This window comes from Pedobacter alpinus (assembly GCF_042684645.1).
GTDB classification, from domain to species: Bacteria; Bacteroidota; Bacteroidia; order Sphingobacteriales; family Sphingobacteriaceae; genus Pseudopedobacter; species Pseudopedobacter alpinus.
Genome location: NZ_JBHULV010000021.1, coordinates 1 through 57,671, shown reverse-complemented (window position 1 = coordinate 57,671; position 57,671 = coordinate 1). Strand labels below are relative to the sequence as shown.

Genomic DNA, 57,671 nt, shown 5'->3' with positions numbered 1-57,671 from the left:
ATAGAAAAATCACCATTAATTCTTTTAAATATAAATGATATATTTATATTTGAATAAACCTTTAGTAAATCTGTTTTAATGTTTTCTTATATTATAATGTATTTTTTACACAAATACCGTTGTAAACCAATTAATGTTTGCTGTAATTTTAGGTAAAAACTATAAGAATCATTGGAATTTATCTAAGATTTTTGAACGAATATATCTAAAATATTAATTTTTAACGATTACTAAAGATTTGAAAATATAAACAAATCATGAAAAGAATTTTATTCTTACTGCTTTTACTTCATTGCTGTGCAGCCATATTTGCACAACAGCTAGAGGTTCATGATTTAAATGTAGAATATAAAATCAATCCAAGTGAGCTTGACGCTGTTCATCCAAACTTTTCGTGGATTATTAAATCTACTGTGAGAAACACTAAACAAACCGCTTTTCAGCTATTGGTTTCAAAGGATTTAAAATCTTTGAAAAAAAATTTTGGAACAGTTTGGGATAGTAAATGGGTTTCTACATCAAACTCTACTCATGTTAAATATAATGGTCAGGATTTGGCATCAGCCACTAAATATTTTTGGAAAGTAAGGGTTAAAGACAACCGCAATCAAGCTTCAGCATGGTCTGTACCTGCGGAGTTTATTACTGGGATTTTAAAACCAGAAGATTGGCACCAAGCATGGTGGATAACAGATGAAAGGCTTGATTATAAATTAAAAAATCCACTACCTATTGATGGTGAAAAAGATAAAATTAGTTTAAACAACCAATTGCCTCTATTCAGGAAATCGTTTAACATCGATAAGAAAGTAAAACATGCTTACGCTTTTGTGGCTGGTTTAGGGCATTTTGAGTTTTCTGTTAATGGTACAAAAATTGGCGACCATTTTTTAGATGCCGGTTGGACAAAATACAACAAAGAAGCACAATATGTAGGTTTTGATATTACTGCTCAGCTTAAAAAAGGTAAAAACGCTTTGGGCGTGATGTTAGGCAATGGCTTTTATTTTATCCCTCCAGTAAAGGGAAGGTATCGAAAGACAAAAAACATGTTCGATTTCCCTAAAATGATTTGTTTGGTGAAAATTGAATATGCGGATGGAAGTATGGCTTTTATAAAAAGCGATGAAACTTGGAAAACTAGTAAAGGACCAATCACATTCAGTAGTATTTATGGTGGCGAAGATTATGATGCTACTTTAGAACAAAAAAACTGGAACAAAGTCAATTTTGATGATGCTAACTGGAAAAATATTTTAATAACTGATGGACCTCCGAAGTTGATTGCCCAGCAACAGGAACCTTTAAAGGTATTTGAAACATTTGAAGCCAAAAAAATAGCAGAAATTTCTAAACAAAAAACCGCTTATGATTTGGGTCAGAATTTCTCAGGGATTATCTCAATTACAGTAAAAGGAAGTGCAGGAGATACCATTCGTGTTTATCCGGCAGAATTAATTAATACAGACTTTACAGCTAATCAAAAATCATCGGGCAAACCTTATTACTTTCAATACATTTTAAAAGGAAATGTTGTGGAAGAATGGCAACCTCGTTTTTCTTATTATGGTTTTAGGTATTTAGAAGTTCAAAACTTAGCTATAAATTCAGGAAATCAAGCTCAGATTATCGAATTAAAAGGATTACATACTCGAAATTCCGCAGCAAAAACGGGTTCTTTTACTTGTTCAAACCCACTTTACAATCAAACTTATGATTTAATAGATTGGGCGATAAAAAGTAACATGGCTAGTGTGCTAACCGACTGTCCACACCGCGAGAAATTAGGCTGGCTAGAGCAAGTGCATTTAATGGGCAGTTCCATCAATGCCAATTATCAAATTGCTTCTTTGTTAAATAAAGCGATGGCTGATATGAGAGCTTCGCAAACAGAAGAAGGTTTAGTGCCTGAAATTGCTCCTGAATATGTTTTTTTCAATTGGGGAGGAGATATTTTTAGAGATTCTCCAGAGTGGGGAAGCAGTTCTATCATTGTTCCTTGGTATGCTTACCAATGGTATGGAAATGAGGGAGTTTTGTATGAAAACTATCCCATGATGGTGAAATATCTAGATTATATCCAAAGCCAATCTACAGATTTTATCAATGAAAAAGGTTTGAGCGATTGGTACGATTTAGGTCCAAAAGCATCAGGCGTTTCTCAGTTAACTCCAAAGGGTGTAACAGCTACCGCAATTTGGTATTACGATTTAACACTGATGATCAAAATTGCCAAACAAATTGGTAAAACAGCAGACATGGAGAAATATCAGGCTCTAGCCGAAAAAGTAAAAAAAGCTTTTAACGATAAATTTTTTCACACCAATACTAAACAATATGCAACGGGTAGCCAAACAGCTAATGCAATGGCCATTTTTATGGGCTTAGTAAACCAAAAGGATAAGTCAGCAGTAATTGAAAACCTAATTAAAGACATAGAAAGCAGAAATAATAGTTTAACAGCAGGCGATATTGGTTTTCGTTATGTTTTACGTGTTTTGGAAGATGCGGGAAGGTCAGACATTATCGATAAAATGAACAACCGTTCTGATGTACCGGGTTATGGTTACCAAATTGCTACAGGAGCAACAGCTTTAACCGAGTCTTGGGCAGCTTTACGTGAAAACTCTAATAATCATTTAATGCTTGGACATTTAATGGAATGGTTTTATAGTGGGTTATGTGGAATTAAGCAAGCTGAAAATAGTGTGGCTTATCAAAATATTATTATTAATCCACAAACCGTAGCAAGTGTTAATCAGGCTAAAGCCGAGTTTAAATCGCCTTATGGATTTATTAAAAGTTCTTGGTCAAAGTTTGAAAATGATTTTACTATGGATGTTGAAATTCCTGTGAATTGCGATGCAGCTGTTTTTCTACCAGAAGGTAAAGCAAAAATGGACGGGCAAGCGATTAACAATAATAAAAATGGGATTAGAATTGGTTCGGGAGTTTATCATTTTAGCGTTATTACAAATTAAACCATGAGGTATTTAATCATCATCTTATTTGTATTTAGTTTTTTGAGTTTACAAGCTCAAACAGCTATTTCTGATGCGGAGATGCAAAAGATATATGAGGAAGTGAAAACGCCTTATAAATATGGTTTGGTTATGGTTCCTCAGAGTAATGATCAGAAAATGGATTGCCCTACCATTTTTAGAAAAAATGGTAGATGGTACATGAGTTATTTGATTTATGATGGGAGAGGGTATGAAACTTGGTTAGCTAGTAGTGATGATTTATTAAACTGGAAACAAGAAGGTAAAGAACTTTCTTTTTCTGATGAAGATGTTTGGGACGCTAATCAGAAAGCAGGATATCATGCTTTGGTGGATTATAAATGGGGCGGTAAATACAAGCTAAATAAATATAATGGCAATTATTGGATGTCTTATTTTGGAGGTAAAGAGAAAGGTTATGAAGTTGAGCCTTTATCAATTGGGATGGCTTTTACCAAACAAAATCCTGCTATCGCTCATGAATGGCAAAGGTTAGAAATGCCGGTTTTATCTTCTTCAGACGACAATGTAAGGTGGTGGGAAAACAGAAATAAGTTATTCAAAAGCTCGGTGATTGCAGATAAAAATCGTTTAACTGGACATCGATTTGTGATGTATTATAATGCTGTAGGTGATTCTTTGAAGAATAATAAGAAAACACGCTGGTACGAGCGTATTGGAATGGCAGTTTCTGATGATATGAATAATTGGGAACGTTACAAAGTAGATCCTGTAATGCATCACCCAGTCGGGATTACAGGTGATGCGGTTATTCAGAGAATAGATGATAAATATGTGATGTTTTATTTTGGTGCATTTTGGCAGGATAGAAATGGAGCTTTTAATCGTTTTGCAGTTTCTAAAGATTTAGTGAATTGGACCGATTGGCAAGGAGAAAATTTAATAGAATCATCAAAAGATTATGATGCGCTTTATGCACATAAATCTTATGTTTTAAAATATAAAGGAGTTGTTTATCATTTTTATTGTGCGGTTAATGAAAATGACCAGCGTGGAATTGCAGTGGCAACTTCAAAAGATTTAGGGAAAAGTGAAGTTAACTTTTTACCATTTACAAAATAGCTTATGATATTGAAAAGAATATATCTGTTTTTAACTTTTATGCTTGCATTTTCTGCTGCTTTCTCTCAAAGAGTGAGCAAAGATTTTAATGCAAATTGGAAATTCTATTTAGGAGATGATTCTACTTTAAGATATGCCATTAAAGATTCTTCAAAACTAGAAAAAGTACAATTACCACACGATTGGAGTGTAAAAGGGGCTTTTAGCGAAAAGCATTCTACTACCAGTCAACAAGGGGCTTTACCAGCTGGTTTAGGCTGGTATGTTAAAACTTTTAACGTTGCTTATACAGATAAAAATAAAAAGATTTACATCGAGTTTGATGGAATTTATAGAAATGCAACTGTTTACTTAAACGGTAAAAAAATAGGTTTCCGTCCTTATGGTTATAGCTCTTATCGTTACGATTTAACTCAAAACATCGTTTTTGGAAAAGCTCATTACATCGCTGTAAAGGTCGATAATTCTGAACAACCAAGCTCCAGATGGTACACCGGATCAGGTATTTATAGAAACGTAAGATTAATTACCACCAATCCAATTGCTGTGGCACATTGGGGAACATTTGTGAGCACTCCAAAAGTTGATGAAAAATTGGCAAATGTTAACTTGGAGGTATCTATTCAAAATTCACAATCAACTCTACAAAGTGTTAAAGTTATTTCTACCATTTTAGATGCAAAAGGTAAAACGATAAGCAAAGCGTCCTCAAATCTTAATTTAAAAGATTCTCTAAATAGCGTAAACCAAAATTTTGTAGTTAAAAATCCGAAGCTATGGAGTCCAGAAAATCCTTACCTATATCAGGTTAAAACCCAAATACTTGTAGGGAAAAATCAAGTTGATGAGTATATCACACCACTAGGAATAAGAACTTTCTATTTTGATACTGCAAAAGGTTTTTTCTTCAATGGTAAAGCGATGAAGATTTTAGGCGTTTGTATGCACCACGATTTAGGCGCAATTGGGGCCGTAGTTAATGAAAGTGCTATCCGTCGTCAATTAAAAATTTTAAAAGATATGGGCACAAACGCCATCCGTGTGAGCCATAATCCACCTTCGGCAGAGTTTTTGAATCTATGCGATGAAATGGGCTTTTTAGTGATGGATGAGTCTTTTGACATGTGGCGAAAACGAAAAAACAAATTCGATTATCATTTAGAATTTGAGGAATGGCATGAGCGTGATACCAGAGATATGGTGCTAAGAGACCGTAACCATCCATCTGTTTTTATGTGGAGTGTAGGAAACGAAATTAGAGAGCAATTTGACCAATCGGGAACAAAAATTATTAAAGAATTGGTAGATATCGTAAAAAAATACGATCCCACTCGTGAAGTAACTACTGCCATGACGGAGTTAGAACCCAAAAAGAATTTTATCACTAAAGCAGATGCTATAAACGTTTTAGGTTTCAACTATAAGCATAAATTATATGCAACATTAAGAGATAGTTTTCCAAATAAAACTTTCTTGGCTACAGAAACAGCATCGGCATTAGCTACAAGAGGAGTTTATATACAGCCGCAAGATACCGTACAACTTTGGCCTGCAAACTCCAGAAATAAATACATGGAAAATTTAAATGGCGATTGGACGGTTTCTGCTTACGATAATGTAGCTGCTTATTGGGGAACATCGCATGAAGAAAGCTGGTTAGCTGTAAAAAATAAACCTTACATGGCCGGACTATTTGTTTGGTCGGGATTTGATTATTTGGGAGAGCCGCATCCATTTAATTACCCTGCAAGAAGTTCTTATTATGGAATTATTGATTTGGCAGGTATACCAAAAGATGTTTACTACATGTACCAAAGTGAGTGGACCAATAAACCGGTTCTACATTTACTACCGCATTGGAATTGGAAAGAAGGTCAAAAAGTAGAAGTTTGGGCTTACTACAATCAAGCAGACGAGGTTGAACTTTATCTAAACGGCATTTCTCAAGGCATTAGAAGAAAAACCGAAAATGAGGCTCATGTCAGCTGGTCGGTAATTTACAAAGCTGGTAGCATCAAAGCGGTTTCTCGCACAAACGGAAAGGTTGTTTTAACCGAAGAAATTAAAACTGCAAAAGCGGCAGTCCAAATTACACTTAAAGCAGATAAAGAAACTATTAGAGCAGATGGTAAAGAAATCTCTTTTATTACGGTCTCTGTGGCAGATGAAGATCGTATTTTAGTTCCTGATGCGATGAATAATATCACTTTTGAGTTAGTTGGCGATGCTGAAATTTCAGCAGTAGATAACGGATTTCAAGCTAATCTACAATCATTTCAGGCTAATCACATCAATTTATTTAATGGCAAAGCAGTCATCATGATTAAAGGCGATGAGGCTGGTGAAGTTATTTTGAAAGCATGCTCGCCGGGCTTAAATTCTACAACTTTAAAACTGAATTTAACTAAATGAAATCCATAAAACATATAATTCTTTTCTTGTTTTTAAGCGTTTCGGCTTTTGCTCAAACTGTGGATGGTTTACCTGCCGCTGTACCAATAGTGCCGGGTATTTACAACACACAACCTTGGGAAGTGCCTCAGGTTACAGAAATAAATAGAGATAAAGCAAGAGCGACTAGTTATTCTTTTACATCTATAGAAGATGCCATAAAAGGCGATAGAACAAAATCTAGAATGATGCTTTTAAATGGTGATTGGGATTTTAAATTTGCCTCAAAACCAGCCGATGCTCCTCAAGATTTTTATCTACAAAAAGTTAAAGTATGGGATAAAATTGAAGTTCCATCTAATTGGGAATTAAAAGGTTATGATATACCTATTTATAAAAGTGCTGTTTATCCATTTCGTCCGGTAAATCCTCCTTTTGTACCTCAAGATTATAATGGAGTAGGTTCTTATCAAAGAAGTTTTACGCTACCATCAAACTGGAAAGACATGAATATTACGCTTCATTTTGGAGGAGTAAGCTCAGCCTTTAGGGTTTGGTTAAACGGTAAATTTTTAGGTTATGGCGAGGATTCTTGCCTGCCTTCAGAGTTTAATGCAACCGCTTATTTAAAAAATGGAGAAAATATAGTTTCGGTACAAGTAATACGCTGGAGCGATGGCGCTTATTTAGAAGACCAAGATCATTGGCGAATGAGTGGAATCCAGCGAGAAGTGATGCTTTTAGCTGAGCCCAAAATTCGTATTGCCGATTTTCATTATCAAACTAAATTAGATAAAGATTATAAAGATGCGATATTTAGTTTGCGTCCAAGATTAGACAATTACTCCGGCAAATTTATTCCAGAAGGATATGAATTAAAAGCCCAATTGTATGATAACGAAAATCAACCTGTTTTTCAAAAACCTTTACAAAGAAGTGCAGAATCTATTGTAAATGAGATTTATCCTCGATTAGATAATGTGAAATTTGGATTATTAGAAACTGAAGTTAAAAATCCAAAGAAGTGGAGTGATGAAACGCCAAATTTATATACACTAGTAATTTCTTTAGTTGATGAAAAAGGAAATTTATTAGAAGCTAAAAGTTGTAAAGTAGGTTTTAGAAGTATTGAGTTTTCTAAAGAAAACGGAAAAATGCTCATCAACGGAAAGGTGACTTATATATACGGTGTGAACCGCCACGACCACGACCCTATAAAAGGTAAAGCTTTAAGCAGAGCCGATTTAGAGAAAGATGTTAAAACGCTTAAGCAATTCAATTTCAACTTAATTAGAACAAGTCATTATCCAAACGATCCATATTTCTATGAATTATGTGATAAATACGGTATGATGGTGATGGACGAAGCCAATTATGAAACCCATGGTTTGGGTGGTAAATTGAGTAATGATCCAGCTTGGACTTCTGCCTTTATGGAGCGCACCACTAGAATGGTGTTGCGTGATAAAAATCATCCAAGTGTAGTGATTTGGAGTTTAGGTAACGAAGCTGGAAGAGGCCCAAATAATGCAGCTATGGCTGCATGGATTCATGATTTTGACATTACCCGACCGGTGCACTATGAGCCTGCTATGGGAAGCCCATCTGTGGAAGGATATATTGATCCTTCAGACCCGAAATATCCAAAATCTGTAGATCATGCACATCGTTTACAAAACCCTGTAGACCAATATTATGTAGATATGGTGAGCAGGTTTTATCCTGGAATTTTCACACCAGATTTATTGTTGAATCAACAAAACGGAGATAAACGTCCAATTATTTTTGTAGAATATTCTCATTCTATGGGTAACTCTACCGGAAACATGAAAGAGTTTTGGGATATTTTCCGCTCTAGAGATAGATTGATTGGCGGCTGTATTTGGGATTTTAAAGATCAAGGTTTATTGAAGAAAGACTCAACTGGAAAAGAATTTTACGCCTATGGTGGAGACTTTGGCGATAAACCAAACGATGGTAATTTCTGCATCAACGGAATTGTAGCTTCAGATGGACGTCCAAAGGCAGCCATTTATGAATGTAAACGAGTTTATCAACCCGCAGAAACAAATTGGAAAAATAAAGAAGAAGGAATTTTAGATATTCAGAATAGACATGCTTCAAAAAATTTAATCGATTATGATATTTTCTTAACCTTCTTAGAAAACGGAGTTTTGACTAAAACCGTTCAAATTCCATCATTAAATATTCCTGCTGGCGAGAGAAAAGATATAGATATCAAATCTTTTTATCCTAAAATAAAATTAGGTAACGAGTATTTGTTGAACATCAGCTTTAAGCTAAAAACTGATTTGCCTTGGGCAGCTAAAGGACATGAAATTGCAAGTAATCAATTAGTTATAAGCAACTTTTTTTTAGGCTTGAAAGCAGTAAAGAGTGGAGATTTAACACAATCTAAATGTGAAGATTGTGCTATTTTACATGGTAAAGATTTTAAAATAACATTTAAAAATGGTGCTTTAACATCATATATTAAAAATGGTAAGGAATTAATCAAATCTTCGTTTTTGCCACATTTTACTCGTCCACAAACCGATAACGATCGTAAAGGGTGGAAACCAAATAAAAAGCTAAAACAATGGTATAATGCTAAGCCTACTTTAACAAGTTTCAAAGAAATTAACGCAATTGGCTCAATTTACCAATCAACTTATGAAATTGTTAAGGATAGCGCAAAAGTTATTTTGACTTATACCATTGATAATGAAGGTGGAATTAAAGTAGATTATCAATTAAAAGCAAATTCGGCCTTGCCAAATATTCCAAAAGTTGGTTTACAAGGTGCCATCGCAAACGATTATCAAAACATTACTTTTTATGGTAAAGGACCGCAAGAAAATTACATCGATAGGGCTTTTGGTTTTGACGTAGGCATTTATCACATGGCTTTGAAAGATTTTACCGAGCCTTATGTTTATCCCCAAGAAAATGCAAACCGCACAGACATAAGATGGATGAGCTTTGCAAATCAAAAAGATGGTTTAATGATAATAGCAGATAGCCTTTTAAGTATGAGTGCTTGGCCATATACAGAAGAAGACATCATTAAAGCAAAACATACCAATAGTTTAAAAGATGCTGGTTTTATTACTGTAAATATAGATTTAAAACAAATGGGAGTAGGTGGTAATGATTCGTGGAGTGATGTTTCTGCACCATTACCACAATTCCAAATCAAATCTGGGAATTACCACTACAGTTTTTACTTAAAACCTGTGAATTCAGTAGATGAGAAATCATTAACAAGCTTATACAAAAAATTGAAATAGATAGGATGAAGAGATTAAAAGGGATTACATGGAACCATACCAGAGGTTTATTACCTATGGTAGCTACCGCTCAGCGATTTTCTGAGTTAAATCCTGGTATAGAAATCAGCTGGGAGAAAAGAAGTTTACAAGATTTTGCCGATCACAACATAGAGGATTTGGCTATTCGTTTTGATTTATTGGTTATAGATCATCCATGGACAGGATTTGGAGCTAAAACAAATACCATTTTACCATTGTCAGATTATTTATCTGCTGATTATATTCAAGATCAAAAAGAAAACACAGTAGGCAAATCTTATGAGAGTTATGTTTTTGGCGAGAAGTTATGGGCTTTACCAATAGATGCTGCAACACCTGTAGCTGCTGCAAGGTTAGATATTTTCAAAGCTTTAGGATTAAGTTTACCTCAAACTTTTGATGATTTATTAGACCTTGCAAAAAAAGGTTTGGTGGCTTTTGCCGGAATCCCGATTGATTCTTTAATGAGTTTTTACATGTTTTGCTGCAGTTTGGGCGATGCACCTTTTCAGTCTCAAGAGCGGGTAATATCACAAGAAATTGGTGTAAAAGCATTAAAATATTTTAGAGAATTGGCACAATACATTGCTCCAGAAAATTTTGATAGAAATCCTATTAAAGTTTATGAAGCCATGGTAAACACTAACGATATTGCTTATTGTCCTTTTGCTTACGGCTATTCCAATTACTCTCGCATCGGCTACAGCAAAAACTTACTTCATTTTTATGATCTAGTAAGTCTAAACGGTCAAAACATGACAAGCGCTTTAGGCGGAACAGGTTTGGCCGTTTCAGCATTTTCTAAGCATATTCCAGAGGCAATAAAATATGCAGAGTTTACAGGTTCATCATATGTTCAACAAAATATTTTTGCTGATAACGGCGGACAGCCAGGTCATTTACAAGCTTGGAAAAACGAACGAATTAACAACACCACCCATCAGTATTTTCAAAATACCTTACCTGCTTTGGAGAGAGCTTTTTTACGCCCTCGTTATTTTGGACATATGGATTTTCAAGATCATGCAGGCGATTTTGTTAGAGATTATTTGATGAATGGTGGAGATGAAATTTTGATTTTGAATAAAATGAATGAGTTATATGTTAAATCTTTAAATCTAGAAACAGCATGAAACCTTTAGAAGGATTAGTTGTACTGGAATTTTGCCAGTTTTTGGCAGGACCTTCTGCTGGACTTAAACTAGCAGATTTAGGAGCAAGAGTGATCAAAGTAGAGCGACCAATTAAAGGAGAAGCCTGCAGGCAATTAAGTATTAAAGATCTTTTTGTTGACGAAAGCAGTTTGCTATTTCATACCATCAATAGAAATAAAGAATCATTTGCTGCCGATTTGAAAAACCCTGACGACATTGCTTTAGTAAAAAAATTGATAGTAAAGGCAGATGTCATGACGCATAATTTTCGTCCTGGTGTAATGGAGAAAATCGGTTTAACCTATGAGGATGTTTTAGAAATAAATCCAAAGATAATTTACGGAATAGTTACTGGTTATGGCAGCAGGGGGCCTTGGGCTCGCAAACCTGGTCAAGATTTATTACTTCAATCTTTATCTGGCTTAGCTTGGTTAACAGGCAAAAAAAGTCAGGGTCCAGTACCTTTTGGTTTATCTGTAGCTGATATTATGTGCGGAAACCATTTAGTGCAAGGGATTTTAACGGCTTTATTAAAAAGAGCAAAAACAGGCAAGGGTGTATTAGTAGAAGTGAGTTTACTGGAGTCTGTTTTAGATGTTCAGTTTGAAGCCATCACTTCTTATCTAAATGATGGAGGACAGCTTCAACAAAGAGGTGGTGTTGAGGGCAGTGCACATGCTTTTTTAAGTGCACCTTATGGCGTCTATAAAACTAAAGATGGTTACATTTCTTTAGCCATGGGCGATTTAATGTTTATTGGCGAATTATTAGGTTTAGATTTTAAAAACTACACAGAAAAACATCAATGGTTTGCTCAACGCGATGAAATTAGGACAATTCTAAGCCGAAATCTTAGTGCAAAAAATACCGAAGATTTATTAAAGTTATTGCAAGATAATGGGGTTTGGTGTGGTGAAGTTTTAAATTATCAGGGTTTAGATCAGCAAGATTTTGGGATGCCATTAAAGCAGCAAATCAAACTAGAAAACAACCAAGAACTGACTACCACCAGATGTCCGATTCAAATAGACCGACGAATTTTGACCAGCGATAAGCCAGCTCCAAAAGTTGGAGAACATAACGAAGTATTAGCGCATTTTTTTAATAATTAGATGAAGCCATTAGAAGATTATTTAATAGTAGATTTTAGTCAGTTTCTATCTGGACCTTCGGCTAGTTTAAGGTTGGCAGATATGGGAGCTCGTGTAATTAAAATCGAAAAACCGGGCACTGGGGATATTTGCCGTACACTGTACACTTCAGATTTAATTATGAATGGTGAATCTTCTGTATTTCATACCATCAATAGAAATAAAGAATCTTTTGCGATAGACTTTAAACAACCAGAAGAACTTAAAAAATTAAAAAAGCTTTTGGCTAAAGCAGATGTAGTGATGCATAATTTTAGACCTGGCGTGATGGAACGTATTGGTTTAGGTTATGATGAAGTAAAAGCCATCAATCCTAATGTGGTTTATACTGAGATTTCGGGTTTTGGCTCAAATGGGACTTTAAAAAACTTACCCGGTCAGGATTTATTATTACAATCTTTAACAGCATTAACATGGCTTAGTGGAAATGATGAGGATGGTCCGGTTCCTATGGGTTTATCTATAGTTGATATGCTTGCAGGGACACATATTGCACAAGGTATTTTAGCTGCACTATACAGAAAAGCAATGCATCAAATGGGTGCTTTGGTACAAGTTTCTATGCTAGAATCGGCTTTTGATTTCCAGTTTGAAACGATTACAACATTTTATAATGATGGAGGCGAGTTACCCATAAGAAGCAAATCCAATAACGCAAATGCTTATTTAGGAGCTCCTTACGGAATCTACCAAACCAAGAATGGTTACATAGCATTAGCAATGGGTTCTTTACCTGTTTTAGCTGTACTATTAAACTGTGAGGAATTGACTCAATTTCCTGAGAATAAGTTTTCTTTAAAAGATGAGATAAAGGTTGTTCTAGCGAATCACTTACAAACTCAAGAAACGGCTTATTGGTTAAACATTTTGGAGCCAGCTGATATTTGGTGTTCAGATGTTTTAAATTACCAACAGCTTTTTGAACAAGAAGGCTTTAAAGTTTTAGATTTTGTACAAGAAGTGACGATGGAGGATGGCTATACTTATAGAACTACCCGGTGTCCAATTAAAATAGATGGAGAAATTTTTACTTCTCAAAAAGGTTCTCCTAAATTAGGACAGGATAATGAGGGAATTTTAAAAAAATTCATAGATTGTTAATGGAAAAAGTTAGAATAGCAGTAAGAAAGTTCGGTCCGTTTGAAAAAACCATGCAAAAGCTCTGGGATTTGTTTTGTTTGGAAAATAAAATTGAGGTAGAGGTAGAAATGGTAGCTTTAGAGCTAGAAGATTTGTATAACCAAACGCTTGTCCAAAAAGGAATGCTTAATGGTGATTGGGATATTGCACATTTAAATACCGATTGGATTTTTGATGCCGTAAATGGGAATGCTGTTCAAAATTTAGTGCCATATATTGCACAAAATGCTCCTCAAAATTATCCAGATGGTTGGCATCAATCGCTATTAAATTTACAACGAATAAATGATGGTGTTTATGGTTTACCTTTTCATGATGGGCCAGAATGCTTGATTTATCGTAAAGATTTATTTGAAGATGTAACAGAGAAACAAAATTTTAAAAGACAACATGGCTATGAATTAAATCCACCCAAAACATGGAGAGAGTTTGTAACCATTGCCGAATTTTTTAACCGTCCAAATAAAAATCTTTACGGCTGTGTATTTGCTAATTATCCGGATGGACATAACATGGTTTTTGATTTTTGCTTGCAATTATGGACAAGAGGCGGGCAATTAGTAAATCAAAAAAATCAGATAGATATTCATACACCAGAAGCGGTAGCTGCCTTAGATTTTTATCGTAAAATCACTAGAAACGAAAACACTACACATCCAGGTACAAAATATTTTGGATCTGTAGAAGCCGGAATGGCATTTGCTAAAGGTGAAGCCGCTTTAGCAATCAATTGGTTTGGTTTTGCTTCCATGTGCGAAGTGATTGAAGAATCTAAAGTAAAAGGTAAAGTAGAAATTACCCAATTACCTTTTGACGAAGGGAAATCAACTGCATCATTAAATGTATATTGGTTATACACGATTGCTTCGGGAAGTAAAAATAAAAACTTAGCCTACCAATTTTTAAGATTTGCCACCACACCAGAAGCCGATAAATTACTTACTAAAGAAGGGGGAATTGGTTGCCGTATTTCTACATGGGAAGATGCTGAAATAAATGAAACCATTCCTTATTATCATAAGTTGGCTGCATTACACCAAAATGCTTTAACCTTACCTCAAATAACCAGCTGGGATAAATTTGCCGGTTTAATAGATGATATGGTGCTTCAAGCATTAACCACGCTCATTTCATCCGACGAATTATTAAAAACTACCCAAGCTCAAATCCGAAAAATAAAATAACGATGCAAATTCCTTATCAACCACTTTTACCTGAAACCAAGCAACCAATAATTATTATTGGTGCTAGTGGAATTGTAAAAGATGCGCATTTACCAGCCTATAAAATGGCAGGTTTTGAAGTTTTTGGAATCACCAATAGAACAAGAGCTAAAGCAGAAGATTTTGCACAACAATTTCAAATCCCTCATGTTTTCGATTTCGTTGCCGATGCCGTAAAAAATGCTCCTCATAATGCGGTTTATGATATTACCGTTTTACCCAATCAATACATCGAGATTTTAGAACAACTACCAGATGGTGCAGCTGTATTGATACAGAAACCAATGGGAAATGATTTAGCGCAAGCCAAAGAAATTGTTGCAGTTTGCGAAAGAAAAAATCTAGTAGCTTCTATTAATTTCCAATTGAGGTTTGCTCCTTTTATTGCTGCGGCAAGGTTTATCATCGATCAAAAATTAATTGGTGATATTTATGACATGGAAGTTAAGGTTACAGTTAATACACCTTGGCATTTGTTCCCTTTAATAAAAGAGCATCCAAGATTAGAAATACTTTTTCATAGCGTTCATTATATAGATTGTATTCGTTCATTTATGGGCAATCCTAAATCTGTATTAGCTAAAACATTTAAGCATCCAAATAAAGATTTATCTTCTTCAAGGTCTACAATTTTGATGGATTATCGTGATGATTTAAGGGCTGTAATCAACACCAATCACGATCATTGTTTTGGACCCCGACACGAGGAAAGTTATATCAAATGGGAAGGAACAAAGGGGGCTATTAAAGCTAAAATGGGCTTATTAATGAATTATCCAAACGGTTTGCCAGATATTTTTGAACATGCAACTCCAAACGAGGATGGGCATTATGAGTGGAAACGAATTCAATTAGAAGGTTCTTGGTTTCCCGAAGCATTTGTGGGTACAATGTCTAATTTAATGCGTTTTAAAGAAGGTTCAGACAAAGTATTATACACTAGCGTTCAAGATGTTTTAGGAACCATGCAAGTAGTTGAGGCTTGTTATATTAGTAACGAACAAGGCGGCGTAACATTGAATGAATTATAAATAACTAGGTAAAAGGTTGATAGTGCGAGGCAATTCTTTCCACTTTAAACTTTCCAATTTTAACTTAAAAACATGTATTTTAAATCAATATTTTTTGAAGATTACGAACTAAACAGTAAAAGAATAACCTTAGGAAGAACCATTACAGAAACTGATTTTGTTGTTCATGCTGGGCATACAGGAGATTTCTTTCCTCACCATATGGATGCAGAATGGTGCAAAACGCAGCCGTTTAAACAACGTATTGCACACGGAACCATGGTTTTTAGTATAGGAATTGGCTTAACTGCATCGGAAATAAATCCTGAAGCTTTTTCTAGAGGATATGATAAATTGCGATTTGTAAAGCCAGTGCATATTGGAGATACCATTCATTCAGAAATTACCATATCAGAAAAAGGTGAGCATAAAAAACCAGAAATGGGCATCGTTACAGAGCATGTAGAAATTATTAACCAAAGAGGAGAAGTGGTTTTGGTTTGCGACCATCTGTTACTTGTAAATAAAAATCAGCAATCCAATAAACCAACAACCTAACCATCTAATAACCCAACAAACCAACCAACCAAACCATGCAAGTAACTAATCAATTTGGCGATCAACACGAAACATCTTTACCCAATCAAAAAGGCAATCAGTATTTATTACCTTTTATCTTAATTACTAGTTTGTTTTTTTTGTGGGGAATGGCACATAATTTAGATTCGGTTTTAATTCCGCATTTAAAAAAAGCTTGTAATTTAAACAACAGCCAATCTACTTTAATTGATACATCAGTTTTTCTAGCATATTTTTTAATGGCAATTCCGTCCGGAATCATCCTAAAAAAGTTTGGTTATAAAGCGAGCATCATCATTGGTTTATTGGTATTTGCCAGTGGTGCGTTTTTATTTGTTCCTGCTGCAAATTCACTTTCTTATGTTACTTTTTTAATTGCATTATTTATTATTGGCTGCGGATTAACCATATTAGAAACCAGTGCAAATCCTTATGCTGCCATTTTAGGAGATCCTGCAAAGGCAGCTTGGCGATTAAATTTAGCAGCTACTTTTAACGGCTTAGCCGCACCAGTAGCAACCATAGTAGGTAGATTCATCTTATCTGGAAAATCTTATACTCAAGAAGAATTAGCAGCTATGACAGAAATTGTAAGAAATAATTATTTTCTTACAGAAGCTTCCACTGTAAAAACTCCTTACATCATTTTGGGTTGTGTTTTAGTTGCTGTTGCGCTATTGTTTTATTTCATGAAACTGCCCGAAGTAAAAACTCAAAATACAGATGGAATAGCTTCAGGAGAAGGTAGTTTTTTTGGAGCGTTAAAACATAAACATCTTAAATGGGCCGTTATTGCTCAGTTTTTTTATGTTGGAGCTCAAGTTTGTGTAACAAGCTTTTTTATTAGGGCGGCACAACAAGCTGGTGGATTTGATGAATATACAGCATTATATTATTTAGGGCTTTATGGTACGTTGTTTTTAGTTGGGCGTTTTGTAGGCACTTTTTTGTTAAGATATATTGCATCTAATAAGCTATTATACATTTATGCTGTATTATGTATAATGTTATGTTTAATAGCAATTTTAGGTAAAGGTTCTTACGTTGTTTATGCTTTAGGAGGTTTAGGTTTCTTCATGTCAATCATGTTTCCAACCATTTTTGCTTTAGGAATTGATGGTGTAGGTGAAGATACAAAACCTGGTTCTTCTTGGTTAATTATGTCTATTGTGGGTGGTGCTATTTTACCTTACGGAATGGGCTCTCTTATTGATTATTACAAAGACAATATTCAAATTGGCTATATAATTCCATTAATTTGCTTCATCGTTATTTTGTATTACGGTATAGTTGGTTACAAGCATAAAGTACAAACAGCTGTTGTTTAATGTGTTTTTTAAAAAGGATTTTCTGTTTAATTATCATTTTTTGCTCCTTAAAAGTTTGGGCGCAACAAAATAACAATGCCAAACCTTGGGTGTTTTGGTATTGGGTACAAGCAGGTGTTTCTAAAGCGGGCATTACTGCCGATTTACAAGCGATGAAAGAAGCAGGCATTGGAGGGGCTTATTTGGCATGCATCAAAGGAGAAACAAATCCCTCGCTTTATACACCAACAGCAGTACAATTAACTCCGCAATGGTGGGACATGGTTACCTTCGCTTTCGCCGAAGCTAAAAGACTAGATTTGAAAATCACCATGCACATTAGCGATGGTTTTGCTTTAGCTGGTGGACCTTGGATAACCCCAGAACTATCTATGCAAAAGGTAGTTTTTAGTAAAATGAATGTTAAAGGCGGGCAATCTTTAAAAGTTCAGTTACCCCAACCTCATCATTTTGAAAATTATTATCAAGATATCCAAATAGTCGCTTTTCCATCGTTAAACGGATCAGACCTTAATACCAAAATATTAAAACCTAAAATAATAGCTAGTACAGGCGAAAATGTTGATTTTCTAGTTAATCCCGATGGTAAGAAATCTTTTAAATCATCAGAGAAAGCAAGTATAACTTATGCTTTTGAACAAGCTTTTACTTGTAGAACCATCCGTATAGAAAGCAATGGAAATAACTATCAGGCACAGCGTTTATTGGTACAAACTAGCCATGATGGTATTAATTTTAAAGATCATCAACAATTAAAAGCACCTCGTCATGGCTGGCAAGATACCGATGTGGAACATACCTACAGCATAGTGCCAGTAACTGCTAAATATTTCCGTTTTGTATTTGATAAAGAAGGTTCATTGCTTGCAGCGGAAGATTTAGATGCTGCCAAATGGAAACCTAATCTAAAATTAACAGGTTTACAGCTTTTTACCGAACCCACTCTTAATCAGTACGAAAGTAAAAATGGAGAGGTGTGGCGCATCAGCGAAAGAACGACTTCAAAAGAAATTAGCGATGATTTATGTGTTAATACCAATCAAATCATCAATTTAACAGATCAAGTAAATGCTTATGGTGAACTAAATTGGAAGGCACCTGCTGGCAATTGGACTATTTTAAGAATCGGACATACCTCTACCGGGCATACCAATGCCACTGGAGGTGGAGCGATAGGCTTAGAAATAGATAAATTTAACCCTGAGGCTATTAAACTGCACTTTAATAATTGGTTTGCTGAAATACAGAAAAGGGTAGGAGACAAAGGAGATTTATCTTCATTTTATGTAGATAGCTGGGAGTGTGGTAGCCAAAATTGGTCGGCTAATTTTGCAAATGAATTTAAACAAAGAAGAGGGTATGATTTAATGCCTTTCTTGCCAGTAATGGCAGGTGTCCCATTAGAAAGCGCTCAAAAATCTGAGCAAGTTTTATACGATGTCCGTTTAACCATTTCCCAATTGGTAAACGATGTTTTTTATAAAACGCTGGCGCAAATAGCTAAAGAGAGAAATTTAACTTTCGCAGCCGAAAACGTATCGCCTACCATGGTAAGTGATGGTTTGCTTCATTTTAAAACAGCAGATATTCCTATGGGCGAGTTTTGGCTCAATAGCCCCACCCATGATAAGCCAAACGATATGCTAGACGCAATCTCGGCTGGACATATTTACGGGAAACCAATCATTCAGTCAGAGTCTTTTACAACCGTGAGGATGGATTGGAGTGAACACCCTGGGAATCTAAAAATTGTACAGGATAGAAATTATGCTTTAGGCATAAACAAAATCATGTACCATGTATTTGTCCAAAATCCTTGGTTAGATAGAAAACCTGGTATGACCTTAGATGGTGTGGGACTATATTTTCAACGCGACCAAACCTGGTGGAAACCCGGAAAAGCTTGGGTAGATTATGCAACTAACACTCAAAATTTATTGCAAAAAGGTAAACCTGTAAGAGATATTGCCGTTTTTACTGGAGATGAAATTCCTCGTCGTTCGCTTTTACCCGACCGTTTTGTGAATACTTTACCCGGAATTTTTGGTCAGGAAAGGGTAGAGGCCGAAAGAATAAGAAATCAAAACAAAGACGTTCCTTTACAACAAATCCCAAAAGGAGTAACCAATACAGCTAACGGATTTCAGTCCGAAAACTGGATAAATCCTTTAAACGGTTACGCTTATGATTCCTTTAATCCAGATGCTTTGCAAAGTGCTTTTGTAGAAAATGGCCGAGTGAAATTTTCTAAAGAAGGGGCAGCTTATAAAGTGTTAGTATTGCCAATCACAAATTTGATGAATCCTGATGGTATCATCAGCAAAACATCATTAGATAAAATTAAACAGTTAGAGAATCAGGGAATTATCATTGTTAAAGATAAGCCTTACTTTAATCAAGATTTCTCTCAATTTGGTTTAGAAAAAGATTTAATTGTTATTGATAGTTCTGGTAAATATGCAAGTGATATTGCTTTTAATCATCGAAGCGATCAAGATCAAGAGATTTATTTTATAAGCAATCAACAACAAAAAGAAAGAGTTTTAAATTTCTCTTTCCGCTTTAGCGGGATGGTTCCTCACTTGTATAACCCGGTCACTAATGAATGGAGCGAGATTACATCCTACCAAGCAGATGAAGAAAGAACAGCACTTACCTTAAAACTAGCACCTGCTCAATCTGTTTTTGTCATTTTTAAAAAAGGAGTGCTTGCCAAAAACAGTGAAGGAAAAAACTGGTCAACATTTAAATTAGTTAAAAATATCAGCGAAAGCTGGAACTTAAAATTTGACGAAAGTTATGGTGGTCCAAAACAATCCATCAGTATGGAAAAGCTAACAGACTGGACTTCATCTCCCGACTCCAATATGAAATATTATTCTGGAACAGCAGTTTATGCTAAATCTATCCAATTAAAAAAGAAAGAGTTAAAGCAAAATTTATACTTAAATGTAGGCGAGATTCATGATTTAGCATCTGTTAAAATTAATGGAAAGGAATTAGGGGTAATTTGGACCCAGCCGCATCGCATCAATATTTCATCGGCATTTAAAAAAGGAAAAAACCTAATAGAGATTGCTTTAACCAATACATGGCACAATCGCCTCATGGGCGACCACGCTTTGCCACAAGATAAACGTATTACACAAACAACTGCACCTTATCGCTTAGAAGGCAACCCACTATTACCAGCGGGATTAATAGGTCCGGTTACTATTGAAAAAGAAATTAAATAACCCATAATGAATAGAATAAAGTATTTAATAACGGTTTCGTTTTCCATGTTAGGATGCCTAACCTTTGCGCAACAAAAAGCGTTAACCAATACAGCGGGAAGTAAATTTGCTGTTTTTCAAAGTCCAAACATGGAAGATGTTCGCTGGACAGGAGGTTTTTGGGGAGACAGATTTGAGGTTTGCCGTACAGCCATGATTCCACATATTTGGGATACTTACATGGATGCCAATGTGAGCCATGCTTTCAAAAATTTTGAAATTGCAGCTGGTTTAGATACCGGCAAGCATAAAGGACCTTCTTTCCATGACGGTGATTTTTACAAAGTGATGGAAGGTGTTGCCAATATGTATGCCATTACCAAAGACAAGAAGTTAGACCAAATGATGGATAAAGCCATTGCGGTTATTGCAAAATCTCAAAGAGCAGATGGTTACATTTATACCAAAGCCATGATAGAGCAGCGTAATACGGGCCAAAAAAACCAGTTTCAAGACCGTTTAAGTTTCGAATCATATAATATTGGCCATTTAATGACAGCCGCTTGTGTACATTTTAGAGCAACCGGAAAAACCAATTTACTAGATGTAGCCAAAAAGGCAACCGATTATTTGTATAATTTTTATCAATCGGCTTCGCCTACCTTGGCTCGTAATGCCATCTGCCCATCACACTATATGGGCGTAGTAGAAATGTATCGTACCACCAATGATACTCGCTATCTAGAGTTAGCCAAACATTTAATAGCCATTAAAGGCGATATTGAAGATGGAACAGATGATAACCAAGATCGGATTCCGTTTTTACAACAAACCAAAGTTACAGGCCATGCCGTAAGAGCCAATTATTTATATGCTGGCGTTGCCGATTTATATGCCGAAAATGGAGATCCTTCGCTATTAAAGCAATTAAACATCATGTGGGATGATGTCACACAACATAAAATGTACATTACTGGCGGTTGTGGTTCTTTGTACGATGGTACATCGCCAGATGGAACTTCCTATAATCCTGCAGTGGTTCAAAAAATACATCAAGCTTACGGCCGAGATTATCAATTACCAAACTTTACAGCTCATAACGAAACTTGTGCAAACATTGGTAATGTTTTATGGAATTGGAGAATGCTTCAAATTTCTGGCGATTCCAAATATGCCGATGTGATGGAAACTGCATTATACAACAGTGTTTTATCTGGAATTAGTTTAGACGGAAAGAAATTTTTATACACCAATCCACTAAGCTATTCAGATAACTTACCTTTTAAACAACGCTGGTCTAAAGACAGGGTTCCTTATATTTCATTGTCTAACTGTTGTCCGCCAAATGTGGTGCGCACCATTTCAGAAATCAACAATTACGCTTATAGCATAGCTAAAAACGGCTTATTTATCAATCTTTATGGTACAAATTCGTTAAATACCCAATTGCAAAATGGCGAACAAATTAGTTTAAGCCAAGAGACAGATTACCCTTGGAACGGAAATGTAAAAATTAGTATTAAAAGCAGTTTGAAAAGTAACCAAGCCATCCATTTTAGAATACCGGGATGGTGCAATACTGCAAATATTTTAGTAAACGGAAAATTGGTTCACGAAAATGTAAAAGGCGGACAGTATTTTGCAGTGAATGATCAATGGAAGAAAGGCGATATCATTGAATTACAAATGCCAATGAAAGCTAAATTAATGGAAGCGAATCCATTGGTAGAGGAAGCTAGAAACCAAGTGGCTGTAAAATATGGTCCAATAGTTTATTGTGCAGAATCTATTGATAATGGTACTCAAGTTTTTAATTTTACAATTCCAGCCAATATCCAATTCACAACAGAAATGCAAACTATTGAAGGGGCTAAAATGCTGGTTTTAAACGGACAAGCTTTGTTAGATACGGATAAAACTTGGAAAAATATGTTATACCGAGAGGTTAATAAAGAACAACAAAAGGCTAACATAAAATTAGTGCCTTATTATGCTTGGGGTAATAGAGGCCATACCCAAGAAATGTCTGTTTGGCTGCCTGTGAGTAAGTAATTTTTGAATTAAAACTCATTCTAAAGCGTTTTCATCTTTAAAAGGTATGAAAGCGCTTTCTTGTACAGTATCTGTAGTAATTGTTCTTATATAAGTTAACCAGATCAAAGCAATTCAGGAACAATATTTTAACTTGTTTTTGATTGTTTGGTTTTAAAAAGCTGCCTTGTATTACAGGCAGCTTTAAATAAATTTTGTTAGATTGAATGAAGACTAATATCCTGGGTTTTGCCCAAATTCATCTGCATTGGCTAATGCATTCATTTCTTCTTGTCTAATTGGGCGTAAGCGGTGGAAAGGTTGTACCTGCGTAATATCAGGGTTTTGTGCTTTTATAAAGTCAACAAAAGCTTGTCCGTTGTTAGCGCCTAACATCCTCTTTAAATCAAACCAACGAAGGTGCTCGCCAGCCAATTCTCTTGCCCTTTCTTTCAGAATAAAATCTTCATTGATATTAGCTGCGCTCACCTGCATTGCTACTGTTTGGTTAACCGGTGTTTTTTTGGCGGCTCTGGTTCTTAAAACATTAATATATCCTGCTGCAGCACTTGCATTATTTAATTTCCACTCGGCCTCAGCAGCTATTAAATACATTTCTGCCAAACGCATCACAATTACATCTTTAAAGCCCGGTTGCGCATTAGCAGCAGTACGGTCTGGGTCTCTAAATTTCCTGAAATTGATATAATCTGCACCCGTAATAATAGTTCCGTTTGTGTTGTAAACACTATCTCTATCAATAACAATATAAGGCTTTAGCCTATGTGCAGGAACAACTTTTTTAGTGATTAGTAAAGCGGTATCAATACCTGCTCTAATAACTTTTCCTATAACGCTAGGGTGTTTACGATGGGTAGCAGCTAATGATGCAGTCCAAGTGAAATTGGTATTAGCAATCCATACTTCCTGAAAAGAAGCCTCGTATCGGTTATCAATATTCTCATTAAAATAATTTAAGAAGCTTAAAGTAGGCATTAAGCGTCTGCTATTCTCGAAACCATATTCTAAACTCTGTACCAAACCTGGTTTTCCGTTATAACGAGCTTGAAAAACCTGATATAAACGGTTACCGTTAGCGTCGTAATTGATGGCTTGATTAGTAGAATTACTGACTACATACAGTGCTTCTTTATTGCGTTTGTTGTTGGCAGGGTTCCACATATCAGCATAATTTGCCCAAAGTTCTACTTCCAAAGCTGCTCTGTTATCAATTACGGCTTTTGCCGCATCTCTAGCTCTGGTAAAATAAGTTTGAGCTTCTGCACCTGTTGAATAATAAGCTCTTGATAGTAAGGTTCTTGCTAAAAAGCCCATAGCAGATTTCCTGCTTGCTCTGCTGTATTCATTACCCCACGCACTTTGTAGAGGAAGGTTTGCAACTGCAAATTCTAAATCTGAAATCATAAGGTTATAAAAATCTTCAACCGGACTTCTTTGAGCAGTTAACAAAGGTGTTTTAGTTTCCTCGGTACGTAACATTACCCCACCAAAAGTTTCTACTATATGCCAATAGTAAAATGCTCTTAAGAAACGTAATTCGCCTTCTCTTCTGTTTTTCTCTTGTTGATTTGTAAATCCGGCATCATTAATTCTATTAATTCCGGCATTACAAATGTTTATCGCTTTCCAGATGTCTCGCCATACTGCTCTTACTGGGTTTCCTTGTAAGGGTGTTAAGCCTGCATACTGTGATAATTGCCCTGCATAAGTATTTTTATCTCGGTTAAACCATATATCGGTACCAGATTCAGACATAAAAACACCATCTTCTTTGCCATACCAAGCTCTTTGATCTGAGTAAGCGGCATTTACATTGGTAACAAAGCCTTCTGGAGTAGACCATATAGCATCTGCGGTGGCACCAGAGGGGTTATATTCTTCTAGTTTATTACAAGACATACTTAAAGTAATACTTGCTGCTAAACAGCTTAATTTTAAATATCTTTTAGTTCTCATCTTTTTCTTGTTTATTATTAAAAACCAACATTTAAACCAAACACAAAAGTTCTACTTAGTGGGCTGTTTTCTGCACCTCCACGCTCTGGATCATAATTTCTTATCAACTCACTTTTAGCTACAGTAAGCAAGTTATTTGCGGTAGCATAAACCCTTACACGGTTGTAAAAAGATGCTCCAGATTTTATTTTAGGTATGGTATAGCCCAACGTTAAATTTTTAACCTTGAAAAAAGAGCCATCCACAAAATTTAGAGCTTGGTAGCCAGTATAACCCGGGTATGAGCTTAGCGTGGTGCCTCTTCTCGGTCTAGGAAAATCATTGGTAGGGTTTTCTGGTGTCCAGTAGTCTAATATTTCTGGTCCGTTTCCTGTACCAGCTGGGTTAAACCTGCCTAAAAACTCAGCATCTATAGTTTGGCCGTAACGGGCAATTAAGAAAACTCCTAAATCAAAGTTTTTGTAGGTGAAATTGTTTTGTAAACCTGCTATCCAATCTGGTACTGTAGATCCTACATAATTTAAATCAGAAGCGTTAATTAAAAAATCACCATTAATATCTCTAACTTTTATATCTCCTGGTTGGAAGGTATGATTACCTACTTTATACAAAGCTGCTTCTGCTGCTTCATCTAATTGCCAGATACCTAGTTTATCAAAAGTATAAAAAGAGGTAATTGGACGGCCAAGTAATAAAGAGCTTCTTTCAAAACCACTGCTAGGGAAAATATCTCTACCATCAACCAGCTCAGTAATTTTCTCTCTTTTTCTATTATAGGTAAGTGTAGAAGACCAAGTGAAATTTTTGGTTTGGATATTTCTACTGGTAATTTCTAGCTCAATACCGTTGTTTTTAGTGTTCGCAATGTTTTGGGTAACATCAATCATACCAGTAGAAAGCGGCAAAGTCCTGCTTAATAAAATGTCTGAGGTACGAGCCTCATACCATTGAACAGAACCACTGATACGGTTATTAAAGAAGCCAAAATCCAAACCTATATCTAGAGAGGCGGTTTTTTCCCAACCTAAATTAGCATTACCTACAGTGCCTCTAAAGACAAATGAATTTACAGGAACATCACCAAAACTCATATTAGATGCCGAGTTTAATGTGTTCTGTGTACTGTAAACTCCTATATTATAATTTCCACTAACACCATAACTAGTTCTTAGTTTAAGATAATTTACCTGGCGGATATTTTTCATGAAAGATTCTTCAAAAATATTCCAGCCTATAGCTGCTGATGGAAAGAAATCCCATTTATTTCCTGGTGATAATCTGGAAGCACCATCATACCTGCCTGATGCAGTAAATAAATATTTGCCTTTGTAACTATAATTAAGTCTCGTCGCATAAGCCATATTGCTCCAACCTTCGTAAGAAGAGCCTATAGACCTTGTGATAGAAGTGCTAGAAGAATTCAAATCATAAAAAAGCTGTGAGGCTAATATTTGCCCTTGCCCAGAAGCGGATAAACGATCTACATCACTTTGCTGATAGCTAGTAATACCCGTTAAAACCAAATTATGGTCTTTGATATTTTTGGTGTACGTTAAAATATTATCCCAATTAATATAACGGTTAAATGCGGTGTTTTGCGATGCCACAGAAATACGTGGTCCGTTTTGTGCCAAAGATGTTCTATCGTTAAAAATACCTTGTCTAGAGTTATTAAAATTAGTGCCAATATTAGACCTAAAATTTAATCCCTTTAAAGGAGAAACAGATACATAAGCATTGGCTACTATATTATTTCTAAGGTTATTGTTTCTAGCAATAAACTCACTACGCTCATCTGCCAGCGGGCTTATGGTTGTTCCATCTGGTAAAGGAAATAACCTTATAGTACCATCCTCATTAAATGGTGTACCTAGAGGGCTTATTTGCGTGGCTTGCCCTAATGGATTTTGGCGGTTATTAGTTGCCGAGTAAACAATTTGTGTATTAAAACCCACTTTCATCCAATTATTAACCGTTTGGTCTAAATTTAACCTCATGTTGTAACGGTTAAAATCATTCCCTCTTAACATACCATCTTCTTTGAAATACCCAGCAGAACCAAATACAGATGTTTTCTCTGAACCTCCAGTAATAGAAACATTATGACTTTGTTGCGAGCCCTCTCTAATTACTAAATCCATCCAATCAACAAACTCTCCTGCTTGTACAGCATCTAATTCACCCGGACCATCAAAAACAAGCTGATCATCTGTAATACCAATAGTTCTTGCGGCTTCGCGTCTAAGTTTGATATAGCTTTCTCCAGTTCTTGAAGATGGGAATTCATAAGTATTAATGCCATAGTAGGCATCATAATTTACTTTAACTTTTCCAGAAGTTCCCTTTTTTGTGGTTACAATAATTACACCATTTGCACCTTGCGCTCCGTAAATAGCAGTTGAAGATGCGTCCTTTAACACCTCTATAGACTCAATATCATTAGGATTGATAGCGTCAATACTATTTCCTTGGAAACCGTCAACAATAATAAGAGGACCATTTCTACTGCTAATATCGTCTCTATTACTGGTTATAGATCTATTACCTCTAATCACAATGTTAGAATTGCCTCCGGCAGCACCAGTATTTCTAACAATATCAGCTCCAGCTACTCTACCTTGCAAAGCTTCAATGGCATTATGGGTTGGTGTTCTTACAATATCTTCTGCCTTTATAGATGATACAGACCCTGTTAAGTCTCTTTTTCTTACAGTACCATACCCAATTACCACCACTTCATTTAAACTAGAAGGAGTAGGCTTTAAAGTGATATTTAAATTTAGAGTTTGAGCATTAACATTAACTTCTCTAGTTTCAAAACCTAAATAAGAAACTAAAAGTGTTACTGCTTCATCTCCTTTAATATTTAGCGTAAATTCTCCTTTTTCATTGGTGAGTGTAGCGCTAGTTTCTCCTTTAATGCTAATATTAGCTCCGGGTAAAATAAAGCCAGCTTCATCTATTACTTTACCTTTAATAGTATAATCTTTTACATTAAATTTGATTACAACCGTGTTGTTATTTATTTCATAAGTAAGTGGTTGATTAATTAATGCTTGTTTTAATAGTATATCTATTTCATCATTATCTGTGTTAATGTTGACCAATTGCTGAAGATTAATCTGGTCTTGACGGTAGAAAATAGAATAGTCGCTTTCCTTCTCTATTTTCTTTAATACGTCCTTAACAGTAATATTGGTTGCTTTTATACTGAACTTCCTTTGACCGTACACTGCTGCATGTACATTTATTAAACAACAGAATATTAAAATAGCGGTTAGCTTCATAGTCATGAGCATTTTACGCCAATAAACATTGGCGAATAAAGGTTTCTTATTCGAAAAAATCATAATTTTGGTTAATTAGTTAATACTGATACTTCCCCAAGCATTAGGGTATTAGCTAGCTTTAATAAAGGCCGCAACTTTTTGTTGCGGTTTTTTTGTCTCTTTTACTTCATGGTTATCATTTATTAGGTTTTTAAATTAATTAATTGGTTAGTTTTTTTACTGTTATTGCTTTTCCTTCAATAGTGTAAGATATCGGCGTGGTTTGTTTAATTACATTTAAAATTTCATCAGGGTTCTTTATATTTTTAAAAGCCCCAGAGTAATGATAATTATAAAGCTCAGCATCTAAAATGGTGATTTTTAAGTCAAACTCTCTTTCCAGCGTATGCATTATCTCGTTAAAAGCAGTATTATCAAAAGTTAAGGTGCCGCTCAACCATTCTTTATAACTCTCCTCAGGAAGAGGAATCTCATGAATCAATTTTTCTATCTTAACCTTTTGCTCTTTGTCTTTGGTTAATTGCTCTAATTGTTTCTTATTATTGATTTTTATAGATTGATTTTTGGTGAGATATATTTTTTTTTGATGTAGTTTCTGGTTCTCTATAGAAATCTCCCCATTTACAACAGAGAACTCCATTTCTTGATCTTGGCTATAAGATTTTATCTTGAAAATAGTTCCAATATCCCGTACTATATAACCTCCAGCGTCTACAATAAAAGGGATATCTTTATCGCTTTTTGCGATATCAAAATAAGCCTCTCCATCTAAAATAACTTTTCTGTTATTTTGATTAAATCCTTCATCGTATGCTAATCTTGATCCTGCATTAAGGTAAACCTTGGTGCCATCGGGTAAAATCATTTTATTTTTATCGCCTTTGGCTACAACCACGCTTTTCCAGCTTTCATTTTTATTTGGTGAGAATGTTTTATTGAATAACAATCCAATAGAACAAATCAGAAAGAAAACAGCCGCATATTTTAAAAATAAAGGAAAATTGATTGTTTGTTTTGGTGGAATTTGGTCTGATAAGAATCGTTCAAAAGCAGCTTCATTATCTATATATTGATGTTTTGTAGATAGGTTTTTATGATAGTTTTTATATAAACTAATAAATGCAGTTTCATTTTCTTCAGATGCTGCAATCCAATTTTTTACCCACGCTTTCTCTTGAGCGCTGGCCGACTTAGTAATATAAGCCAATAGCAGTTGTTTTAATTCAGAATTCATCTTGGTCTGAACTATAGACGTTTCAGGTTTAAATTACCCCCAAACGAAAATTAAATTTTTTTAAGAAAAAATAGTAAGGAGTAAAAAAACTAAGAAATGTTGTAGTTGAAATCTTAATTTATTAAAGGCAATAGTCATTTGCCTTTCTACTGTTTTAATAGATATATTTAAATTCTCGGCAATTTCCCTATTCTTTTTATCTTCAAAACGGCTAAGCTTAAAAACTTCACGACACCTTGGTGGTAAATTTTCTATAACTCTATCTATATGCTCTTTAAATTCTTTTACCTCAAGGTTATGCTCTTCAAAAGTATCGTATTCTTGCAATAGTTTGTTTTTATGAAGATAATTAACATATTCATTCTCTACTTTTTTATGTCTTAAATAGCTAATACAACTATTTTTTACCATGGTAAATAAAAAAGGAGGTGATAATTTATCAAGTTCATAAAGATCTTTATTTTCCCAAATTTTCGCAAAAACGGTAGAAACTTGTTCTTCTGCAATTTCTAAATCATTAACATATTTGTTAGCAAAAAAAATAAGTTTACTATAAAACTCTTTAAATAGTTTTTCAAATTTTGTTTGGTAATGATTAGAATTCTCTATCATAGAAATTTTAGGTAATAAAAATATTCTAGACTATATTTAAAATTGGTAATTACAGATTTGTTTAGGGAAAAACGCCGTAATTTAACAATAAAGTTAATTGTTTTAGATTTCTTTAAGTTGTAGCATATTTACATTATTTAATATGATATTGACATTAATTTTTTTTTAAGTCTATCATCAACAGTGTAATCTTATACTTTAATTTATTTCGGGTTATACCTTATAATTTAATCTTCTATTTCTTTATCCACTTTTTTTCTGCAATAATTGGCTAGTAAAGAGCCAGATACATTCATCCAAGGACTAAAAACTGCAGATGCTAAACCAACCGTTGCTAGTTTACCCATAGCACCGGCTAACCCCGAGGCCATTCCTCCGTTTTGTAAACCCACTTCAAAGGCAATGGTTCTGCTGCTGTTTTTATCTAAACCACTAAATCTGCTGAGCCAATAGCCAAAAAAATAGCCAGCGCCATTGTGTAAAACAGAGGCTATGAACAATAAAAAGCCAATTTCTATTAAATGATCTCTGCCGGCTGCTGTGGTTACTAAAGTGAAGTAAATGATACCAAACATAGAGAAATAAGGCATCAGTTGATCTATCTTTGGATACGCTTTGTATAGTAAATGATATAAATAACCTACCAAGATAGCGCCACATAAAAAGCTAAATATTTCTATCAGAAGCGCTGGAATACTATCTTTTTCTAAAGCGATGGAACTGCTAAAAAAGACAATGAGTAAAAGCCAAAATGCAGAAAATGCGGTGGCAATGGTGATTCTTTTTCTGGCAGATGCACCATAAGTTTTCAATAGATCATGAACCATAGCGGCAGCCAAAGGAACCAATACGATTTTGATTATTTCCATCATCATGTTAAAGAATTTCACCTCTACTAAAGTGCCTGCAAAAATTTTCATTAAAAACGGAGTCATGATGGGTGCTGCAAGGGTTGAGATGGCGGTTACAGTAACAGATAAAACCAAGTTTCCTTTAGCAATATAAGTCATTACGTTTGATGCTAAACCGCTACTGCAAGAACCAATTAAAATAATTCCGGCGGCAATTTCTGGTTCAAAATGGAAGGTTTTGGCAATGATAAAGCCCATGATGGGCATAATGGTAAAATGCCCTAACAAGCCAATTAAAACTCCTTTTCCTGATTTTCTGATGCCCGTAAAATCTTTTACACTCATTTGAGTTCCCATACCAAACATCACCAATTGAATAATGGAAAGAATGAGCCATTTATTGCGTAAATCTATACTCCCAATATGTAAGAAAGTTTGAGGGTAAATTAATCCTGCGGCCACAGCGGCAATAATCCAAAATGTATATTGATAATTGCTTAGGACTTTAATAGCACCTACGCCAATGGCTAAACTAGAGAATCCTAGTACCAATCCAATTTTCCAAATAAAATCGACTTCTTGCAACCACCCAATAGCTGCAAAGAGGAATAATAATTGGGCAGCCCAAAGGAAAATTTTACGCATATTGGTTTGTTTAGATTTATTGGTTTAATTTGTTTTAACAGCTAATCATTCTCTCTCCCCAGAGATTTTATTCTTTACGTCATTTTCGAGGTACGCAAAACCTCACTGTCAGAGTTTAATTTAAATCCTTTTTGTGAGATGTTTCACTTCGTTCAACATGACGTATTGTAGCTTTCTTTATTATTTAAAAATAAGTTTCAGCCAGTTTTTTCATAGCAATTGCTGGACTAGCTAAAATCGGAACTTTCTTTTCATCAGCACTTAAGCTATCTACAACACGGGCCATTGATGCTTGTGCCAAAACAATAACATCCACAGTTTCCATTAACTCTTTTAAACCTTTGGCTACCATTTCATCATGCTTAACGGCATCGCCACTCATTAAAGCTTCAAAAGCGCCATCACAAAGTTTAGAAGTGATATTTATTGCTTTGCCAGCTTTTTCTGCTCTGCGTTTCACCAAATCTGAGGTAGGTTCTAAAGTAGTTGGTAAAGTGGCAATTACCCCAATGTTTTTGCCAATTAGAACTGCTTCATCTGCCATGGCTTGGTCTACTCTTATCACCGGAACAGTACATAAAGTAGCTGCAGTTTCTATAGCTCTACCAATAGAAGAGCAGGTTACTAAAATCACATCTGCTCCTGCTTCTTCAGCTGCTTTGATGTGGTTAACCACTCTGGCAGCAGTATTTGGCATTAATTTGCCTTTTTTAATCACATCTTTAATTAAGCTGTCATCAACAATATTAAAAGTTTCTACTCCAGTTAAATGTTGTTTGGTTAAGTCTTGAAAAAGCGGAACCAATGTTGCCGATGTATGTACAAATCCTAATGTTTTCATTTTTGTTATATTTTTTCTCCGTTTAATACTTTTATAAAATAATTGGCTGTGCCTACTTGGCCGCCTTTAAAGTTTAATTCTAAACCGTTTACTAATTGATTTTTTGCAATGGCTCTGCATAATGGCGCACCTGGTGCAATAGGGGCAATCATTTCTAATGCAGTTATGCCTAATTCTGATGCTGCATAGCTTGAAGTATCGCCACCAGCAAATAAAATCCTTTTCAATTTTACTTCCTTTAAAATGATTTTAACTAGGGTTCCCAAGGCTTTACCAAAGCGTTTACTACTTTGCTTCTGAATATCATTCTCTTGGATATTTAAGCTTCTCAAATAACTTTCTGTGGCAGCTATACGCGGATCTTGGTTGCCTAAACTGGTGTGTAAAACCACATTTCTATTTTGCTTAAGCTGATGAATAAGCTGTTCGGAAATTTCTTTACTGATGGATTCTTGTTTTTGCGTATCCATAATCTCGCTAGGTAAAGCGATACCTACAAAGCCGTTTTCTAAAGCAAAATTGATTTGTTGCGCACTTACAGGCGAACAACTTCCTGATATTACTAATAAAGGTTGTACTTTACCCGGATGTTTAAATTCTTTATTGGATTGAATTATTCCAGCATTTTTCCAAGCCAAGCCCAAAGCCATTTCAATGCCCGATGAACCTACACTAAATAATGTTTTGGTTTGACCTAACTTTAAAAATACTTCTCCAATATGTTGTAAATGATTTTGATTGATGGCATCAAAAAAGATGATTTTTTGATCGGATTTCGCCTTTAAATCTTCTAATATTACATTTTCACCCTGCTCAATTACAGATAAGTTGATTAAGCTAATACTTTGCTGAGTTTGTTTGGATAAATGGATGGTCAAATCGCTCTCGGTTGCTGGCGTTACGGGGTGCTTACTCATAGAAGGATGTCTATCTATTCTATAAATTTCTCCGTTTCCAGCAGTTCCCATACGGGCAAAAAGATGTCCAAAAGTTAAATATCTACTCAAGTGTGGTGCAGCAGGGGAGACCATCACTTGTTTTTGCTCAAATATTTCAGCTCCAATTTCTATAGCTTTACCAATACTGCCTACATGTGGCGATGAGTCGAAAGTGGAACACACTTTATAATGTACTTGAGCCGCATTTAAACTTTTTATGTTTTTAAATGCAGGTATCAGTTCGGTTTCCATTTCACTTGGCGACATAGATCTACTTTTTCCGGCTACACCTACAGCCTGCAAATCTGGAAATTGCTTTAAATCTTCTAAAGTAGGATTGCTAAGAAAAAGAATGGTTTTTACACCAGCCAAAGTCAAAAATTCCAAAGCATCAGTAGAGCCTGTAAAATCATCTCCATAATAAGCCAGTAATAATTCTTTTTCGTTTGGCATTACTTAGAAAATTTCTTTACCGATGCAGCAAATTCTGGATAGAGTTGTGCGGTTCTCTCTAACGATAAACCATCAACAGCACCTTTCCAGGCTTGTTGTATAGCGTTTACTCCGGCTTCGGCACCCATTGGATGTGCTAAAATTCCGCCACCGGCCATGTATAATAAATCTGTAGTTTGAGTTCTGCGGTAAGTTTCAAAGGCTTGACCTCCCCACTGGCCTGATGAAACTACTGGTAAAAGCTCATGACCAGCAACAAAAGGTTTTAAGCATGATTGGATAGACTTTACTACAGAATCGTCTGATTCCCAAAATTTATTTTGGATACCGTTTACATGTAATTGATCAATCCCGGCTAAACGCCATATTTTTTGATAAGCTGGAAACTCTATACCTAATAAAGGATGACGGTTTAACATTCCCCAGCCGTTTCTATGACCATGAATTACTAAATTCCCGTTATCACAAATCTTTTTTGCAGCACTAAAACCAACACTGTTGATACTAATCATGGCGCAAGAACCTTCTTCCTGCTCAATCAATTCATATTTTCTTTGCATTTCATCAATTTCATCGCTGATATTGCATGCGTACATTACTTTTTTACTCGTTTTTTGCTGATGGTCTCTAATTACTTTCATAATAGATTTTAACCGGTTATCAAAAAGTGAGTTGGCGGTAGATCCCATCAATTCATCATCTTTAATAAAATCTATTCCAGCTTCTACTAAAACCTTAACAATTGCGGCAGTTTCTTCTGGTGTCATCCCTACGCTAGGTTTTAGGATGGTTCCAATCATTGGGCGGCCTTCTACTTGGGTTGAGGCTTTAGATCCTTTAATTCCAAATCTTGGTCCGGCGAAATGATTTGCAAATGAATCTGGAACATCAAAATTCATTAATTTTAAACCTGTAAATTGGGTTATTTCGTACAAATTACCTTGTAAAGTACTGATAAGAATAGGTAAATTATACCCAAAATTTTCTATCGACCAGCTTACCCTAACATGAGCTTGTTGATATTTTTTACCCGGAATACTTCCTCCTGGAATAGAAGGTTCATCCTTTAATTCTAGCAACTCAATATTTTCTACCCGGGCAGCAAATCGCTTTTTCAATTCTTCTGTTTCTCCCGGAACAGCCACAAATGTCCCCGAAGATTGCTCGCCAGCTAAAACCGCAGCAGCTTTTTCTACTTTGTATGGGGTTTCAATTAAATAATCTGCGTAAATTCTTTCCATGTATTAAAATTCTAAATTAATTTTCTCGCCTACTAAGCTGTTTAAATAAACTTCTAAACAGGTATAGCCGCTAACCGTCTTTTTATTTCTATCACTGGCATCTTGTGGATTTAACCCATTTGCTATTTCCCAAGCGTCGTCCATGCCGTCTTGGTCATTATCTACTATGGTATTGTATGTTTTATATTCAGGATAGGCTTGATTTCCGAAAGCCAAAATTGGATTATCAATAATTCCTTTGGCTACGGCGTAATAAGGATTGTTTAATTGTTTTTCATCATTATGGCGATATTGTGGATTTGTTCCTTTACCACTTGCTGTTCCTGTACGAACTTCATTAACGATTCTACGATCAACGGTATCTCTTGGGAAAGCGCCTGCGCCAATTAAAACACTTTTATAGGCATTAGTAGCACTTTCAATTTTGAGCGTATGTGATGTTTTAAAAGGTTCGGGCATTACTAATAATGATTTCGAAACACCATTTTCTGTATAACCACTGGCATCTAAGCCTTTGTAGTTATCGCTATTTAAAGCACTGTTGGCTTTACCTTCCATATAATTGCCTTTCATGTACCATTTAGCAATTCGGGTATTACCCATGCTTTTGGCATAAGAAGATTGTGCGAAGTAAGAAGTTAAATTGTCCGGATAGGCAGGGCCTGGTTTGTAATAATTGTTAATCATATTGCATTGGTAAGTACCATCAATTTCTACATAGGCACCATAAGCAGAAGTTGCTTTACCCCAATTGTAATTTACGTTGTTTACATATTCATATTGTACATTAACATCGTTATGCTTAGTTCCATTAAATCTTGGTGTTCTGCTTATATTATGCGCCAATAAATTATGGTGATAGGTTGCAGTTTCGCCGCCCCATTGTGCGCCATAGCTACGAGCACCTTTTCCATGCCCCGATGAATATAAACCTTCGTGGATTATGCTCCACTGTACAGTAGATTTTTTATTGTCGTACATGGTCATGTTTTCTTCGCTCGACCAGCCAAAAGTACAATGGTCGATGATGAAGTTATTGGCGTTTTCTATGCCGATGGAACCTCCTTTAATAAATTTTCCTTCATCATCTAAACCAATTCTAAAACGTAAATGGCGAATGACTAAGTTTTCGCAACCGCCAAAATTTACTTTTCCACCACGGATACAAATACCATCTCCCGGAGCGGTTTGTCCGGCTATGGTAGTTCCTGCTGTCCGTTTACTTCTTAAATCTGTCACCAGATTAATAATTCCCGAAACTCTAAAAACGATGGTAGTAGGTTTGTCTAAATGTTGATTTAAAGCCCATCTTAAACTTCCTTTTGTTTCTCCTTTAGCATCATCTTCTAAATTAGTTACTACTACAACTTCGCCTCCACGTCCGCCAGTTGCAAACATTCCATAGCCTTCTGCTGTCGGAAATGCAGGGATTGTAATTTGAGCAAATAAGTTTGCGCTAAGGCAAACCAAAATTAAAAGGGACATTGAATTTTTGATTTTAATTCTGAGCATATCTTTTTTACTATTTCAATTTTATAATGATGTCTTTCCTTCTACTTTCTGGTATTACTTTTAGAATATTTACCTTCCCGTTTTTTAGTTCTGCTTCAACTACAGTTTGTTGCGGAGCATGAAGTTTAAAAAGAACATCAATATTTTTTGGCCAAGCTGGGAATAGCAATATTTTATCATCCACATCTTGTAAAAGCATTTCCTGTAAGCCAATCATTCCAGAGCCACCCCAATTATGATCAGGAGTCCAGTCAAAACCTGGGCCCCAAAAAGCCGAAAATCTTCTGTCTGCATCTTTTAGTTTGGCAAAAGTATATTTCATGGCTTCCTGGGTTAAACCTAAACGAGCTGCCCAGATATTATCCTGTTTCCAGCCTTTGCTTTCTCTAAATTTTAATGCATCGGTATCGTTTAAATAAGTATTAATGGCTGTATCTAATCCAGATTTTTCTAAACCATATATTTTCCATGGGAAAACTGGATAGAGTTGTGGCGTTTCCGTATTATTGATTCTTTGCCAAGTAAGGGCAGGGGATATGGTGGTTTTTCCATCAAAAGAACGGAAATTAATATCTGGAATGCGTGAGAGCATTTCTTGCCAATGTTGCTTTTCTTTTATATCTAATAAGTCATCTGGCAAAGCCAAAAAGTTATTTAAAACCGTTTTTAAACCCGCAATGGTTGAGGTAGCATTATAAGCCATTTTATAGGTTTCGGCAGCAGATCCAGGGAATAAAACCAATTTTCCGTTTGCGTCTAAAGTTTTTGCACCTCTTTGTTTGGCTAAATATTGATAGTGCTCATCAAAAAAAGTTAAGCTACTTTTAATCAAAGGAAGGTATTCTTTAATATCGATGTTTTGATAATTCCTCGCATCCAAAATCATCTGGCAAAATTCTAAAACAGTGTCCCATTCATACTCTAGCCAGGCATTGTATTCCATGCCTTTATCGTAACCTTCTGGGCGTTTCCACCCATATTCGGCAGGATTAGGCAAACCAAAGTTTTCTATTTGTTCGGTAAAACTTGCGCCCCCATGGTTCCAATAGAATTTGGTGCGTAGTTCGGTGTTTTTTAAGATGCTATTATAAAAATCGAATTGTGGATTCATCAAATCGGCATCGCCAGATTTTAGTAATGGCCAATAAACCAAACGTTGGTTTTGTGCGGTATGCGTTCCACCGCCCCAATTCCTAAAATCGGGAGTGAAATTATAAATGGAATCTGTAAAAACAGGATCAACTGTAAATAAGCCTCCATTAAATTTAGTAGGATAAGCGCCATAAGCATTGCAGCCTAATATATAGCGGAATAAGTTGTAATTCTTGCCAACTTGCCAAGCGGTTTCATTAGCAGATTTTGCGATTTCTATAAAACTCTTATTCCAAAAATTATCCCACCAGGTTAAAGTTTTTTTATAATCAGCTTTCGCTGATTTGGAAGCGTTAATTACAAGTTCATTAGCTTTAGCTTTTAAAATATCCCCACTTTTATGCTGATTGGTGTATAAACCAATCAATATTTCTTGGTTCTTACTCGCTTTGCTACTTTTTAAACGATAAGCCTGAAAATCTGTATTGATATATTTTCCATCAGAAACACCATTAGCAATTAAATTTTTTCCGTACAACACGCCACCAAAAATTCTTTGGCTAAGTGGATTAAATAGACTGTCTTTGATATCTTCTAATCCCTGTTGTTTAACCACTGCATCAAAAACAGTTTTTTGTTTGTTTTGATGAAAAAACAGCAGGCTATTATTTTGAAAAATAACCTCGTCCTTAAAAGTTTTTACATCACCCTGCGGTGCCCATTTCCAAGAATTTTGATTGTTTTCTTTCTTTTGAATTTGGCGGTCGGCAAACCTCCAAGTTTCAAAAGCAACTTGCATTTCGGTAGCTTTAGAATGTTGAATTTCTACATGTATAACAGGTTTAAAAACATCAACCCAAATCTTAATGTTACTTTTCATTCCCAGCTGCTCGCCAGAAATGGTACAATTACCTTGTTTAAGATTTAAAGTTTGATAGAAATTATTTTTCAGATTATTTTTTGGGAAATGAATGCGAACTCTACCAGTTTTTAAAAGCGTATTGTTTTCATCAAAGCTGCCACTTCTGGAAATATAAAACAACAAATCACCATTTTCTACCCAAACATTCAGGCCAATATCTCCACCACCTAAAGGCATAGATTCTGATGAATTTTTACTTTGGCTGGTCCAAACCTCATCATATTTTGAAATTTCAAAATCTTGAGCTTTTAGCTGCGTAAATAGCAAAATAAAAAGTAAAGTCGCTATAAATTTATTTTTCAAAATTATCTGTTCTAAATGAGGAAATTGCTAAACCATCGGTGCTAAATAAATCGCCAACTACAAAATCGCTAAAAGCATAGCGAACAGCAATTGGTTCTTTAACTTCAGGAGAAGATAGTAATATAATATCTCTAGAAATTTTCGCTTTCGCAGGATGAAAAATTTGGTCTTTTCCAGCAATTTCAAAATTCACCATTTCTTTGCTGTAAGAAGTTAAACCCATTTTTGCATTTTTAAATTTTATGGTTACTGTACTTCCTTCAACAGTAATGGCATCATAAGTTGGCGCTTCGTAAGCAATTCCCTTAATGCCATAAGTTTTTCCAAGTGCCATAAAAGCCAATCGTTCTCCGCATTCTTTTTTATGCATTGGGTGAATGCTGGTTTTTTCGCCAAGATCTATCAAACTTACCATCCCTGAATTTGGGATTTTATCTAAAGCTTTACGTTGCGCATCTCTTAAATAAGCCGAATTGTATTTCCCACCCGAGTTGTGTGGCGGTAAAATCCGATAATCAAAGGGAGCAATTTGTACATAATAAAAAGGAAAATCGCCTTGTTGCCATTTGGTTCTCCATTCTTTAACCATTGCTGGGAATAAGGTTTCATACTGGTCGGGTCTATCGTAATTAGATTCTCCCTGATAAAAAAGTGCGCCTTTAATCCCATAACCAATAATAGGATGCAACATACCATTATATAATGCAGTTGCGCTACGGTTATTTACCGTTGCAGAATCGGCTACTTTAGGCAATTCAATTCCGTTAAATTCTTTCAAATCTTTTCGGCTCATCCAAGCTTCTACGTTTGAACCTCCGTAATTTACATTGATTAAGCCAATTGGTACATTTAAGGATTCTTGTACTAAGTTTCCGAAAAAATAACCAGCAGCACTAAAATTAGCCACGCTTTCTGGTTCGGCACTCTTCCAAGATGAAGGCTTGCTATTCTCTTTTTCGTTAAATTCTCTCGCTCTAGGTATAACATATAACCTAATGTTCGGATTTTTTGAGCGTAATATCGCTTCGTTAGCACCTAAAACGGGCTGCGAAGGCATACCTTTTAAGGTCATTTCCATATTAGATTGGCCACCTAAAATCCAAACTTCACCAATTAGAATGTTTGATATAGTAAGACTTTTTTTGTCTTTAATGGTGATTTCATAAGGACCACCAGCTTTTGGAGTATTTACATAAACTTTAAATTTACCATTTTCATCAGCCTTAGTGTTATAGTTTTGCTTATTCCAAGAGGTTAATACACTTACATTTTCACCCGGTTTAGTCCAGCCCCAAATAGGAACTTTTGCCTCTTGCTGTAGAACCAAATTATTAGTAAAAATAGATGCCATCTTCACTTGAGCAATGCTTTGAGCAGCAATAAATAGAAACAAAATGTTAAAAAAAACGAAAGCTTTAAATGTTTTTTTATTGGTCATCAATATTGAGGTTTAAATTACGTCCTTAATTAAAATCCGTTTATTTAGAAGAATAGAGTTTAATTAAGTTTTTTTATGGTTATACAAATATTGTAAAAATTTTATATTTGAATATAGTTTTCATAGATAAATTTTTATATTTGAAAATCGAGAACGAAAGAACGCTTAAGTTCTAACCAAATTTAAGCAATAAACCTATAATTATAATGATAAAGCTAAGACACCTAAAATGCCTTTTCTTCACCACAATTATTGCCCTCTCTACTTTTTATAGTTATGCCGAAGCTGTTGATGTAGAAGAATCAAACCGCGTTTTTATTAATGTGCCTCCATCTGCAAGTGCCAGAGTTTTATTTGGTGTAAAAAAACTATCCCATGTATTAAAAGCCAATCAATACGAATTGGCTTTAATGGCTAAGCAAAAAACAACAATAGAAATTTCCATAGCGAGTGAATTTGATTCTAAACTTCCAAAAGAAGGATATCGCATCCAAAGAACGGGTAATAAGATTAGCTTAAGTGGTCATGATGATTCGGGTTTGCTTTATGCTTTTATGGACTTAGCCGATAAAATTTCGGCACAAGGTAAAATACCGCAACAACTTAATTTGAGCGACCATCCGGAAATGGTGCTGAGAGGCACCTGTATTGGCGTTCAAAAACCGACCTTATTGCCCGGAAGAGGGACTTATGAATATCCATACACCCCCGAACTTTTTCCTTGGCTATATGATAAAGATTTATGGATAAAGTATTTAGATATGATGGTGGATAACCGTTATAATTCTTTGTATTTATGGAACGGACATCCATTTTCATCCTTGGTAAAATTAAAAGAATATCCAGAAGCTTTGGAAGTGGATGAAATTACTTTCAAAAGAAATGAGGAAATGTTCGCTTTCATTACTCAAGAAGCAGATAAGAGAGGGATTTGGGTGATTCAAATGTTTTATAATATCATTATTCCAAAACCATTTGCAGACAAAAGAGGATTGGCAACACAAGACAGAAACCGTCCTATTGTTCCAGTAATTGCAGATTATTCTAGGAAATCAATCGCTGCTTTTGTGGCAAAATATCCTAATGTAGGTTTATTAGTCACTTTAGGCGAAGCAATGGAAGGAGTAGGACAAATGGATATTGATTGGTTTACACAAACCATTCTGCCAGGAGTTAAAGACGGTTTGAAGGAATTAGGAACTACAGAAGAACCACCAGTAGTTTTAAGGGCACACGATACCGATGCACCTGCCGTAATGAAGGCAGCTTTACCAATTTATAAGAATTTATACACCATGGCAAAATATAATGGTGAGGCTTTAACTACTTATACTCCAAGAGGAAAATGGGCCGATTTACACAGAACATTGAGTAGAATTGGAACTGTACAGATAGAAAATGTCCATATTTTGGCAAATCTTGAGCCTTTCAGATACAGCTCACCAGATTTCATCCAAAAATCGGTACAAGCCATGCATTCGGTTTATGAAGCGAACGGTTTACACTTATATCCGCAAGCTTCTTATTGGGATTGGCCATACACTGCCGATAAAGCCGATAAAAGATTATTACAAGTGGATAGAGATTGGATGTGGTATAAAGCTTGGGCAAGGTATGCTTGGAAAGCAGATAGACCAAAATCCGATGAAGAAATTTATTGGAGCAAATTGTTGAGCCAAGAGTATGGAACCAATATAAAAGCTTCCGAAAGTATTTTAAAAGCTTACGAAGAAACCGGTGAGATTTCTCCAAAATTATTAAGAAGAGTAGGGATCACCGATGGAAACCGACAAACTTTAACCTTAGGAATGTTGATGACTCAACTCATTAATCCTTTCCGTTATGGTTTATTTACTTTGATGTACGAATCTGAAGCGCCAGAGGGTGAAATGATTATTGATTATGCAAAAAAGGAATTCAATAAGGAAGCACATATTGGCGAGACACCCATTCAAGTAGCTAATGAAGTTGAAAAACATGGCGAGATAGCTGTAAAAGCAATCAATCTTGCCGCTGATGGTGTAACTCAAAATAAGGAAGAGTTCAACCGTTTAAAGAATGATATCTACTGTTACGATGCCATGGCGAGGTTTTATGCCAATAAAACTAGGGCAGCCGTACAAGTATTAAAATTTAAATACACAGATGATATTGCTGACTTAGAAAGAGCAGTGCCTTTATTGGAAAAAAGTGTAAAAGATTGGGTTGAATTGACTCAATTAACAAAAAACACCTATTTGTATGCAAATAGTATGCAAACCAAGCAACGTAAAATACCGATGCGTGGAGTTGATGCTACCTTTATCCATTGGGAGGAAATGCTTCCTGTTTATCAGAAAGAGTTAGCTGATTTTAAAAATCATATTGATTCCTTAAAGAAAACCAGTAAAGGTGGCGTGGTTACAGTAAACGCTTTCCAAAATGCAAGTGTGAAGTTTAATACTAAAAACTTATCTTTTTACAAATTAGAAGAAGGAAGTAAAATAGGCGTAGAAGAAACTACTGAGATTACCCAATTAGCACCCGAGCTTAAAGGTTTAAATGCAATTAAGTTTGTTAAATCTGACCAGATTATGAAAGGAACATCGGTATCTTTCGAAAATTCAAAACCTGTAAAAGTGTTAGTTGCTTATTTTAAAGATACGCAAACCGGTGATTTAGCTCCGCCGATTTTAGAAACAGATGCGAGCGCTAATGATTTTGGCCAGGCCGAAATTAAAATTGCAAATGCCATCAAAACCAATGATGGCCGATTATTAAATGTACATAGCTATACTTTCCCGGCTGGTAAAAACACTTTAAGTTTGGGTAAAGGAGCAGTTTTAGTCTTAGGTTTTATCAATGATGATGAACCATTAAGAATCCATAATGCAGGTTTTGATGGAACTGGAAAAGATATTGATTGGTTATTTGAATAAGATATGATGCGCAAAATTATATTAGTTGTTTTCTTTGCAGGACTGTTTGCAGAACAAACAACAGCTCAAGAGAAAAGAGTAGTATTAAAGCCAGAAATCATGAAAGAGGAAGTGAATTATTTCAACTCCTTAGATTCTGAAGATGTGAAAAATGCCATCTCAAACGAAAAAACTTACGAGTTTCTTTCCAAACAGATTCCGCTTTTTAACTGCCCCGATTCGGCTATCCAAAAAATATATTACTATCGCTGGTGGACTTTAAGAAAGCATTTGAAAGATACGCCAGACGGATTTGTTTTTACTGAGTTTTTAACCCCAATGAAACATGGCGGAAAATACAACGCCATTAGTAGTGGGGTGGGTTTGCAATTAAACGAAGCCCGATGGTTTTACAATGATGAAATTGCTAAGCAATACGCCAATTTTTGGTTAAACGTAGATGCCAGAGAAAAAAGTCCGCATTTGCACAATTTTAGTAACTGGTTTGCATGGACCATGTTAGATATTTATAAAGTTGACCATGATTTAGATTTTGTAAAAAGAAATATCCAAGCTTTAAACCTCGATTATCAGAAATGGGAGAAAGACCGCCAATTAAAAGATGGTTCTTTTTGGCAGTATGATGTGAAAGACGCCATGGAAGAATCCATAAGCGGAGGAAGAAGAGAAAAAAATGTGCGACCGACCATTAACAGCTATATGTATGGCAGTGCAAAAGCTATGTCAATTATGGCCAATTTAGCCGGTTTAGATAGTTTGGAAACAAAATATCAGCAAAAAGCACAGTTATTGAAAAGTATTGTAGAAAACAGGTTGTGGAACGAGAAATCTGAGTTTTTTGAAGTGGAAAAAGAAAAAGGAGGTTTGGCAAATGTTCGCGAAGCTATAGGTTTTATTCCTTGGTATTTCAACCTTCCGGCAGATATTCCAAAATATGAAAATGCTTGGCATCAACTGACAGATACAGCAGGTTTTTGTGCGCCTTGGGGCTTAACTACGGCAGAAAAAAGACATCCGGAATTTAGAACTCATGGAAGCGGACATGGTTGCGAATGGGATGGAGCGGTTTGGCCTTATGCCACTTCGCAAACTTTAAGGGCATTGTCTAATCTTATCAATAATTATCAAAATCATGATGATATGAGCAATAAGGTTTTCTACAAAGAATTCCATAAATATGCCATGTCTCATGTGATTGACGGAGATAGAACCTACATTGGAGAATATCAAGACGAGAAAACAGGGAGATGGTTAAAGGGAGATATTCCACGTAGCCGTTTTTACAATCATTCTAATTATATTGATTTAGTGATTAGCGATTTAGTCGGTTTAAAGCCACAAATAAATAATTCATTAATTATTCAGCCATTAATTCCCCAAAATCAGTGGGATTGGTTTTGCTTAGATGGTGTAAAATATCACGGAAAATCTTTAACCATTATTTGGGATAAAACAGGAAAAAAATACGGAAAAGGAAAAGGCTTTTTAGTTTTCGAAGACGGAAAACGAATTTATAAATCCAGAAAATTAAAAAGTATCAAAACATCAATATAAAAAATGGAGCAGCGTACAAGAAATTTCAGAAACATAGGTTTAAGCTTATGTTTCTTTTTAGTGTTTTGCCTTTCGGCGAAAGCACAAAAATATTTTAATGTAATGGATTATGGTGCAAAAAATGATAGCACAGCCATTGCCACCAAAGCTATTGAAAAGGCCATTAGTGCAGCCGTAAAAGTAGGTGGCGGAACCATTTATTTTGGTCCGGGTAAATATTTAACAGGTCCCATTCATTTAAAAAATAACATTACCATTTTAATTGATGCTGGTGCAGAGTTGCATTTTAGCGATAATTTTGATGATTATTTACCGATGGTTCCTAGTCGATGGGAAGGTACTACAGTCAATAATTTTTCTCCATTATTTTACGCTTACAAAGCAGAAAACATTGCGATTACTGGACGTGGGTTAATTAACGGTCATGGGAAAAAGTGGTGGGCAGCTTCAGAAAATTTCGCCAATGTAAAGCCACAAAAATACATGGATATTTTCCATGCCAATAACAAAAATGTAATCGCTCCCGATTTGAAAGGCTGGATTGAAAGAGGCTTTTTGCGACCGCCATTTATCCAAACCATGTTCTGTAAAAATGTATTGATTCAGGGCATCACCATCATTAACTCTCCTTTTTGGACAGTTAATCCTCAGTTCTGTGAAAATGTAAGCATTCAAGGGGTAACAATAGAAAATCCACCTTCACCCAATACTGATGGAATTAATCCAGAATCTTGTAAATATGTGCATATTTCAGATTGCCATATCAGCGTAGGCGATGATTGTATCACCATTAAATCGGGTAAAGACCGCGACGGTAGAAAATGGAATGCTCCGGCAGAAAATTATACCATTACCAATACCACCATGCTTTCTGGGCATGGAGGCGTAGTTATTGGGAGCGAAATGTCTGGTGGAGTAAAGAAAATTGTCATCTCTAATTGTGTTTTTGATGGTACAGATCGTGGAATTAGAATAAAAACTGCCCGTGGAAGAGGTGGAGTTGTAGAAGATATTAGGGTGAGCAATATCATTATGAAAAATATTAAACAGGAAGCCATTGTACTGAATATGCAATATGCTAAAACGGAAGTAGAACCTGTTTCTGAGCGTACACCAATTTTCCGCAACATCCATTTCAGTAATATTACGGGAGTAGATATTAACGTTGCAGGTAAAATTATAGGAATTGGAGAACTACCGGTTGACCAAATCACTTTTAACGATATTCAATTAGATGCCAAAGAAGGTTTCAGTATTTTAAACGCAAAAAATATCGAATTTCATCAGGTAACTATCAACACCACCATTGGTAGTAGTTTAAAGACTGAAAATGTTAATCGCTTAGAAATTAATGGTTTTAAAACCAATTCCCCTTTGCCAAACAGCTCGGTTATCAGCTTAAAAAACACTTCAGATGTTTTTATACATAATAGTTGGCCAAAAGCAGGTTCGCTAAGTTTTGTAAACATTACAGGAAGCCAATCATCAAATTTCACCATAAAAAATAACAATTTTAAAGATTTAAAAACACCAGTACAACAAGGTATCGAGGTAAAAGAGAGAATAGTTTTTGATTAGTTTCACGAAATAGTCATGCTGAGCGAATCGCCATGATATGCGAATTGTCATGCTTTGCGAATTGTCATGCTATGCGAATTGTCATGCTGAGCGGAGTCGAAGCACCACAAGCAGAGCCACTTAAGTATGGAGATCTTTCGCTCCTCAAGTTAACAAAGCGAAATGCAACCTAAAACTTACCACTTACAACCTAAAACTCAAATCATGAAAACAATCGTCCTCTCTATATTTCTTCTTCTAAGCTTTTTCAGCATAAGCGCCCAAAATAAACTTTGGTACAAGCAAGAAGCAAAAGCATGGACAGACGCATTGCCTTTGGGAAATGGGAGGTTTGGGGCAATGATTTATGGAGGAGTTGAAATGGATCATATCCAGTTTAACGAAGAAACTTTATGGACAGGTAAGCCAAGAGATTACGCACATCCCGGAGCGGCGAATTATTTGGCGCAAATTCGTCAACTATTAAAAGAAGGCAAACAAAAAGAGGCGGAAGCAATTGGGATGAAACATTTCATGGGTTTAAAAGACCATGATGAAATGGAATACGAAAAGTTAAGGGCAGCATGGTTAAAAAAGGTACGTGAAAATGTTGCTCTGTCTAAACCCGATTTAGAAATCAAAACTTGGAAAGCCATGAGTTTACCCGCCAATAACGGATGGGAAACAGAAGGTTTAGAAGGAGTGGACGGAGCCGTTTGGTTTCGTAGCACATTTAACGTTCCAGCATCTTGGAAAGGGAAAAAGCTCTATGTAGATTTAGGTAAAATTAGGGATGAGGACTATACCTACATCAACGGAAAATTTATTGGTAATGATGAAGGCATCAGCAAAAAAAGACATTACGAAATTCCCGCAGATTTAGTAAAGATTGGCGAAAACAGCATTGCCATCCAAGTCATTAATTATTTTGACAAAGGTGGTTTTGCAGGAACCAAAGGAACTGACAGGATATTTGTTGTTTATCCGGAAGGAACAGCAGCCGAAAATGGAATTGGCATTGCCCCCGTTTGGAAATATAAAATTCAGGATGAAGAGCCACCATCTTATCCACAATATCAAGCCAGCTATCAGCCTTTCGGCGATTTATTCTTAGAATTTGCGAAAGGTAAATCAGAAATTAGTAATTATCAAAGAGACTTAGATATTTCAAAAGCAATAGCTTCGGTTTCTTATCAACAAGATGGTATTCAATTTCAAAGAAAATATTTAGTCAGCGCACCAGACCAAACCTTGGCTATTGAACTTACTGCCGATAAAAAGCAAAGCATTTCTTTCAAAGCCATTTTGGGCAGTAACCACAAAGCACAGCAATTTACACAAATTGATGCGCAGACTTTAGCTTTAAAAGTTAAGGTAAAAGATGGCGCTTTATTTGGCATTTGTCAGTTGTATATTGTTGCCCCAAAAGGAGAAATCATTGTTCATGCACATGATATTGAAGTAAAAGGAGCAAACAGCGCCACTATTTATTTGGTAGGTGCCAGCAATTTCAAAAATTATCAGGATGTTTCTGGTCTGCCGATGGAAATTACCAAAGCTCAACTGGAAAAGCTGAAAGGAAAATCATTTAAATCGGTAGAGAAAGCGCACATTAAAGATTATCAAAAATACTTCAATCGTTTTGAGGTGAATTTTGGAGAAAATACGCAGGCGAACGTCCCTACAGATGAAAGAATTTTAAATTATACGCACCAAAAAAATCCTGCTTTACTGGCTTTATACATGCAGTACGGTAGGTATTTACTGATTTCCTCATCTCGTCCGGGTACACAAGCAGCTAATTTGCAAGGCATTTGGAATAATTTATTAACGCCACCTTGGGGAAGCAAATACACCACTAATATCAATTTACAGATGAATTATTGGTCGGCAGAAAGCTTGAATTTGAGTGAGCTGACAGCGCCATTTTTCTCTTTGATAAAAGATTTATCGGTAAGCGGAGCGAGAACCGCAAAAGCCCATTATAACGCACCGGGTTGGGTAGAACATCACAATACAGATATTTGGAGAGCAACCGCACCTATCAATAATTCCAATCATGGTATTTGGCAAGGTGGTTCTGGTTGGTTGGTGCAGCATTTATGGGAACATTATTTATACACCAAGGACGAGAATTTCTTGAAAGAAACCGCTTATCCATTAATGAAAAGTGCCGCTCAATTTTATCAATACAATTTGGTAAAGGATGAAAAAACGGGTTGGTTAATCAGTACGCCATCAAATTCTCCGGAAAATGGTGGTTTGGTTGCAGGTCCCACCATGGATCATCAAATTATCAGAAGTTTATTTGAAAGATGTGTAGCCGCCTCAAAAATTTTAAACCAAGATTTGGCTTTCGCCGATAGTTTAGTCACCATGTCCAAGCAAATTGCGCCTAATCAAATTGGGAAATACGGACAATTACAAGAATGGCTTCAAGATATAGACGACACTACGAACACCCACCGTCATGTTTCGCATTTATGGGGTGTTTATCCAGGTAACGACATCAATTACATCAAAAATCCTGAGGTGATGGAAGCTTCTAAACAGTCGCTTTTATACCGTGGTGATGATGGAACAGGCTGGAGCCTTGCTTGGAAAGTGAATTTATGGGCAAGGTACAAAGACGGCGACCATGCCTTAATGATGATGGATAAATTATTGAGTCCGGCAGAAGGAGGAGATGGAAGTGAAAGAGGTGGCGTTTACCGCAATCTATTTGATGCCCATCCGCCTTTCCAAATTGATGGAAATTTTGGTGGTGCTGCCGGTTTAGCCGAAATGCTGTTGCAAAGCCATAACGGAACTTTAGATATTTTAACCGCCTTGCCATCAGGATTGCCTAATGGAGAAATTAAAGGTTTAAAAGCCCGTGGAGCTTATACTGTAGCTATTAAATGGAGTGATGGAATGTTGGAACAACTGGAAATAAAACCTCAATATGCTGGAAATTGTACCGTCAATTATCAAGGAAAAACCATCAGTTTTTTAGCAAAAGCAGGAAAAACCTATCAGTTCAATCAGCAATTAGAAAATAAATAGGATGAAGTTAAAAGGTCTTTTTCTGATAATGTTTATTTTGTGTTTTACTGCTGGTTTTACTCAAGTAAGGCAAGATATTTTGCTGAACAACGATTGGTACACGGCTTTAGACGAACAAAATGCGAAAGGACAAGGTATGTTCAAATCCGCAGCTTTTAAAGATCAAGATTGGAAAAAAGTAAACGTTCCGCACAATTGGGATAATTATGGTGGCTACCGCCGATTGATGCATGGAAATTTACATGGCAATGCTTGGTATCGAAAAAAGTTTACTGTAAAAGCTTCCGCTGATAAAAAGTTGTTTCTCTTTTTTGAAGGTGTAAGTTCTTATGCCACCGTTTGGCTCAATGGAAAGCAAATTGGTGAGCATGCAGGAGGGAGAACCACTTTTACATTAGATGCCAGCGATGCCATTTACAGAGATGGCAAAGAAAATACTTTAACAGTTTATGCCGAGCATCCAGCTGAAATTAGGGATTTACCTTGGGTTTGTGGTGGCTGTTCGGATGAGCGTGGTTTCTCAGAAGGTTCGCAGCCTTTAGGAATCTTCCGTCCGGTTCATTTATTGGTCACCAATGAGGTAAAGATTGTTCCGTTTGGTGTTCATGCTTGGAATGATACAACCGTAACGGCTCAAAATAGCACTATCCATTTGCAAACCGAGGTAAAAAATTATCAGAAAAAATCAGCTAAAATTACTGTTCAAAATCAAATCATAAACAAATTTGGAGAGATTTTACAAAAGGTAGAATCTAAGCTTTCGCTTAAAGCCGATGAAAGTATCATCGCAAAGCAAGCTTTCAATCATTTAAAAAATGTAGAATTATGGTCTTTAGAGAATCCTTATCTCTATAAAATTGTCACTACCATCAAATCCGGTAGAAAAATCATAGATACCGATACCACCAATTATGGTATTAGATGGGTTAGCTGGCCTAAATCGGCGAAAGCCAAAGACCAAAGATTTTATTTAAATGGCAAGCCCGTTTTTATTAATGGAATTGCAGAATACGAACACGCCATCGGTTACAGCCATGCTTTTACGCCACAGGAAATTCAATCAAGAGTGGATTTGATGCAGCAAGCTGGTTTCAATGCTTTCCGCGATGCACATCAGCCGCATAATTTATTGTACGGCAATTTGATGGAAGAAAAAGGGATTTTATGGTGGACGCAATTTTCTGCCCATGTTTGGTTTGATAATCCGAAATTCAAAGAGAATTTCAAAATTTTGTTGAAAGATTGGGTAAGGGAACGGTGGAATAACCCCGCAGTGGTGATGTGGGGCTTACAAAATGAAAGTCGAATCCCAAAAGAATTTGCCGAGGAGTGCACCCAAATCATCAGAGAAATGGACCCGACCAGTTCTTCACAACGTTTGGTAACAACCTGTAATGGGGGTGAAGGAACCGATTGGGATGTGCCGCAAAATTGGACAGGTACTTATGGTGGAAATCCTGCAACTTATGGCGAAGATTTAAAAAGGCAGGTTTTAGTAGGTGAATATGGTGCTTGGCGAACTTTAGATTTGCATACCGAAGGTGCTTTAGACCAGAATGGTGTTTACAGCGAAGATCGTATGGCACAACTGATGGAGCAAAAAGTGCGTTTGGCCGATTCGGTGAAAAATGAAATTAGCGGACATTATTTCTGGTTGTACAATTCTCACGATAATCCTGGAAGGGTACAAGGCGGAGATGGCTATCGCGAAATGGATGCCATTGGACCAGTAAATTATAAAGGATTGTTTACTTCTTGGGGAGAACCAGCGGACGTTTATTACATGTTTAAATCCAACTATGCACCCAAAACAGAACCAATGGTTTATATAGTTTCGCATACTTGGCCAAACCGATGGTTAACACCGGGATTGAAAGACGGCATCACCGTTTATTCCAATTGTGATGAAGTGGAATTGTTTAATGATGTGGATGAAGCTTCTTTAGGAAAGCGTAAGCGTGGAAAAACAGGTACGCATTTCACATGGGATAAAGCAAATATCCAATATAATGTGCTTTATGCAATCGGTTATGTGGATGGAAAAGCGATGGTGCGTGATACCGTTGTACTCAATCGTCTGCCAAAATCGCCAAATTTCTTGAAACTGAGCAAAGATGAAGGCTTGCTGAAAGCGCAAAATAACTACAATTATTTATATCGGGTAAATTGTGGCGGTGGTGACTACACAGATAGTTATAACCAAGTTTGGAGTGCTGATATTAACAAAAAAGATGAGCAAAGCTGGGGCTCAACGTCATGGACGGCGAATTACAAAGATATGCCAGCTTATTTTGCTAGCCAGCGAAGAACATTTGACCCGATAAAAAACACCAAAGATTGGCCTTTGTTTCAGCAATTTAGATATGGAAGAGACGAATTGAAATACGAATTTCCAGTTGAAAACGGTGAATATTTGGTAGAACTTTATTTTACTGAGCCTTGGATTGGTGGAGGTGATTTGAACGACCACAGCGGAGAAAGATTGATGAATATTGCAGTGAATGATAGCATTTATATTCACAATTTAGATGTTTGGGCAGCAGGTGGACATGATGCCGCTTTCCAAAAAAGCATCAAGGTGAAAGTGGATAACGGATTGTTAAAAATTCATTTTCCACAATCAACCGTAGGGCAATCCATCATTTCAGCTATTGCTGTTGCCAGTTTAAACAAAAATGTAAAACCTGCTCCGGCTTCAAAAGCTTTGGTGCAAAAATCTGCTACATTTAAAGTTAAAGATTGGTTAGACATTGGAGATAAAGTTTACATTGATAAAAACATCAGCTTTAGCGAGCTTCCTCCAAAACTTTTTAACGGGACTTTAATAAGTACTCATTACGCTAAATCGTTAAAATCCTTTACTTTAAATGAAGGAGCAGATGTTTATTTGGCAGTTCCAGTAAAAGAAAAGTATTCGTTTTTGAAAGATTTTGAAGATACCAAAACCACTTTGCAAACTGATGAAGAGGGTGGGAAAACCTATCAGATTTACAGAAAAAGGTACGTTAGCGCCCAAGAGGTCAATTTAAATGGAGCTGGTAATTACTTGGTGATGGCAACGCCAATTTCTAAATTAGAGCCAGCTTTTGATTTAAAGCCGTCTCAGGATTACAAGCCAGAAGTTGCAAAATATGATAGTAGTCTAAAATTGGAAGTCCTTTATAAATATGAAAGTTTGACTTTCCAATCGCCGGATAATGGTGCTATTAATTGGACATTTGATACTGGTGTTGCCGATGTTTATTCACTAACTTTAAGGTATGCGAATCAGACCTCTACAGATTTAAAAGTGAAATTGGAGTTATTTGCCATCGATGGAACTTTGATGAAAACTGAGCTGGCAAATTTTTCTCCATCTATAGCAGGAAAATGGAGTTATTTTACCACCACAACTGGCAGTATGATTAACGCAGGGACATACATTTTAAAAATTTCTGCCGTGGATGCAGAACAATTAAGTATTTCGAAATTAACAGTTCAATAAAAATAAATAAATGATGTTTAGTCTAAAAGGAAAGTCGGCGGTGATAACGGGAGGAGGGAGTGGAATTGGAAAAGCCATATCGCTGTTGTTTGCAAAACAGGGTGCAGATGTTCATATTATAGAATTGAATAAAGCTTCCGCTGATGAAACCGTTGCCGAAATTAAAGCGTTTGGAAATGCTTTTGCCTATTCATGCGATGTTGCAATTCAGCAGCAGGTAAAAGATGTTTTTCAAAGCATCGGTAAAGTAGATATTTTGGTTAATAATGCTGGAATTGCACATATTGGAAAAGCTGACACTACGGAAGAAGCTGATTTTGATAAAGTTTACCAAGTAAATGTTAAAGGAGCATACAACTGTTTTAATGCCGTTTTACCACTGATGAAAAAACAAGGTGGCGGAGCAATTTTAAGTACCGCATCAATTGCATCTGTGGTGGGAATTGCAGATAGATTTGCTTATTCTATGAGTAAAGGCGCAATATTTTCTATGAGTATGTCTGTTGCGAGAGATTATATGGCGGATAATATTAGGAGTAACAGTATTTCGCCAGCCAGAATTCATACTCCATTTGTTGATGGATTTATCGCCAAGAACTATCCAGATAATCAGGAAGAAATTTTCGAAAAACTTTCTAAAAGTCAGCCTATTGGTAGAATGGGAAAACCAGAGGAAGTTGCCGCATTAGCACTTTATCTTTGTTCTGATGAAGCAGGATTTATTACCGGTTGTGACTATCCAATAGATGGTGGATTTATAAAATTGAACAATTAGGAATTATCAAAAGTAAGAATCAAGACACAATATATAAGACGTTCGACTTCGGTCTGCAGACCACCGATTTTGAGCAATCAAAAAAATAAAAAGAAAACAAAACATGAAACTAATAAGATACGGGAACATTGGTGAAGAAAAACCAGGAATTTTAATCGACGAAAAGCGTTTTGACACTTCACCATTTGTTAAAGATTACAACGAAGAATTTTTCGAAACCAATGGTTTGGAGAAGCTAGAAGCAATTGTAAAAGAAAATACACTTTCTCCAGTTGCAGAGTCTGAGCGTTGGGGAAGTCCAGTTGCTCGCCCCTCAAAAATACTTTGTATTGGTTTAAATTATAGAGCCCATGCAGAAGAAACTGGAGCTGCAATCCCATCAGAACCAGTAATTTTTATGAAATCTACCACTTCTTTAGCAGGTCCTTTTGATGATGTAATTATCCCAAAAAACTCCGAAAAAACAGACTGGGAAGTGGAACTAGCCATTGTAATTGGTAAGTACACTTCTTATGTAGATGAAAAAGATGCCATGGACTATGTTGCAGGTTATGTTTTGCATAATGATGTCTCTGAAAGAGCTTTCCAATTAGAAAGAAATGGCACTTGGGACAAAGGGAAAGGTTGTAATACATTTGCACCGTTAGGTCCATTTATGGCTAGCAAGGATGAAATTACAGACCCGCACAGCTTAAAGCTTTGGTTAAAATTAAATGGCAAAATAGTACAAGATAGCAGCACCGCAGATTTTATTTTTAACGTACCATTCATGATTTCCTATGTAAGCCAGTTTATGGCCTTATTACCGGGAGATGTTATTTCTACAGGAACACCACAAGGAGTTGGAATGGGAATAAAACCTCTTCCGGTTTATCTCAAAGCTGGTGATGTGATGGAATTAGGAATCGACGGATTGGGAAGCTCTAAACAAAAAGCAGTAGCTTATCAAAAGCATTAAAATCAAAACTTCATGTCTAAAATAAGTGCACCAAAAATAATTTTGGGAACCAGTAATTTGGGAAATCTTTATCAGGCTTTGCCTTATCAACAAAAGTTGGATATTGTAGAAACAGCCATTAAAAAGAACCCTAATTTACCAGTTTTTGATACCGCCGGAAAATACGGAGCTGGTTTAGCTTTAGAAAGTTTGGGTAAATGTTTAAAAGATTTGGACGTTAAGCAAGACCAAGTTATCATAAGCAATAAACTGGGCTGGTTAAGAATGCCTTTAATTACCGATGAGCCTACTTTTGAACAAGGCGTTTGGAAAGATTTAGAATATGATGCTTATCAGGATATTTCTTATGACGGAATTTTAAAATGCTATGAGCAAGGAAATGAATTGCTAAACGGACTGGTTTCGCAATGGGTTTCTGTGCATGACCCTGATGAATATTTGGTAGGTGCAAAAGATACAACAGATAGGAAATCAAGGTTTAACGATATATTAGAAGCCTACAGAGCGCTTAAAGAACTTAAGCAGCAGGGTAAAGTTAAAGCCATTGGAATAGGCGCAAAAAATTGGGAAATAATTAAAGAAATATCTACTAAAGTAGATTTTGATTGGGTGATGTTTGCCAATAGTTTAACATTATATAGTCATCCAAAAGAACTGGCAGATTTTATTAAAATATTAGATGCTAAAGGCGTATTGATTATTAATTCGGCTGTTTTTAATGGTGGTTTTTTAACTGGAGGCGATTTTTTTAATTATCAACTGTTAGCAAAGGATGATAAAGCATATCATTGGAGGGAGAAATTCTACGAGTTATGTAAACAATTCGAGATTAAACCCGCCGAAGCCTGCGTATATTTTGGATTAAACGTACCCGGAGTTAGCAGTATTGCTTTAAGTAGCAGCTCGCCAGAGCGAACTGCAAAAAATTTACAAATGGATCAAGTTGAAATACCGATTTCTTTTTGGGAGACTCTGAAAAAAGAAGGTTTATTAGAAGCCGATTATCAAATAAAGTAAGATGAGGATAGACGCTCACCAACATTTTTGGGTTTTTGACCCGGTAAGAGATAGCTGGATTAATGAAGAAATGTCGGCTATAAGAAAGGATTTTCTTCCACGAGATTTGAAACCCATTTTAGAGGAAAACGGTTTTGATGGTTGTGTTGCCGTTCAGGCAGATCAAACCGAAATACAAAATGATTTTCTTTTAAATTTTGCAAAGGATAACGATTTTATTAAAGGTGTAGTAGGATGGGTTGATTTACAAAGTTTAAATGTAGAAGATAGATTAGCTCACTACGCCCAAAATCCTAAAATGAAAGGTTTTAGGCATGTTTTGCAAGGAGAAAGTCAAAGAAATTTTATGTTGAGACCAGCCTTTAGGCATGGGATTTCTTTATTAGAAAAGTACAATTTCACTTATGATGTTCTCATCTTTCCAGATCAATTAACTTATACTTTAGAGTTTGTTAAAGCCTTCCCAAAACAAAAATTTGTAATAGACCATATCGCCAAGCCCGATATTAAAAATCAAAATATAGAGGATTGGAAAAAAGGTATAATTGCTATCGCAGAAAATGAAAATGTGTATTGCAAAATATCTGGAATGGTTACAGAAGCAGATTTTAATAACTGGAAAGAAAGTGATTTTGAACCCTATTTAGATGTTGTTTTCGAATCTTTCGGAGTTAAAAGATTAATGTATGGTTCGGATTGGCCAGTTTGTAATGTTGCTGGCGGTTACCAAAAAGCGTTACAAATTTTACAAAATTACACTCAAAAATTAGACGTTCAAGACCAGCAATTATTGTTTGGTAAAAACGCTACTTCGTTTTACAATTTATAGTCGATAAAATATATGAAAACATTGGTTTGTACCAGTCCAGGTGAATTTACTTATCAAGAATCTACTCAGCCTCTTTTAGAAAAAGACCATGCTATTATTAAAATTAAAAGAATAGGAATTTGCGGGACAGATTTACATGCTTTTGAAGGCACTCAGCCATTTTTTAGTTATCCACGCATTTTAGGTCACGAACTTTCTGGCGAGCTAATCGACTTTGATAATGCACCAGGTTTTCAGAAAGGAGAAGCAGTAACGTTTATTCCTTATTTTTCTGATGGCACTTGTATCGCTTGCCGCAGCGGAAAACCAAATTGTTGCAGTCATATTCAAGTTTTTGGTGTGCATATAGATGGTGGAATGTCAGAATATGTGAGTGTACCATTAAAGTATTTATTACATGGCGAAGGTTTAAGTTTTGATGAATTGGCTTTGGTAGAGCCATTAGCCATTGGAGCACATGGAGTTAGACAAGCTCAAGTTAAACCAGAAGAATTTGTTTTAGTGGTAGGAGCGGGTCCCATAGGTTTGGGAACTATGGAATTTGCCAAAATTGCTGGTGCAAAAGTTATTGCTTTAGATGTAAACGATATGCGTTTAGATTTTTGCAAAAAAGAACTTGGCGTATATGCATCGGTAAATGCCATTTCTGAAAATGTAATAGAGAGATTATTAGAAATTACCAATGGCGATATGCCGACAGTAGTAATTGATGCCACTGGTAATTTGAAAGCTATAAATAATGGAATTAATTTTTTAGCTCATGGAGGTAGATATGTTTTAATTGGTTTACAAAAAGAACCTATCTCATTTTCACATCCCGAGTTTCATAAAAGAGAAACTACATTAATGAGTAGTAGAAACGCCACCAAAGAAGATTTTGAACATGTAATTTCTTCTATGAAAAAAGGATTAGTAAACCCACAAACTTATATTACCCATCGGGTTAATTTTGAAAAAGTTAAAGAGGAATTTTCTTCCTGGTTAGATCCTAAAAATGGAGTCATTAAAGCCATGGTGTCAATCGATTAGGTTTTTATAATTTATATAAATAGTAACCTATTCAAAATTTACAGCTTTCATGGTTACTAAAATCTACAATTTTATTATTTCTAGTTTTTTGTAAACTATTATAATCGGTAATTATGCCAAAAACAAAATTCGTAGTCTATAAATAATCGGCAACGTGTGAAAAACTTTAATCGAACATTTAAAATCCTTCTGTACTTAAAAATGAAATGTTAATAGTTATTAAAACCATATAAAATATTAGAAAATGAAAACTAATGGTTAAATGAAATAAGGCTGTCTTTCCAAACAGCCTTATTTAAGAATATTAAATTAGTGAAACGCTCAGTATCGAATTACTCTAAATTAATGGCGTATGTTTTCACAACACCATTAAAGTTAAAATCAACAGTTGCACTTCCATTTGAGGATGTTGCTTGTGTAATCGTTACTTTAACATTGGGATTATCTGTTAAATGGAGTTGCTACCTTTGACTAGAGGGATTTTATTGTCAGATTTAATATAAACACATTAAATTTGAAACTATGAACAAACGAATGT

At 35.7% G+C, this 57,671-nt stretch carries 34 protein-coding genes; 23 read left to right on the top strand and 11 right to left on the bottom strand.

Annotation, left to right across the window (positions count from 1 at the left end):
* Positions 1–257 precede the first annotated feature (257 nt).
* The 13 genes from ACFSSE_RS06435 (at position 258) to ACFSSE_RS06375 (ending at position 22,639) form a co-directional block, all read left to right on the top strand.
* The gene (locus ACFSSE_RS06435) at positions 258–2,981 is read left to right on the top strand and encodes a family 78 glycoside hydrolase catalytic domain (RefSeq protein ID WP_379042687.1); all 2,724 of its coding nucleotides are present in this window, start codon (positions 258–260) and stop codon (positions 2,979–2,981) included.
* A gap of 3 nt (positions 2,982–2,984) precedes the next feature.
* Positions 2,985–4,085 (top strand): glycosylase, encoded by a 1,101-nt coding sequence (locus tag ACFSSE_RS06430; protein ID WP_379042684.1) that lies wholly within the window; start codon positions 2,985–2,987, stop codon positions 4,083–4,085.
* Between the two features lie 3 nt (positions 4,086–4,088).
* Positions 4,089–6,497: a glycoside hydrolase family 2 TIM barrel-domain containing protein gene (locus ACFSSE_RS06425; RefSeq protein WP_379042681.1), complete on the top strand. Its 2,409-nt coding sequence runs from the start codon at positions 4,089–4,091 to the stop codon at positions 6,495–6,497.
* Positions 6,494–9,766, top strand: coding sequence for a glycoside hydrolase family 2 TIM barrel-domain containing protein (locus ACFSSE_RS06420; protein ID WP_379042678.1), 3,273 nt, complete (start codon positions 6,494–6,496; stop codon positions 9,764–9,766). Before ACFSSE_RS06425 ends, ACFSSE_RS06420 begins: the two co-directional genes overlap by 4 nt.
* A gap of 5 nt (positions 9,767–9,771) precedes the next feature.
* Complete coding sequence (locus ACFSSE_RS06415) at positions 9,772–10,920, top strand: ABC transporter substrate-binding protein (protein ID WP_379042675.1); 1,149 nt, start codon at positions 9,772–9,774, stop codon at positions 10,918–10,920.
* Positions 10,917–12,053, top strand: a complete 1,137-nt coding sequence (locus tag ACFSSE_RS06410) for a CaiB/BaiF CoA transferase family protein (RefSeq protein ID WP_379042672.1) — start codon at positions 10,917–10,919, stop codon at positions 12,051–12,053. Before ACFSSE_RS06415 ends, ACFSSE_RS06410 begins: the two co-directional genes overlap by 4 nt.
* Positions 12,054–13,193, top strand: a complete 1,140-nt coding sequence (locus ACFSSE_RS06405; RefSeq protein WP_379042669.1) for a CaiB/BaiF CoA transferase family protein — start codon at positions 12,054–12,056, stop codon at positions 13,191–13,193.
* Positions 13,193–14,416 (top strand): extracellular solute-binding protein, encoded by a 1,224-nt coding sequence (locus tag ACFSSE_RS06400; protein WP_379042666.1) that lies wholly within the window; start codon positions 13,193–13,195, stop codon positions 14,414–14,416. Before ACFSSE_RS06405 ends, ACFSSE_RS06400 begins: the two co-directional genes overlap by 1 nt.
* Before the next feature lie 2 nt (positions 14,417–14,418).
* Positions 14,419–15,486 carry a Gfo/Idh/MocA family oxidoreductase gene (locus ACFSSE_RS06395; RefSeq protein WP_379042663.1) on the top strand — a complete coding sequence of 356 codons (1,068 nt, stop codon included), beginning with the start codon at positions 14,419–14,421 and terminating at the stop codon, positions 15,484–15,486.
* A 72-nt stretch (positions 15,487–15,558) separates the two neighbouring features.
* Positions 15,559–16,023 carry a MaoC/PaaZ C-terminal domain-containing protein gene (locus ACFSSE_RS06390; RefSeq protein ID WP_379042660.1) on the top strand — a complete coding sequence of 155 codons (465 nt, stop codon included), beginning with the start codon at positions 15,559–15,561 and terminating at the stop codon, positions 16,021–16,023.
* Between the two features lie 35 nt (positions 16,024–16,058).
* A complete protein-coding gene (gene fucP, locus ACFSSE_RS06385; protein ID WP_379042657.1) occupies positions 16,059–17,372 on the top strand; it encodes an L-fucose:H+ symporter permease in 1,314 nt (437 codons plus the stop codon).
* A complete protein-coding gene (locus ACFSSE_RS06380; protein ID WP_379042654.1) occupies positions 17,372–20,608 on the top strand; it encodes a glycosyl hydrolase in 3,237 nt (1,078 codons plus the stop codon). The genes fucP and ACFSSE_RS06380 overlap by 1 nt, the downstream gene beginning before the upstream one ends.
* Positions 20,609–20,614: 6 nt before the next feature.
* Positions 20,615–22,639, top strand: a complete 2,025-nt coding sequence (locus ACFSSE_RS06375) for an aceric acid hydrolase (protein ID WP_379042651.1) — start codon at positions 20,615–20,617, stop codon at positions 22,637–22,639.
* Between the two features lie 213 nt (positions 22,640–22,852).
* Here ACFSSE_RS06375 and ACFSSE_RS06370 read toward each other — a convergent pair whose 3' ends face one another.
* The 11 genes from ACFSSE_RS06370 to ACFSSE_RS06320 all read right to left on the bottom strand — a co-directional run bounded on the left by ACFSSE_RS06370 (position 22,853) and on the right by ACFSSE_RS06320 (position 39,967).
* Entirely contained in the window at positions 22,853–24,595 is a 1,743-nt protein-coding gene (locus ACFSSE_RS06370; RefSeq protein WP_379042648.1) for a RagB/SusD family nutrient uptake outer membrane protein, read from the bottom strand.
* Between the two features lie 17 nt (positions 24,596–24,612).
* Positions 24,613–27,945: a TonB-dependent receptor gene (locus ACFSSE_RS06365; protein ID WP_379042645.1), complete on the bottom strand. Its 3,333-nt coding sequence runs from the start codon at positions 27,943–27,945 to the stop codon at positions 24,613–24,615.
* A 139-nt stretch (positions 27,946–28,084) separates the two neighbouring features.
* Positions 28,085–29,119 carry a FecR family protein gene (locus ACFSSE_RS06360; RefSeq protein ID WP_379042642.1) on the bottom strand — a complete coding sequence of 345 codons (1,035 nt, stop codon included), beginning with the start codon at positions 29,117–29,119 and terminating at the stop codon, positions 28,085–28,087.
* A gap of 60 nt (positions 29,120–29,179) precedes the next feature.
* Entirely contained in the window at positions 29,180–29,731 is a 552-nt protein-coding gene (locus ACFSSE_RS06355) for an RNA polymerase sigma-70 factor (protein WP_379042639.1), read from the bottom strand.
* A 227-nt stretch (positions 29,732–29,958) separates the two neighbouring features.
* Positions 29,959–31,227, bottom strand: a complete 1,269-nt coding sequence (locus ACFSSE_RS06350; RefSeq protein WP_379042637.1) for a bile acid:sodium symporter family protein — start codon at positions 31,225–31,227, stop codon at positions 29,959–29,961.
* Positions 31,228–31,411: 184 nt separating this feature from the next.
* Positions 31,412–32,068: an aspartate/glutamate racemase family protein gene (locus tag ACFSSE_RS06345; RefSeq protein ID WP_379042634.1), complete on the bottom strand. Its 657-nt coding sequence runs from the start codon at positions 32,066–32,068 to the stop codon at positions 31,412–31,414.
* A 5-nt stretch (positions 32,069–32,073) separates the two neighbouring features.
* Positions 32,074–33,459 carry a four-carbon acid sugar kinase family protein gene (locus tag ACFSSE_RS06340; RefSeq protein WP_379042631.1) on the bottom strand — a complete coding sequence of 462 codons (1,386 nt, stop codon included), beginning with the start codon at positions 33,457–33,459 and terminating at the stop codon, positions 32,074–32,076.
* Positions 33,459–34,700 carry a ribulose-bisphosphate carboxylase large subunit family protein gene (locus ACFSSE_RS06335; protein WP_379042628.1) on the bottom strand — a complete coding sequence of 414 codons (1,242 nt, stop codon included), beginning with the start codon at positions 34,698–34,700 and terminating at the stop codon, positions 33,459–33,461. The genes ACFSSE_RS06340 and ACFSSE_RS06335 overlap by 1 nt, the downstream gene beginning before the upstream one ends.
* Positions 34,701–34,703: 3 nt before the next feature.
* Entirely contained in the window at positions 34,704–36,185 is a 1,482-nt protein-coding gene (locus tag ACFSSE_RS06330) for a pectate lyase family protein (protein ID WP_379042625.1), read from the bottom strand.
* 37 nt (positions 36,186–36,222) lie between these two features.
* Positions 36,223–38,529 (bottom strand): DUF5703 domain-containing protein, encoded by a 2,307-nt coding sequence (locus ACFSSE_RS06325; protein ID WP_379042622.1) that lies wholly within the window; start codon positions 38,527–38,529, stop codon positions 36,223–36,225.
* Positions 38,519–39,967 (bottom strand): sialate O-acetylesterase, encoded by a 1,449-nt coding sequence (locus tag ACFSSE_RS06320; RefSeq protein ID WP_379042619.1) that lies wholly within the window; start codon positions 39,965–39,967, stop codon positions 38,519–38,521. Before ACFSSE_RS06320 ends, ACFSSE_RS06325 begins: the two co-directional genes overlap by 11 nt.
* Before the next feature lie 206 nt (positions 39,968–40,173).
* Between ACFSSE_RS06320 and ACFSSE_RS06315 the strand changes: the two genes are divergently transcribed.
* The 10 genes from ACFSSE_RS06315 (at position 40,174) to ACFSSE_RS06270 (ending at position 57,133) form a co-directional block, all read left to right on the top strand.
* Positions 40,174–42,885 carry an alpha-d-galacturonidase gene (locus tag ACFSSE_RS06315; protein ID WP_379042616.1) on the top strand — a complete coding sequence of 904 codons (2,712 nt, stop codon included), beginning with the start codon at positions 40,174–40,176 and terminating at the stop codon, positions 42,883–42,885.
* Between the two features lie 3 nt (positions 42,886–42,888).
* On the top strand, positions 42,889–44,439 hold the full coding sequence (locus ACFSSE_RS06310; RefSeq protein WP_379042612.1) for an MGH1-like glycoside hydrolase domain-containing protein: 1,551 nt from the start codon (positions 42,889–42,891) through the stop codon (positions 44,437–44,439).
* Between the two features lie 3 nt (positions 44,440–44,442).
* Positions 44,443–46,017 carry a glycoside hydrolase family 28 protein gene (locus ACFSSE_RS06305; protein WP_379042609.1) on the top strand — a complete coding sequence of 525 codons (1,575 nt, stop codon included), beginning with the start codon at positions 44,443–44,445 and terminating at the stop codon, positions 46,015–46,017.
* Positions 46,018–46,221: 204 nt separating this feature from the next.
* On the top strand, positions 46,222–49,041 hold the full coding sequence (locus tag ACFSSE_RS06300; protein ID WP_379042606.1) for a glycoside hydrolase family 95 protein: 2,820 nt from the start codon (positions 46,222–46,224) through the stop codon (positions 49,039–49,041).
* Between the two features lies 1 nt (position 49,042).
* Positions 49,043–52,525: a malectin domain-containing carbohydrate-binding protein gene (locus ACFSSE_RS06295; RefSeq protein ID WP_379042603.1), complete on the top strand. Its 3,483-nt coding sequence runs from the start codon at positions 49,043–49,045 to the stop codon at positions 52,523–52,525.
* A 13-nt stretch (positions 52,526–52,538) separates the two neighbouring features.
* Positions 52,539–53,300, top strand: coding sequence for an SDR family NAD(P)-dependent oxidoreductase (locus ACFSSE_RS06290; protein WP_379042758.1), 762 nt, complete (start codon positions 52,539–52,541; stop codon positions 53,298–53,300).
* Positions 53,301–53,403: 103 nt separating this feature from the next.
* Entirely contained in the window at positions 53,404–54,258 is an 855-nt protein-coding gene (locus ACFSSE_RS06285) for a fumarylacetoacetate hydrolase family protein (protein WP_379042600.1), read from the top strand.
* 12 nt (positions 54,259–54,270) lie between these two features.
* Positions 54,271–55,275, top strand: a complete 1,005-nt coding sequence (locus ACFSSE_RS06280) for an aldo/keto reductase (protein WP_379042597.1) — start codon at positions 54,271–54,273, stop codon at positions 55,273–55,275.
* A gap of 1 nt (position 55,276) precedes the next feature.
* Positions 55,277–56,104, top strand: a complete 828-nt coding sequence (locus ACFSSE_RS06275; RefSeq protein ID WP_379042594.1) for an amidohydrolase family protein — start codon at positions 55,277–55,279, stop codon at positions 56,102–56,104.
* Between the two features lie 12 nt (positions 56,105–56,116).
* Positions 56,117–57,133 carry a zinc-binding alcohol dehydrogenase family protein gene (locus ACFSSE_RS06270; protein ID WP_379042591.1) on the top strand — a complete coding sequence of 339 codons (1,017 nt, stop codon included), beginning with the start codon at positions 56,117–56,119 and terminating at the stop codon, positions 57,131–57,133.
* Positions 57,134–57,671 lie beyond the last annotated feature (538 nt).

Coding starts and splice junctions, on each gene's coding strand:
- ACFSSE_RS06350 (WP_379042637.1), bottom strand. CDS start 31,227: ATGCGTAAAATTTTCCTTTGGGCTGCCCAATTATTATTCCTCTTTGCA.
- ACFSSE_RS06310 (WP_379042612.1), top strand. CDS start 42,889: ATGATGCGCAAAATTATATTAGTTGTTTTCTTTGCAGGACTGTTTGCA.
- ACFSSE_RS06305 (WP_379042609.1), top strand. CDS start 44,443: ATGGAGCAGCGTACAAGAAATTTCAGAAACATAGGTTTAAGCTTATGT.
- ACFSSE_RS06410 (WP_379042672.1), top strand. CDS start 10,917: ATGAAACCTTTAGAAGGATTAGTTGTACTGGAATTTTGCCAGTTTTTG.
- ACFSSE_RS06400 (WP_379042666.1), top strand. CDS start 13,193: ATGGAAAAAGTTAGAATAGCAGTAAGAAAGTTCGGTCCGTTTGAAAAA.
- ACFSSE_RS06275 (WP_379042594.1), top strand. CDS start 55,277: ATGAGGATAGACGCTCACCAACATTTTTGGGTTTTTGACCCGGTAAGA.
- ACFSSE_RS06430 (WP_379042684.1), top strand. CDS start 2,985: ATGAGGTATTTAATCATCATCTTATTTGTATTTAGTTTTTTGAGTTTA.
- ACFSSE_RS06375 (WP_379042651.1), top strand. CDS start 20,615: ATGAATAGAATAAAGTATTTAATAACGGTTTCGTTTTCCATGTTAGGA.
- ACFSSE_RS06335 (WP_379042628.1), bottom strand. CDS start 34,700: ATGGAAAGAATTTACGCAGATTATTTAATTGAAACCCCATACAAAGTA.
- ACFSSE_RS06380 (WP_379042654.1), top strand. CDS start 17,372: ATGTGTTTTTTAAAAAGGATTTTCTGTTTAATTATCATTTTTTGCTCC.
- ACFSSE_RS06340 (WP_379042631.1), bottom strand. CDS start 33,459: ATGCCAAACGAAAAAGAATTATTACTGGCTTATTATGGAGATGATTTT.
- ACFSSE_RS06360 (WP_379042642.1), bottom strand. CDS start 29,119: ATGAATTCTGAATTAAAACAACTGCTATTGGCTTATATTACTAAGTCG.
- ACFSSE_RS06290 (WP_379042758.1), top strand. CDS start 52,539: ATGTTTAGTCTAAAAGGAAAGTCGGCGGTGATAACGGGAGGAGGGAGT.
- ACFSSE_RS06320 (WP_379042619.1), bottom strand. CDS start 39,967: ATGACCAATAAAAAAACATTTAAAGCTTTCGTTTTTTTTAACATTTTG.
- ACFSSE_RS06300 (WP_379042606.1), top strand. CDS start 46,222: ATGAAAACAATCGTCCTCTCTATATTTCTTCTTCTAAGCTTTTTCAGC.
- ACFSSE_RS06435 (WP_379042687.1), top strand. CDS start 258: ATGAAAAGAATTTTATTCTTACTGCTTTTACTTCATTGCTGTGCAGCC.
- ACFSSE_RS06370 (WP_379042648.1), bottom strand. CDS start 24,595: ATGAGAACTAAAAGATATTTAAAATTAAGCTGTTTAGCAGCAAGTATT.
- ACFSSE_RS06285 (WP_379042600.1), top strand. CDS start 53,404: ATGAAACTAATAAGATACGGGAACATTGGTGAAGAAAAACCAGGAATT.
- ACFSSE_RS06365 (WP_379042645.1), bottom strand. CDS start 27,945: ATGATTTTTTCGAATAAGAAACCTTTATTCGCCAATGTTTATTGGCGT.
- ACFSSE_RS06345 (WP_379042634.1), bottom strand. CDS start 32,068: ATGAAAACATTAGGATTTGTACATACATCGGCAACATTGGTTCCGCTT.
- ACFSSE_RS06330 (WP_379042625.1), bottom strand. CDS start 36,185: ATGTCCCTTTTAATTTTGGTTTGCCTTAGCGCAAACTTATTTGCTCAA.
- ACFSSE_RS06270 (WP_379042591.1), top strand. CDS start 56,117: ATGAAAACATTGGTTTGTACCAGTCCAGGTGAATTTACTTATCAAGAA.
- ACFSSE_RS06405 (WP_379042669.1), top strand. CDS start 12,054: ATGAAGCCATTAGAAGATTATTTAATAGTAGATTTTAGTCAGTTTCTA.
- ACFSSE_RS06415 (WP_379042675.1), top strand. CDS start 9,772: ATGAAGAGATTAAAAGGGATTACATGGAACCATACCAGAGGTTTATTA.
- ACFSSE_RS06420 (WP_379042678.1), top strand. CDS start 6,494: ATGAAATCCATAAAACATATAATTCTTTTCTTGTTTTTAAGCGTTTCG.
- ACFSSE_RS06390 (WP_379042660.1), top strand. CDS start 15,559: ATGTATTTTAAATCAATATTTTTTGAAGATTACGAACTAAACAGTAAA.
- ACFSSE_RS06395 (WP_379042663.1), top strand. CDS start 14,419: ATGCAAATTCCTTATCAACCACTTTTACCTGAAACCAAGCAACCAATA.
- ACFSSE_RS06355 (WP_379042639.1), bottom strand. CDS start 29,731: ATGATAGAGAATTCTAATCATTACCAAACAAAATTTGAAAAACTATTT.
- ACFSSE_RS06425 (WP_379042681.1), top strand. CDS start 4,089: ATGATATTGAAAAGAATATATCTGTTTTTAACTTTTATGCTTGCATTT.
- ACFSSE_RS06295 (WP_379042603.1), top strand. CDS start 49,043: ATGAAGTTAAAAGGTCTTTTTCTGATAATGTTTATTTTGTGTTTTACT.
- ACFSSE_RS06315 (WP_379042616.1), top strand. CDS start 40,174: ATGATAAAGCTAAGACACCTAAAATGCCTTTTCTTCACCACAATTATT.
- fucP (WP_379042657.1), top strand. CDS start 16,059: ATGCAAGTAACTAATCAATTTGGCGATCAACACGAAACATCTTTACCC.
- ACFSSE_RS06280 (WP_379042597.1), top strand. CDS start 54,271: ATGTCTAAAATAAGTGCACCAAAAATAATTTTGGGAACCAGTAATTTG.